General features: G+C 41.6%; 43 protein-coding genes. 6 read left to right on the top strand and 37 right to left on the bottom strand.

The window, feature by feature from the left end:
* The 5 genes from FTT71_RS11855 to FTT71_RS11835 all read right to left on the bottom strand — a co-directional run.
* The coding region (locus tag FTT71_RS11855; protein WP_257218308.1) for a GTP-binding protein at positions 1–145 on the bottom strand (145 nt) is incomplete at its 3' end.
* A gap of 95 nt (positions 146–240) precedes the next feature.
* Positions 241–2,376, bottom strand: coding sequence for an elongation factor G (gene fusA / locus FTT71_RS11850; RefSeq protein ID WP_004975278.1), 2,136 nt, complete (start codon positions 2,374–2,376; stop codon positions 241–243).
* A gap of 131 nt (positions 2,377–2,507) precedes the next feature.
* On the bottom strand, positions 2,508–2,978 hold the full coding sequence (gene rpsG, locus FTT71_RS11845) for a 30S ribosomal protein S7 (RefSeq protein ID WP_004975277.1): 471 nt from the start codon (positions 2,976–2,978) through the stop codon (positions 2,508–2,510).
* A gap of 179 nt (positions 2,979–3,157) precedes the next feature.
* Positions 3,158–3,532: a 30S ribosomal protein S12 gene (gene rpsL / locus FTT71_RS11840; RefSeq protein ID WP_000246374.1), complete on the bottom strand. Its 375-nt coding sequence runs from the start codon at positions 3,530–3,532 to the stop codon at positions 3,158–3,160.
* Between the two features lie 139 nt (positions 3,533–3,671).
* Entirely contained in the window at positions 3,672–5,180 is a 1,509-nt protein-coding gene (locus tag FTT71_RS11835; RefSeq protein WP_179990308.1) for an EcsC family protein, read from the bottom strand.
* A gap of 284 nt (positions 5,181–5,464) precedes the next feature.
* On the opposite strand from FTT71_RS11835, the gene FTT71_RS11830 reads away from it, so the two are divergent.
* Together FTT71_RS11830 and hemJ are read left to right on the top strand one after the other, a co-directional pair.
* Positions 5,465–6,694, top strand: a complete 1,230-nt coding sequence (locus tag FTT71_RS11830) for a beta-ketoacyl synthase N-terminal-like domain-containing protein (protein ID WP_004975268.1) — start codon at positions 5,465–5,467, stop codon at positions 6,692–6,694.
* An 18-nt stretch (positions 6,695–6,712) separates the two neighbouring features.
* Complete coding sequence (gene hemJ / locus FTT71_RS11825; protein WP_004975266.1) at positions 6,713–7,165, top strand: protoporphyrinogen oxidase HemJ; 453 nt, start codon at positions 6,713–6,715, stop codon at positions 7,163–7,165.
* 117 nt (positions 7,166–7,282) lie between these two features.
* On the opposite strand, the gene FTT71_RS11820 is transcribed toward hemJ, so the two are convergent.
* Together FTT71_RS11820 and FTT71_RS11815 are read right to left on the bottom strand one after the other, a co-directional pair.
* On the bottom strand, positions 7,283–7,630 hold the full coding sequence (locus tag FTT71_RS11820; RefSeq protein WP_004975264.1) for a hypothetical protein: 348 nt from the start codon (positions 7,628–7,630) through the stop codon (positions 7,283–7,285).
* 106 nt (positions 7,631–7,736) lie between these two features.
* Positions 7,737–8,396, bottom strand: a complete 660-nt coding sequence (locus tag FTT71_RS11815) for an HAD-IA family hydrolase (protein WP_019837216.1) — start codon at positions 8,394–8,396, stop codon at positions 7,737–7,739.
* A gap of 88 nt (positions 8,397–8,484) precedes the next feature.
* On the opposite strand from FTT71_RS11815, the gene FTT71_RS11810 reads away from it, so the two are divergent.
* Entirely contained in the window at positions 8,485–9,252 is a 768-nt protein-coding gene (locus FTT71_RS11810; protein WP_167846215.1) for a hydroxymethylpyrimidine/phosphomethylpyrimidine kinase, read from the top strand.
* Between the two features lie 63 nt (positions 9,253–9,315).
* Here the strand turns inward: FTT71_RS11810 and FTT71_RS11805 are convergent, their stop codons facing one another.
* From FTT71_RS11805 to rpe, 8 genes are all read right to left on the bottom strand, one after another.
* The gene (locus FTT71_RS11805; RefSeq protein ID WP_179990310.1) at positions 9,316–9,954 is read right to left on the bottom strand and encodes a nuclease-related domain-containing protein; all 639 of its coding nucleotides are present in this window, start codon (positions 9,952–9,954) and stop codon (positions 9,316–9,318) included.
* A 51-nt stretch (positions 9,955–10,005) separates the two neighbouring features.
* Positions 10,006–10,497, bottom strand: a complete 492-nt coding sequence (locus FTT71_RS11800) for a methylated-DNA--[protein]-cysteine S-methyltransferase (RefSeq protein ID WP_004975257.1) — start codon at positions 10,495–10,497, stop codon at positions 10,006–10,008.
* Between the two features lie 95 nt (positions 10,498–10,592).
* A complete protein-coding gene (gene sugE, locus FTT71_RS11795) occupies positions 10,593–10,910 on the bottom strand; it encodes a quaternary ammonium compound efflux SMR transporter SugE (RefSeq protein WP_004975255.1) in 318 nt (105 codons plus the stop codon).
* A gap of 146 nt (positions 10,911–11,056) precedes the next feature.
* Positions 11,057–12,118, bottom strand: coding sequence for a cation transporter (locus FTT71_RS11790; protein ID WP_004975253.1), 1,062 nt, complete (start codon positions 12,116–12,118; stop codon positions 11,057–11,059).
* Positions 12,119–12,240: 122 nt separating this feature from the next.
* On the bottom strand, positions 12,241–13,221 hold the full coding sequence (locus FTT71_RS11785) for a copper resistance protein B (protein WP_179993985.1): 981 nt from the start codon (positions 13,219–13,221) through the stop codon (positions 12,241–12,243).
* Complete coding sequence (locus FTT71_RS11780) at positions 13,208–15,175, bottom strand: multicopper oxidase domain-containing protein (protein ID WP_179990897.1); 1,968 nt, start codon at positions 15,173–15,175, stop codon at positions 13,208–13,210. Before FTT71_RS11780 ends, FTT71_RS11785 begins: the two co-directional genes overlap by 14 nt.
* 45 nt (positions 15,176–15,220) lie before the next feature.
* A complete protein-coding gene (locus FTT71_RS11775) occupies positions 15,221–15,742 on the bottom strand; it encodes a hypothetical protein (RefSeq protein ID WP_253105011.1) in 522 nt (173 codons plus the stop codon).
* A 426-nt stretch (positions 15,743–16,168) separates the two neighbouring features.
* On the bottom strand, positions 16,169–16,855 hold the full coding sequence (rpe, locus tag FTT71_RS11770) for a ribulose-phosphate 3-epimerase (protein ID WP_180159117.1): 687 nt from the start codon (positions 16,853–16,855) through the stop codon (positions 16,169–16,171).
* A gap of 229 nt (positions 16,856–17,084) precedes the next feature.
* Here rpe and FTT71_RS11765 point away from each other — a divergent pair, with 229 nt between their 5' ends.
* Complete coding sequence (locus tag FTT71_RS11765; protein ID WP_131261928.1) at positions 17,085–17,366, top strand: DUF2218 domain-containing protein; 282 nt, start codon at positions 17,085–17,087, stop codon at positions 17,364–17,366.
* A gap of 10 nt (positions 17,367–17,376) precedes the next feature.
* On the opposite strand, the gene FTT71_RS11760 is transcribed toward FTT71_RS11765, so the two are convergent.
* The 9 genes from FTT71_RS11760 to FTT71_RS11720 form a co-directional block, all read right to left on the bottom strand.
* The gene (locus FTT71_RS11760) at positions 17,377–18,408 is read right to left on the bottom strand and encodes a M48 family metallopeptidase (protein ID WP_154320406.1); all 1,032 of its coding nucleotides are present in this window, start codon (positions 18,406–18,408) and stop codon (positions 17,377–17,379) included.
* Between the two features lie 14 nt (positions 18,409–18,422).
* Positions 18,423–19,526: a YjgN family protein gene (locus FTT71_RS11755; protein ID WP_154320405.1), complete on the bottom strand. Its 1,104-nt coding sequence runs from the start codon at positions 19,524–19,526 to the stop codon at positions 18,423–18,425.
* Positions 19,527–19,694: 168 nt separating this feature from the next.
* Entirely contained in the window at positions 19,695–20,534 is an 840-nt protein-coding gene (gene fghA / locus FTT71_RS11750) for an S-formylglutathione hydrolase (protein ID WP_180061251.1), read from the bottom strand.
* 18 nt (positions 20,535–20,552) lie between these two features.
* Positions 20,553–21,962 (bottom strand): C13 family peptidase, encoded by a 1,410-nt coding sequence (locus tag FTT71_RS11745; protein WP_104852429.1) that lies wholly within the window; start codon positions 21,960–21,962, stop codon positions 20,553–20,555.
* 146 nt (positions 21,963–22,108) lie between these two features.
* Complete coding sequence (locus FTT71_RS11740; RefSeq protein ID WP_179989105.1) at positions 22,109–22,930, bottom strand: class I SAM-dependent methyltransferase; 822 nt, start codon at positions 22,928–22,930, stop codon at positions 22,109–22,111.
* The gene (locus FTT71_RS11735; RefSeq protein ID WP_136143576.1) at positions 22,924–23,748 is read right to left on the bottom strand and encodes an undecaprenyl-diphosphate phosphatase; all 825 of its coding nucleotides are present in this window, start codon (positions 23,746–23,748) and stop codon (positions 22,924–22,926) included. Before FTT71_RS11735 ends, FTT71_RS11740 begins: the two co-directional genes overlap by 7 nt.
* A 12-nt stretch (positions 23,749–23,760) precedes the next feature.
* A complete protein-coding gene (gene tsaB / locus FTT71_RS11730) occupies positions 23,761–24,426 on the bottom strand; it encodes a tRNA (adenosine(37)-N6)-threonylcarbamoyltransferase complex dimerization subunit type 1 TsaB (RefSeq protein ID WP_096902124.1) in 666 nt (221 codons plus the stop codon).
* A 160-nt stretch (positions 24,427–24,586) separates the two neighbouring features.
* On the bottom strand, positions 24,587–25,117 hold the full coding sequence (locus FTT71_RS11725) for a gamma carbonic anhydrase family protein (protein ID WP_131261917.1): 531 nt from the start codon (positions 25,115–25,117) through the stop codon (positions 24,587–24,589).
* A 31-nt stretch (positions 25,118–25,148) separates the two neighbouring features.
* Positions 25,149–25,745, bottom strand: coding sequence for a CoA pyrophosphatase (locus tag FTT71_RS11720; RefSeq protein WP_004975226.1), 597 nt, complete (start codon positions 25,743–25,745; stop codon positions 25,149–25,151).
* Between the two features lie 123 nt (positions 25,746–25,868).
* Here FTT71_RS11720 and FTT71_RS11715 point away from each other — a divergent pair, with 123 nt between their 5' ends.
* Entirely contained in the window at positions 25,869–26,417 is a 549-nt protein-coding gene (locus tag FTT71_RS11715; RefSeq protein ID WP_026438436.1) for an NUDIX hydrolase, read from the top strand.
* Positions 26,418–26,518: 101 nt separating this feature from the next.
* Here the strand turns inward: FTT71_RS11715 and FTT71_RS11710 are convergent, their stop codons facing one another.
* From FTT71_RS11710 to FTT71_RS11685, 6 genes are all read right to left on the bottom strand, one after another.
* Positions 26,519–28,429 (bottom strand): flagellar protein FilF, encoded by a 1,911-nt coding sequence (locus FTT71_RS11710; RefSeq protein WP_131261918.1) that lies wholly within the window; start codon positions 28,427–28,429, stop codon positions 26,519–26,521.
* 20 nt (positions 28,430–28,449) lie between these two features.
* Positions 28,450–29,802 carry a putative pilus assembly protein FilE gene (filE, locus tag FTT71_RS11705; protein WP_179989110.1) on the bottom strand — a complete coding sequence of 451 codons (1,353 nt, stop codon included), beginning with the start codon at positions 29,800–29,802 and terminating at the stop codon, positions 28,450–28,452.
* The gene (locus FTT71_RS11700) at positions 29,796–31,460 is read right to left on the bottom strand and encodes an OmpP1/FadL family transporter (protein ID WP_004975217.1); all 1,665 of its coding nucleotides are present in this window, start codon (positions 31,458–31,460) and stop codon (positions 29,796–29,798) included. The genes filE and FTT71_RS11700 overlap by 7 nt, the downstream gene beginning before the upstream one ends.
* 12 nt (positions 31,461–31,472) lie before the next feature.
* Positions 31,473–32,603, bottom strand: coding sequence for a hypothetical protein (locus tag FTT71_RS11695; protein ID WP_004975214.1), 1,131 nt, complete (start codon positions 32,601–32,603; stop codon positions 31,473–31,475).
* Positions 32,604–32,648: 45 nt separating this feature from the next.
* Positions 32,649–33,482 (bottom strand): C39 family peptidase, encoded by an 834-nt coding sequence (locus tag FTT71_RS11690; protein ID WP_004975213.1) that lies wholly within the window; start codon positions 33,480–33,482, stop codon positions 32,649–32,651.
* A 193-nt stretch (positions 33,483–33,675) separates the two neighbouring features.
* Complete coding sequence (locus tag FTT71_RS11685; protein ID WP_004975211.1) at positions 33,676–34,716, bottom strand: DUF6160 family protein; 1,041 nt, start codon at positions 34,714–34,716, stop codon at positions 33,676–33,678.
* Positions 34,717–34,971: 255 nt separating this feature from the next.
* On the opposite strand from FTT71_RS11685, the gene pabB reads away from it, so the two are divergent.
* Positions 34,972–36,312 (top strand): aminodeoxychorismate synthase component I, encoded by a 1,341-nt coding sequence (pabB, locus tag FTT71_RS11680; RefSeq protein WP_004975209.1) that lies wholly within the window; start codon positions 34,972–34,974, stop codon positions 36,310–36,312.
* 66 nt (positions 36,313–36,378) lie between these two features.
* Here the strand turns inward: pabB and hisC are convergent, their stop codons facing one another.
* The 7 genes from hisC to FTT71_RS11645 all read right to left on the bottom strand — a co-directional run bounded on the left by hisC (position 36,379) and on the right by FTT71_RS11645 (position 43,404).
* Entirely contained in the window at positions 36,379–37,467 is a 1,089-nt protein-coding gene (gene hisC, locus FTT71_RS11675; RefSeq protein WP_180160990.1) for a histidinol-phosphate transaminase, read from the bottom strand.
* A gap of 135 nt (positions 37,468–37,602) precedes the next feature.
* Positions 37,603–38,907 carry a histidinol dehydrogenase gene (gene hisD, locus FTT71_RS11670; RefSeq protein ID WP_162495523.1) on the bottom strand — a complete coding sequence of 435 codons (1,305 nt, stop codon included), beginning with the start codon at positions 38,905–38,907 and terminating at the stop codon, positions 37,603–37,605.
* Between the two features lie 186 nt (positions 38,908–39,093).
* Positions 39,094–39,798, bottom strand: coding sequence for an ATP phosphoribosyltransferase (gene hisG / locus FTT71_RS11665; protein WP_004975201.1), 705 nt, complete (start codon positions 39,796–39,798; stop codon positions 39,094–39,096).
* Complete coding sequence (gene murA / locus FTT71_RS11660; RefSeq protein WP_004975199.1) at positions 39,798–41,054, bottom strand: UDP-N-acetylglucosamine 1-carboxyvinyltransferase; 1,257 nt, start codon at positions 41,052–41,054, stop codon at positions 39,798–39,800. Before murA ends, hisG begins: the two co-directional genes overlap by 1 nt.
* Positions 41,055–41,061: 7 nt before the next feature.
* A complete protein-coding gene (gene ibaG / locus FTT71_RS11655; protein ID WP_180160989.1) occupies positions 41,062–41,313 on the bottom strand; it encodes a BolA family iron metabolism protein IbaG in 252 nt (83 codons plus the stop codon).
* Positions 41,314–41,450: 137 nt separating this feature from the next.
* A complete protein-coding gene (gene hpf / locus FTT71_RS11650) occupies positions 41,451–41,783 on the bottom strand; it encodes a ribosome hibernation-promoting factor, HPF/YfiA family (RefSeq protein ID WP_096902101.1) in 333 nt (110 codons plus the stop codon).
* Between the two features lie 166 nt (positions 41,784–41,949).
* Complete coding sequence (locus FTT71_RS11645) at positions 41,950–43,404, bottom strand: RNA polymerase factor sigma-54 (RefSeq protein WP_131261926.1); 1,455 nt, start codon at positions 43,402–43,404, stop codon at positions 41,950–41,952.
* Positions 43,405–43,705 lie beyond the last annotated feature (301 nt).

The following is a 43,705-nucleotide window of genomic DNA, read 5'->3' as shown; positions in this document are numbered from 1 at the left end:
CAGCGTAATCTTTCGCTTCACCACCAAACTTACGTGCACATACTGTAGCAATCGCAGCTGTTAAAGTTGTTTTACCATGGTCAACGTGACCGATTGTGCCCACGTTAACGTGTGGCTTATTACGTTCGAACTTAGCCTTAGCCATGAGATCTTCCTTTTTAAAACAACTCATGGAGGATCACTCCATGAGCATTAGGTTTTTTAACTATGAATTAGTTTGCGCTTATAGTAATCGAAAGATTACTCGTCGTCACCTTTTTTACCACCAGACTGGAATTTAGCAATGATGCCATCTGCCACGTTACGTGGAGTTTCAGCATATTTAGCAAATTCCATAGAGTAAGTCGCACGACCTTGAGACATAGAACGCATGTGTGTTGCGTAACCAAACATCTCTGCAAGTGGAACTTCTGCACGAATTGCTTTAGTACCACCAGGTAAGTCGTCCATACCTTGAACCATACCACGACGACGGTTTAAGTCACCCATGATATCGCCCATGTAGTCTTCTGGAGTTTCTACTTCAACTTTCATGATTGGCTCAAGAAGAACAGGATCTGCTTTCATGAAACCGTCACGGAATGCGTAAGAACCCGCCATTTTGAACGATAATTCGTCAGAGTCGACATCGTGGTAAGAACCGTCGAATAATGTCGCTTTAATGCCTACAACTGGGTAACCAGCCAAGACACCATTCTTCATACGTTCTTGGATACCTTTGTCTACTGCACCGAAGAATTCTTTAGGTACTACACCACCTACAACTTCTTCAGCGAATTCGTAGTCTTTACCAGCTTCAGGATCAAGCGGCTCTAAACGTACGAATACGTGACCGAATTTACCTTTACCACCAGTTTGACGTACGAATTTACCTTCTTGCTCAATCGTCTTTTTGATCGTTTCGCGGTATGCAACCATTGGTTTACCAATGTTCGCTTCTACGTTGAATTCACGCTTCATACGGTCAACGATGATGTCAAGGTGAAGCTCGCCCATACCCGCAATGATCGTTTGACCAGATTCTTCGTCTGTACGAACGCGGAATGATGGATCTTCTTTCGCCAAGCGACCTAAAGCAACTGACATTTTTTCTTGGTCAGCTTTAGTTTTAGGTTCAACAGCCAATGCAATTACTGGCTCTGGGAATTCCATACGCTCTAGTGTAATTACGTGGTTTTCGTCACATAATGTATCACCAGTGGTTGTATCTTTAAGACCTACACACGCTGCGATGTCACCTGCACGAATTTCTTCGATGTCGTGACGGTCATTTGCGTGCATCTGTACGATACGACCAATACGCTCACGCTTCATTTTCACTGGGTTATAAACCGGGCTACCCGCTTTAAGAACACCAGAGTAAACACGTACGAACGTTAAGTTACCAACGAATTTGTCGTTCATGATTTTGAACGCTAACGCTGCGAAAGGAGCTTCGTCAGACGCTTCACGAGAACCTTCAGTTTCGTCTTTGTCGTCTAAGATACCTTTGATCGCTTCAACGTCAGTTGGTGCAGGTAAGAATTCAATTACTGCGTCCAACATACGTTGAACACCTTTGTTTTTGAACGCCGAACCACACATTGCAGGTTGAATTTCACCCGCTAATGTACGTTGACGTAAACCAGCAACGATTTCTTCTTTAGAAAGTTCGCCATTTTCTAGGTACTTGTCCATGAGTTCTTCTGATGCTTCTGCAGCAGCTTCAACCATGTTAGTACGCCATTCTTCAGCAGTTGCTTGAAGGTCAGCTGGAATCTCACCGTATTCAAACTTCATACCTTGTGAAGCTTCATCCCAGATGATTGACTTCATTTCGATTAAGTCAACAACACCTGTGAATGTGTCTTCTGCGCCCACTGGAACAACGATAGGCACTGGGTTTGCACCCAAGCGAGTTTTCATTTGTTCAACAACGCGAAAGAAGTTTGCACCTGTACGGTCCATTTTGTTCACGAACGCTAAACGAGGTACTTTATATTTGTTTGCTTGACGCCATACAGTTTCAGACTGAGGTTGTACACCACCTACAGCACAGTAAACCATACATGCACCGTCAAGAACACGCATAGAACGCTCAACTTCGATTGTGAAGTCAACGTGTCCTGGGGTGTCAATTACGTTAATACGGTGTTGGTCAAATTGGTTACCCATACCTTTCCAGAAGCATGTTACAGCTGCTGAGGTAATAGTAATACCACGTTCTTGCTCTTGTTCCATCCAGTCAGTTGTTGCTGAACCTTCGTGAGTTTCACCAAGTTTGTGACTTTCACCTGTATAGAACAAAATACGTTCTGAAGTTGTTGTTTTACCCGCATCGATGTGCGCAGAGATACCAATGTTACGGTAACGAGAAATTGGGGTTTGACGTGCCATGATTTCTAGCATTCCTAAATTTTGTTGTTTAAAACAGGACGCTTTAAGCTGCCTAGCAACTTAAAGCGATTTGATGACAATTCAGTGACAACCGATTCATCACCCTCCTGATTAGGGCCTGTTTTATCCGCTTAGAAACGGTAGTGAGAGAAGGCTTTGTTGGCTTCAGCCATACGGTGCACATCTTCACGTTTTTTGATCGCCGCGCCTTTACCTTCAGATGCATCAAGCAACTCGCCAGCAAGACGTAACGCCATAGTTTTTTCAGAACGCTTAGCAGCAGCATCTACCAACCAACGCATCGCTAAAGCAGTACGACGGGATGGGCGTACTTCCATAGGAACTTGATAAGTAGCACCACCAACACGGCGTGCTTTTACTTCGACCATTGGACGAACTTTTTCAAGCGTAGCTTCAAAAAATTCAACTGGGTCTACTTTAGATTTTTCTTGAACGCGGTCTAAAGCACCGTAAACGATACTTTCAGCAATAGATTTTTTACCATCTTGCATTACGTGGTTCATGAATTTAGCGATTGTTTGGCTGCTGAATTTAGGATCCGGAAGGATTTCACGAGCAGCGACTACGCGACGTCTTGGCATTTTAAACTACCTATAAATATGACACTTCAGGGTGATCCAGCCGTAGCACAAAGTGTCGTGTGCATTTCGCTGGCCTTACTACACGTCGCTTGAATTTCACAAAATTAAATGCAGAAATCAGACAAGCGAGACGATAAAGGATTGCAGTTCTACGAACTAAGGGCTTAATCTTTAAAAGATTATTTCTTAGGACGTTTAGCACCGTATTTAGAACGTGACTGGTTACGATCTTTCACACCAGCACAGTCTAAAGAACCACGAACGGTATGGTAACGTACACCTGGTAAGTCTTTAACACGACCACCACGGATAAGAACAACACTGTGCTCTTGTAGGTTGTGACCTTCACCACCGATGTAGCTAGAAACTTCAAAACCTGAAGTTAAGCGAACACGGCAAACTTTACGCATTGCTGAGTTAGGTTTTTTAGGTGTAGTTGTGTAAACACGTGTACAAACACCACGACGTTGTGGACAAGCCTTCAACGCAGGAACTTTTGATTTTTCAACCAAAGTCGTACGACCCTTACGGATCAACTGATTTGTTGTTGCCATGTGGCAATTCTCCCGTTAATAAAAAGCCCCAAAAACATACTACTTTTTGAGGGCATGCAATTGTAAGCGAAGATAGAAAAATGGTCAATATTTCATAGGCAGTTAAAATACCAACCAAATTTCTACTTATCACTTGTTTTTATTCAGCTTTTGGCTTGCGAGTACTTGTACGAGTTCTCGGCTTTTTTGTAACCTGCTTTGCAGTTTCTGTACTTGATGTTACTGGATTTTCCGAAACAGTTTCAGCCACTTGGGTTGAATCTTCCACAGGCTCTAAAGCATCTTCCAGCCTATATTCATCAATTTCTTCTGCAGGTACAGCAGGTTTTTGCGGTGCAACTTCAGCATGTGGCTCTAGCATTTGATCTGCCAATTCTTCTAGACCTTGCTGAATATTTTCATCGAGCTGTGCTGCAGTTGTTTCCACTTTGTCCGATTTTTTCTGCACTTTTACCGCTCGGATACTTTCATGGTCTGATACGGTTTGCACTAAAGCATCTGACGGCGCAGATTCCGCGCGCTCTTGCCCCGCTACTAATTCATCTTGCTCCGCATGTTTAGCTTCATTGCCCTTCAATTGCTCCAAGAGTTTAGGCGCAGCCTGTGCCAGCAATTCCAACGATTTTTCATATGCATGAATGGCTGATAAATTGCTGTCTTTATGCTGAATTAAATAGCTACGGGCATTGGAAAACACTTGCTGTGCCTTGTGATGCACATCTTCCACCAATTTCCAGCTATATACTGCACTCACCGATGCGGTTGCTACAGGCGTGAGTTTATTCAACATGGAAAACTTAGGTACATGATTCAACCACGGCCATTTGACTTGACCTTGCTCATTCAAGAAGTATTTCTTTAATGCCTCATAATCATTGCTTGAACCGAGCATATTTTGTAATTGATGCACATCATGAGTTTGCAGCATATTGGATAAGGTTTTTAGCCCCATCAGTACCGCTTGCTTTTCTGCAATGACGCCTAAATCAATTTGTTTAAAAATAAACTGAACAATTTCTTGCTCGGTGTCTTTGTTCAGTTCAAAACCGTATGCACGTCCCACCTGATAAATGGTACGCAAAGACATCACAATAGATGCAGGCACATCAATAGTTGAACCGATTACTCCTGTTGCACCTGTCAATGCGCCTTGCAGTGATGCAATCCATTTATTTTGTTCTGCGAGTGCCTGACTAATTCGTTTAGAACGATCTACATCTTGAGTCAATTCTTCTAAATCGCGCACACCTGCTTGATCAAGCACATCATCAACAGAGCTAATATTGGAGGTAAAACTATTCAGCTGATCAAATAAATAATCTGAAATTTTGTCGGAAAAATCGGGCGACACAAAACTCGCTACCTGATTGACGCGATTATAGTGACGTCCTAAAAGCTGACGTGAAACTTGTGGCACATGCTGTCTGAGCATGTGTTGAGGATTGTCATACTGACGCGCTTGAAAAGCACTAAAACTACGTGCCTGACCTTCAATAATTTGCCCTGATTTTGCACTGTGCTCATCCTTCGCTACAGTACCCGGTGCAACTTGCTGCAATACATGGATGCCTGTACTGCTGAGCTTTTTAGCCACCCCAATCGCATTCGAGAAGAATCCGCTTGATTGTTTATTCTTGGAATCTGACATTCTTACTCCTCATTTTTAATTTCTATGATTTATGGGTAGATACTAGGTGTAGTCTAAGTTTATCTCAATATGATTGTGTATCTTTTGGTTGGCTTCCTGCATCTCATTTGCCGCTTCACTGCGGTTTGATCTTCCCTGCAAAGTGGCATCATATTTGCCATAAGAATTCAAAATTCTTTCTGCTATTATGAACTCAATTGTAAGACATGAGTCATACCGTATCAGCGATTGCTTGGCAGTCACGGTGTTCGGCTCAACATTATCACCATAAAAGGGATCTGTAGATGAAACGTGTTGTAATCACCGGCATGGGCATTAACTCGTGCATTGGTAATACTTTAGAAGCTGTGACTCATTCTTTACAAAACGGTATTTCTGGGACACGTTCCAACCCAACTTATGCTGAACTTAATTTCAAAAGCCACGTAAGTGCAGCAGCAGAACAAAACTTTAACCACATTGACCGTAAATTAAAACGCTTTATGGGCGTGTGTGCGATGTACGCTTACAACGCTGCAGTAGATGCCATTGAACATGCGGGCTTAAAGCAAGAAGATTTAGCAGGCAACCCACGTTACGGTATCGCGGGTGGTTCAGGCGGTAACTCAACTGCATCTGTTGCAGAAATGATTGAGCTACTTGAAGAAAAAGGCGCACGTAAAATTGGCCCGTTCTTCGTACCACGTAACATGTCGAACACCATTACGGCAAACTTGGGTGTTGCGTTCAAATTACAAGGTATCGCGCACTCAATTACCAGTGCATGCGCAACTTCTGCCGATGCAATTGGTTATGCCTACAACCTAATTCAATTGGGTAAACAAGATTTAATGCTTGCAGGTGGCGGTGAAGAAGATCACTGGTCACAAAGCTTATTGTTTGATGCGATGGGTGCTTTGTGTTCTAAATACAACGACACACCAGAAACAGCATCTCGTCCGTACTCTGCAGACCGTGATGGTTTCGTCATTGCAGGTGGTGGTGGTTTCGTGGTTCTTGAATCACTTGAACACGCACAAGCACGTGGTGCAAATATTTTAGCTGAAGTGGTTGCGTATGCTGCAAACTCTGACGGTGCAGACATGGTTGCACCAAGCGGTGAAGGTGCAACACGTTGTATCTTGATGGCTTTAGACGAAGCGAAACAACACGGTGTAGACGCAATTGACTATGTGAACACACATGGTACTTCTACTCCAGCAGGTGACGTGACTGAATTGAAAGCCATGGAACGTGCGTTTGGTGAAGGTAAAGTGCCTGCTCTTAGCTCAACGAAGTCAATGACTGGTCACAGCTTGGGTGCTGCAGGCGTTCAAGAAGCAATTTATTCTGTCTTGATGATGCAAAACGACTTCATTGCACCAAACATCAACGTCACTGAACTTGATGAAGGCGCGAAAGCATTTGATATCGTACTTGAAAAACGCGACACAAAATTGAATACTGTGATGAGTAACAGTTTTGGTTTTGGCGGTGTAAATGCCTGCCTTATTTTCAAGAAGTGGGATGAATAATCTCCTATAGGATAGTCGATGGATGCACCTTCTGATGCTTTTTTATGGGTAAAAGCATTACATATTATTGCCGTGGTTTGCTGGTTCGCTGCATTGTTCTACTTACCACGTTTATATGTTTACCATGCCATGAGTGAAGATACACTGAGCCATCAGCGTTTTGAAATCATGGAGCGCAAGTTGTACCGAGGGATTATGTGGCCGTCTATGATTGCCACCCTCATCACGGCACACTTTTTGGTAGATTGGGGCGATGCGACCCGCAATTACCACGATGCGTTATGGTTTTACCTGAAAGTAGCATTGGTCGGTTTATTGGTGATTTACCATTTGGTTTGTGGCTATTACCGCCAAAAACTGATTGGCAATGCGCATTATAAATCACACAAGTTCTGGCGATTCTTCAATGAAATGCCGACTGTGCTGCTATTAGCGATTGTAATTTTAGTCGTGGTAAAACCACAGTTCTAAAATTTGAAACGCCAAGTATCCTGACATCTCAACCTGATTCGGTTGTAAAAAAACCTCAGTGCAAAGAACTGAGGTTTTTTTATGGGTGACAACTAAAAACAGCACTTATGCTTTAATTCAACGTATTTGTGAGTAAGGCTGAAAGCCCAATGCCGCTGCTTGTTTCTGCTGAGATTGAGGAATCGTGACAATAGCAATTTTTCCATCTGCACCACCACAGACCTGTGCATACATCCGCCCATCTGAACCTACACTGGCCCGCTTCACCTGAATCTGTGCTTGCTGTAAACGCTGAACAATTTCCGTAAGGGTTAAACCTGAATCTGGCTCACACTGTCGATGTTGCAATGATGTGTACATTTCGACCTGCGCAGTAGGTGTTGTGGATGTAGCAGCATGATTGGCACATGCAGTCATCAGTATTGAAACCGCTACTACTGCAATAGATTGACTAAATATCTTCATCACATACCCTCTTTCAATATTAAAATTAAATATTCAAATTAAATATTGAAGCACGATCTTTGCAATAACACTGCGCTAGAAATGCAAACAGATGTAAGCATCTCGCTCATCCAGATAACTGTTCAAGCACCGACAAAATTTGCGCAAAACACTGAATTCTATGTTTTGGTGCAGCCAAGTCTAACTCCTGAGCCGAACCATAGCCGTATTCGACTGCAACACAATCGACTCCATTGGCTCGTGCACCTAAAATATCGTGTTCACGATCTCCAATCATTAAACATTGTTCAGGTTGCAATTGTTCTTGCTGCAAAATATAGGCAATTAAATCCGCTTTATTGGTACGCTCACCATTTAGTTCGCTACCGTAGGGATATTCAAAATATTGCAATAAATCGAAGTGATCTAAAATTTGGCGTGCATAAATTTCAGGTTTGGCTGTTGCTAAAAACAGTCGATAGCCTTGCTGTTTTAAATCTGCCAATGTTGCAGCAACATCTTCAAAGACATGATTTTCAAATAAGCCTGTTGCAGCAAAACGCTCTCGATAGCCTGCTAAGGCTTGCTCTGCCAATACGTCATGCACATCTACATGAAGTAATTTTGCCAAAGAGGCTTTTAAGGGCGGCCCGATAATCCAATCAATATTTTCCGTATCTGCAATAGGATGTCCAACCTTAGCCAAACCATAACGCGCAGAAGCGGTAATGCCCTCTTTCGGGTCGGTCAGCGTGCCATCTAAATCAATTAAAAGGTTCTTTATCACAATGTCAGCCTATGTGCCTAAATGACTATCGAGTGTTACTCCAAAGTTGCCTATACTAACGTAAATAGAAGCAATTAAGGATATGTGTGTGCGACCAACAGTACTATGTTTTTCTGGTTTAGACCCTTCGGGTGGCGCTGGTTTACAGGCTGATATTGAAGCCGTTGGCAATAGCGGTGCACATGCAGCGATTGCCTGCACAGCACTGACCATTCAAAACTCTCAGCAAGTATTTGGCTTTAAAGCAACGTCTAAAGAATTGTTATTGGCGCAAGCCAATGCGGTGGTGAATGATTTGCCCATTAAAGTTGTAAAGTCGGGCATGTTGGGCACCACTGACAATATTGCAGCGCTGGCAGATTTTTTACGTGCACATCCTGATTATTTATATGTGCTTGACCCTGTTTTGGTTGCCAATAGTGGTGGTTCTTTAGGTAATCAAGCGACTTTGGTTCAGGCATTTGTCGAGTTGATTCCACTGGCGACTTTAATCACGCCAAATACTGTGGAATTACGTGCCTTAACGGGTGAAGATGATTTAGAACGCGCAACAGCTAAATTATTTGCAATGGGCGCGCAGGCCGTTTTGGTCAAAGGTGGGCATGAAGATACCCCTGATCATATTCGTAATGCACTGTATATTAACAATGAAATGGTTTCAGAAACCCGCTGTCCACGGCTTGAAGGTGAATATCACGGTTCAGGCTGTTCATTGGCGAGCTTTATTGCAGGGCGCTTGGCAATGGGAGATCAACTGAAACAAGCGGTACAACATGCTGAAACTTGGTTGTTTGGTGTGCTTAAATATGCGGAAACGCCTGTACCGAACGGACAGAAAATTCCGAAAAGGTTTTAGTGCTTATCGTTCAACTCCTTCAAACCCTGATCACCTTGTATCAGGGTTTTTCATTGCAACTTTTTAACGTTCGTGCCGTTGTTTCAAATTTTCGACATGTTGACGATTGGTTTTCCAAGACTTATCAAGTAGTTCTTTTTCAATTCTCAGCTGAATACGTTTCAGTTTCATCGGTGAAATGACTTCATGCCGAAAACCTTTGACATACTCAACCCATGCACTGCCTTTAAAAACATTGTTGGGCAAAGAGGTCTTAAACTCACAGTCTGGCATAAATACAATCACAGAATGCAGATATTCAGGCTCGACAATATCGCTCAATACTGATTCCAAAACTTTTATATGCTTATAGTTCTGATAGACAGGATTTTGAAACTTGTAGGTCTTTTTATAAATTTTTTGTGTCCATACTTTTTGGCGTTCTCCACCAAAAATCCAGCCTTTATAGTTTTTTGTTTCAATCACAAAAACCCCAAAAGGACTCAATAAAATATGATCTATTTGGGTTGTTCCTGTGGATTCATCAGGCAAAGTTACATCATTCAACAAGATATAACGTTCATCTAAATACAACTTCACATGCGTACTTACTGCGAGTTCCCCCACCTTTCCCTTTAGAAAAGGTTTGAAAATTTTGATCAGCCCTACACCTGCAACAAGCAGAATAAGCCACCAAAACTGCAACAATAATGTTTTTAACATTTCCCCTGCTCTATTTTATTTTGATCAAAATTGTTGTTGAATCTCAGTCATTTAAACTTTTGAAGTTGAAGATTCTAACTTTAACAAAATCGCTTTATTATCCAACCCGCCTGCAAAGCCCACCAATTTTCCACTTGCACCCACCACCCGATGACACGGTGCAATAATCGAAATTGGATTTTTGCCATTTGCCGCCCCTACGGCACGCATCGCATTCTCACTACCAACTTGTTCGGCAATTTGCTTATAACTACGAGTTTCCCCAAAAGGAATGCTTAATAACGCCTGCCAGACTTTCTTCTGAAATTCAGTGCCTTCAAAATCAAGAGGCACATCAAATTGCTGACGCTGACCTGCAAAATACTCTTGGAGTTGCTGCTGAGTTTTGAGCAAAATTGGATGATCATCTTGTCGAACTAAACTGGCTAAACGTACCCGTTTATGATCTTCGTTATCCCACATTACCGCAACCAATGCGTGATCGTGAGCCACCAATTTAAGCACGCCTACAGGAGTGTCCATTTCAGTAAATGCCAATTGCATTATTTTTCTCCTCAAGCAGGTTGGGTATCAGGTCATCCTGTTTTTAACTCAAACCGATCTGTTATTGAGCACACACTAAAAGACTGCATTCCAAGTTAGCTGGATGAAATTTTCATAAGCACCAAACCTGAAATAATCAGAACTGCAGCCAACATACGCATAGCACTGGCAGGTTCGCCTAAAACAAAAATACCGACTAAAAATGAACCGACTGCGCCTATACCTGTCCAAATCGTATAAGCCGTGCCTAATGGCAAAGTACGCATGGCATAGGCCAAAAGCGCAAAACTTAAAATCATAAAAAAGATAGTCACGATACTGGGCGTTAATTTACTAAAGCCGTCAGACAACTTCATGGAGTATGCCCAAACCACTTCAAAAATACCCGCCAATATCAACATCATCCAGGCCATAACGCCCTCCTTCAATAGCATGAAATCAGGCCGTCCTGAAGATTTTTCTTGTCGAGTGTTCAGTCACTTTGACTATTTCTAAAAACCCAAACAAGGGAGGTCGTTCCTCCTGTTGCAATTTAAGCCACCGCGCAGCGATGATCCGTCTATTTTAAACTTAAAATTTTGCGCGCACCATTCAATACAAACATGGCCACAACTAAGCCAATAATCAGGTCTGGATAATTCGACCCTGTCAGCATCACCAAACCGCCCGCGATAATCACACCTAAATTCACAATCACATCATTGGCGGAAAAAATATAACTGGCTTGCATGTGGGTTCCACCATCTTTATGCCCTGAAATTAGCCATAAACAGGTGACGTTTGCCAGCAATGCCACAGCACCAATGACCATCATCAACATGGATTCAGGCTCACTGCCTAAGAAGAAACGGCGCAGGACATCAAAGATAACCAGTGCAGCCAAACCCAGTTGTACCCAACCAGACAAATGTGCAGCTTTGAGCTGTTTCTTGGCGGATTGACCCACGACAAATAAAGCCAAACCATACACGGCGGCATCGGCAAACATATCTAAGGAGTCAGCAATTAACCCAGTCGAAGATGCAATTAAACCTGCAATTAATTCCACCAAAAACATAGCGGCATTAATACCAAGCAAGGCATATAGCACTTTTTGTTGTGCAGCGCTGTTAGATACAGGCAGTTCAGTTTGTGTATTGGCTTCAGTCTGTTGCAACACAGCACCCAAACCCAATGCTTCTAATTTATGGGTAATTTCTGTGGCAGATTGGTTGCTGTGATAAACCTTTAAAAGTCGTGCAGGTGAATCAAAAGACAAGGCTGCAATATCATTATGATCTGCCAAAGCAATCCGCACCATTTGTTCTTCTGCGCCACAATCCATTTTAGGAATATGGTATGCACTCACCCACGGACTCAAAAGTTCCGAATCCAAAATTGTTGCTTTATCTGCCTTGGCAGTCGTTGCAGATGTACAGCTATTTTGATCAGCACAGCTTTTTTCTGTATCGCAAGACGAACCACAGCCTGTATCGCCACATGACTTGGAGTGTGTAGGCGCAGTTGCACAAGGCTGGTTTACATTTTTTTGCGTATCACAACCACAGCCAGTATTGTTTAGATTTTGGTTTTCTAAGTTTTTATCTTGATTCGATTGAGGATCTTGAGTTGATGAAGACATACGCCACACCCAAAAATACAATAGGCTCAGTATAAACCAAGCCTATGTATTTAGGGACAATCTATTCTATTTAGAAGCAGCAACGATCCATTGACTTAATCATTGATAAATACCCCTAATCATTAAAACCTGAAACGCAAGCCTATCGCATATAAGCCGCTCTGCTCGGAATCGGTTGCAGACTGCCAATCAGTGTGTTGATCACCTTTCGTATACTCATAACCTGCACTGATATACGGCATGATGTTCTTGCTGATTTCATAACGCATTTCCACACCCACAGCTGCGCGGTTGAGTCCTGTTTTTTTCGCATATTTGGCATCATCCTGCAGAATAACATCTACATCTAAATAAGGCTGTGCGATCAATTTCTGAGTCAATAACAGATCCCGTGTGGTTTCCAAACTCAAAGCCGCATATTGATCCTCACCCAAATAAAAATAAGCATCGGTTTCAAAAAAATATGGAGCTAAACCATGTAAGCCAAACACAGCGTCAAACTTATCTTCTCGGTCTGTTTGATGCTCTTGCTGATTCACTTCGTGTCGATAACGCACACCTGCTTGCACATCCCAAAAATCTGAAATCATACGACTGTATAACAACTTGGCATCATATTCAGTCGCTTGTGACTCTTGCTTATCGCTATGAATTTTCACAAACAACTTGTTTTCATCAGTTCCGATACGAGTTTGTAATTTAGATTTGAGCACTCCCTCGGCATGATCATTCACTTGCCATTGCGTATCTAAAGTGCTCACCGCGTACACCTGCGCACCATGTTCTTTACGATGATCGTGTGACTGCGACTCTTGCACGGACGAATCGGATTGATGCGATTGATGCGATTGATGCGATTGATGCGATTGATGCGATTGATGCGATTGATGCGATTGATGCGATTGATGCGATTGATGCGATTGATGCGATTGATGCGATTGATGCGATTGATGCGATTGAGTATCAGCCTGAGCTGCAATTGTTGCAATCTCTGCTGAACTGGCATGTGCACTATGCACCTCTGTCGCTGCTAGCCCAACTGTACTGATGCAGCAGACAGAAATACTTAAAACTGTTTTCGCAAAAAGATTAATGTTGTGCATGTGCTGCTCCTTTTTGCGCTGTCGCTGAAGGGGTTTGAGTGGCTTGAATTGCTGTGGTTGAAAGCGGTTCATTTTCACTCACCTGCGCTACAATCAATTTATTCATCATTCCCGCGCTCATGTGATAGAGCAAATGACAATGTATTGCCCATTCACCTAATTCATCTGCAGTAAGCAGTGCAGTTACAGTTTGACCTGGCGGCACAATTAAGGTGTGTTTATTCGGCATTTCTGCTGCCGTTTGACCATTTTCCAACTGCATAAACATGCCATGTAAATGCATTGGATGTGCCATCATGCTGTCATTGATAAATTTAATCCGAATACGCTCACCATATTTCACCTTGAGTGGTGTGGCATCACTAAATTTCTTACCGTTGATTGTCCAGATATAACGCTCCATCGTACCGCCTAAACGCACGACCAATTCACTGCTTGGTTCACGTGTATCTGCTTGTGGCTGCAGCGATTTCAAATCTTCATAGTGCAAGGCTTTATGCCCCGCGGGTGTAGAAGCATTTGCCCATCCATATACCACCGCATTTTTGTGTTCTGTTGAAGGCATGCCATGTTGTGTATGCGTATTTTCAGACATTGTTGCATGGTTCATCTTGGAATGATCCATTTCCGACATCGCTGCATGATTCATCTTGGAATGATCCATCTCCGACATTGCTGCATGGTTCATCTTGGAATGATCCATTTCCGACATCGCTGCATGGTTCATCTTGGAATGATCCATATCCGACATCGCTGCATGGTTCATTTTGGAATGATCCATTTCAGACATCGCTGCATGATTCATTTTTGAGTGATCCATTTCAGACATCGTTGCATGGTTCATCTTGGAATGATCATCGCCTGAATGCTCTGTAGCATGCCCCATATCTTGCATGGTGAGTAAAGCACGCGGGCGCGCTGCAGGGAGCTGTAGATTTGATGTTGCAGAATGAAGTTCACTCTGCAAGCTACCCACAGCAAAACCTGAGCGGTCTATTGATTCCGCTTCAATTTGATAATGCGCTGCTTGAGGTTCAACAATCACATCGTAGGTTTCTGCAGTGCCGATACGAAATTCATCCACAGTAACAGGTTTGACTGGCTGACCATCGGCACTGACCACTGTCATTTTTAAGTTTGGAATCCGCACATCATAAAACGACATGGCAGAGGCATTGATAAAACGTAAACGCACTTTTTCATTTGGCTTAAATACACCTGTCCAGTTCTGTTCAGGTGTCTTGCCATTCATTAAAAAAGTATAGCCTGTGACATCGGAAAGGTCGGTTTTCAGCATGCGCATCTGATTCCACATTTTGCGGTCTGACCATGTGGCTTTTAGCCCATCACGCTGTACTTGACGCCAAACATCACCTAAGGTTTCACGCTGATTTTGATAAAACTCGGCTGAAATTTTTAAATCTTTCTGAATTTGATTGCTAGATTTTTCATGAAAATCTGACAGCATCACCACATAATCACGATCTGTGTATTCATGTGCGTTTACGGCTGGCTTGGCTTTAGGATGAATCACCAAAGAGCCGTATAGACCATCTTGTTCCTGACCTTTGGAATGTGCGTGATACCAATAGGTACCACTTTGACGTACTTTAAATTGATAAACAAAATGTCCTTGTGGCTTAATCCCTTGAAAACCATTAAATCCAGGCACACCATCCATCAAACCGGGCAACAATAAACCATGCCAGTGAATAGATGAGTCCTGATTTTTTAATTGATTATTAACGTGAATTACCGCCTCATCGCCTTCTTCAAATTCGAGTGCAGGCGCGGGAAATTGTCCATTGACTGTAATACGTTGAACAGGTTTTCCCGTGATATTGACCGTTTGTTCTGCAATGGTCAGGTGATATTCCTTGACCGCAGCAAATGCAGAACTCGAACACAATGCACAGACTGTTAAAAACAGCGCAGGCTGATAAAATTTAGACATGACTTAATCCTTAAAATAAAACGTAAAGGTGTTTTGAATTCAGGATTAAGCTTTGGGTGGACGTAAAATTTGCTGCCAATGCCCAAGTAAATGTTGAGCTTGATAAGCAGGCAATAGAATATTGACCGATGTAAATGCTATAGGTTGAATCAGTTCAGGGACTTGCACATTCAACACACTGTTTAAGCTTTGACAATGCAACTGCGCACAGTCCTGACAATTCGTCTTTGCAGTAGAAAAATCAGCCGAGCCATAACAATCTGCCGCATTTAAATCGGTATCCGTTGCGGATGTGTGCTGACTGAGATGATGGTTGGCCTTGGCATCATGCCCAGATATATGCTGCTTGGTTTCAGGATACGTTTGTAAAGCTGTGGTATGACAATCTGGTAAAGATGTCATTTCACTCGCTGCGGTTGCAGAATGTCGAATCTCAGACCCTGCTGCCTGATTTGACATCATCCAATCATGTGCAGGTTTTACCGCAGCACTAACAATACCACTCCACCCTATGACAAATGCCATCAGGACAACAAACCACATTTGATTGTAGGGTTGAGTCAGCACTAAATAAATTCCTGAGTATGAAAGATGCAGACCTGAACTTGCACAAGAATTGAACATTTTTGCCAAGTACAATCCACAATCTGCAATGCACTCAATATAATTCAAGCCCCACTTATACACAATATCTTCTGCATTGAAAAACAGAGTGAATCCGTGCGATTTAAAAGCCAACTAAAACAATCAAGTTATATATTAAGCAACTTATTTTTATAATTAACTGAGTAAATACTCAATAAATTCAGTGTATTTAAAATAAACAAAAAGGATTCGACTGAATCCTTTTTATACTTATTTTGTATAAGTCATAAACAATTGATGTACAAATGTTTATAAATTAATCGGCTTATCCATAGTGTTATCAACATAGATATCCATACGGTTATCTACAAAGTTATCCACAGCATAAGCACTTGTGATTGTAGAAATTTATACTTCGACTGCGCCAACTTTTGCCAATTCAGCACGCATTTCATCAATCACCGTTTTATAGTCTGGCTTGCCAAAAATTGCTGAGCCTGCAACAAACATATCTGCGCCCGCTTCTGCAATTTCACGAATATTGGCAGGTCCCACACCACCATCGACTTCTAAACGGATATCACGACCTGAAGCATCAATGATTTGACGTGCCTGACGTAATTTCTCTAAAGTCATTGGAATGAATTTTTGCCCACCAAAACCAGGGTTCACACTCATGAGTAAAATCTGATCAACTTTATCAAGTACATAATCTAAATAATGCAGCGGTGTAGCAGGGTTAAAGACCAAACCCGCTTTTGCCCCACCCGATTTAATCAGTTGCAATGAACGGTCAATATGCTCTGAAGCTTCAGGATGGAACGTGATAATGTCTGCGCCCGCTTCTAGAAAATCACCAATCATGCGGTCTACAGGTTTTACCATTAAGTGCACATCAATTGGTGCAGTAATACCATAGTTTTTCAATGCCTTACATACACCTGAACCGAAAGTTAAATTCGGTACATAGTGATTATCCATCACATCAAAATGCACCACATCGGCACCTGCCTGAAGTACATTTTCCACTTCTTCGCCTAGACGAGCAAAATCTGCAGATAAAATAGACGGCGCAATTAAATAAGGCTTGGACATGGGAGAACCTAGCTGAATATTGGGATTGTGGCGCATTATAGCAAAGACTGCTTGATGTGGTGGATTCTGTTACGATTGGATCATTCAGTTCGATGATTCAGTTGGATCATCCAATTTAATAATTCTATATCCGCAACGCTCTGTTGCAGCATTCCACTGTTCTTTCAGTCTAGCTTTGTTATGGTGAACACCATTACTCATTTGAACAACATGCTGGTTTCAACAGATGATAAACAGTTCTGCCCATATTCAAACAACGCAAGCAAGCCGTATTGCCAAGCGTCTACTCAACCACTGGAAACATAAATTTGACGTTGCAGAAAGCGCAACCCAATACCAAATTATGATGCCAAGTGCCACAATTCTGCTTACACCCCAAACACATGAGCTTGTGGTTAAAATTCAAGTAAAAAATACTGAAACAGATTTAAGTTACCTTGAACAAGTCGTGCTTGATCATTTAAGTCGTATGGGACAAACAGTATTGAGCGCAGTTTGGCAACGCTACTAACTGTTTCATGTTAAGGCGCTAAACGCTGCGTCTGTTCAAAATCCTTAACCGCTTGAATACGTTTTTGTGTTGCAGGATGGCTTTGCAAAAAATCCAAAGGGCTTTTGGCGATGTCTTCACCTGCATCTTCTGCCAAACGCTCCAAAAAATGTGCAAAATGAATGGTTGGAATGCCCTGAGCGTGCATCGTATTTAAAGCATAATGATCTGCTTCAGATTCAAAATTACGTGAATAATTTGCCCCTACGAGCGCAACAGGCAAGGTCGAAACTAAATCTGTACCATCTCCTGTAATCGCGAGCAAAATAATACTAAACCCTAAGCTCGATAAAGCCTGTTGCAAGCTGTGTCGTTCTACCAAATGTCCTTGCTCATGTGCCAACACGCCAATGATTTCCTGATCATTCTGTGCCAATTCCACCAATTCATCGGTCAAAATAATGGTGTTATTCGGAATTGCCAAAGCATTGGCGCCTAAGCCATGACCTTGTCGAAACAACACTTTGGCAGGTGTCTCTCCTGCAATGAGCTGTCGATAATCTGTCAAAATTTTCTGCTGACGCGCTGCAGGCAATTGGCTTGGCGCTGTCATGTCTAAGATATAACGCTCTGCTTCATCACCAATTTGCTTTAAGGTATTCGCAGGCAATTGAAAGGCAACATATTTGGATGCACTTGGGATGCCCCATTGCACTGTGGCAAATACCAGCAACAACACAAAAACCAGACTAAATACAATCAGACTTGGCGTACGTTCCAATTTCCAAATAGAATGCTGCACCTGTTTATTTCGCAGTTGAAACCATTCAGGCAAGGCTTGGGAAAATTCAATACGTGCATCGTCTTTAAGTTCAATGACAGGTTGAATTTTACCCAGTGCGCCCACCAACATCATGTCTTGATAATGATAGTGTCGTTGTTGCTGTAAATTTTCACCGTAGCGGATGAGTACCGACTGAGCATCTACAGGAGAGATTTTGGCAGCCCATGGTTTAGACACTACACCATCATAAAACACTACATCCACGACCTGTGCCGCCATATTCCTCTCCTAGTTTACAGCGATACATCAATATCAAAAATATCACTGATTTCTTCTGCAAGTGCGCTATATTCAGCCTGCAGTTTATTGATCATCAAATCTGGATCATTTTTTAAATGTAGACTCAAAGACTCAACCTGATAACGATATAAACGAATGGCTGCCCATGGGGTCATTAAACCCAAACTCAGAACTTTCACAATCCAATTGGTCACCACAATCCAAGTATAGTGCCACTGTCCGCAATCGGTCTGAAATTCACTACGACTGATACTGGTATTGTTCCATGTGGTGATAAAAATTCGCGCCGACATTAGTGGCCAAATTAAAAATATCCCCAACAGATAAACCGCTAAAAATAACCAAACCAACTGCGCAGGATTACGACTCAACTGTCCTGCCAAAGCCAACATTATCCCGACAGCAAGCAAAATGCCAAAGAACAAAAAAATAGGCATATACATTGCGCGCATATATGCTGGCCAGTCTGCTTTTAGTTTAAATTTAAGCTGTCCTGCATATAAATGGTCTAGGCAATAACGCTTATACATCCACACCAACACAGGAAAAAATAAGCCCAAAGTAAACAAATTAATTACGATACATTTTAGAAATACCCAATAGGCTTCTTTGTTACTGCCTGAAAAATAAAAACGGGCATTGCCAAATTTACTATTTCGCGCCTTAAAACGAATGGTTGCTCGAATCAACCACGGCACAGCCAAATATAAAGCCACCACGCCAATGACCATTGCTTTGACTGAATAATTGGAAATCACCGAGATCGCAACATAAATTCCAATAGCAATTAAACGTCCCAATAAAATTTTATGTGGGATGCCCGTGAAATCAAAACGACGTTTGATTAATTCGGTATTGCCATAAAAGTAGCGCAAACGACGTACTTTTGCCCACGGTGCATACAGCCCAAAGGTCACGATCATCAACAAAATATTGACAATCCAAATACCAAAATACTCTGAGGCGCTACCATGAAACTGAAAATGATGAATCCGTCCAAGTAATGGATTCCGTGCGGGTGGCGTTGTCGGTTCCACTGGAAAAAACGGGGAAGATGGCGTTGCTTGTTGTGGTGAATCCCATTCTGAATTGTGCATGTGATGCCTTATTTATTTTATTGTGCGGTCGTTATTTTACCCAGACACTCAAACCCAAATGAGCAATGTTTCCAAATGGTAAAAAAGCAAGTGTTCACCATTCTAATAAAAAGTGAACAACTTGCCTAGAAAAGTTTAAAAATCAATGCGTAAAATTGAGTACTTGGCTTAGTCCGCTTGCAATTGTACCGCATGGAATTGCAAATGCTGATCTATAAAGCTTTGAATGAAATAATAGCCATGATCATAGCCTGCATGTTCCCGCAAACTCAATTTTTGCCCAACCGCATCGCAAGCTTGCTGAAATAATGCAGGATTGAGCTGACTATAAAATTGATCTTTCAATCCCTGATCAATCAAAATTTCACTGAACAATGCACCTTTGACCTGCACCAAAGCAGTCGCATCGTGCTGTAACCATACTTGCTGATCTGTACCTAAATAATTAGAAAATGCTTTTTCACCCCACGGGCATTGGCTTGGCGCACAAATCGGAGCAAAAGCAGACACGGATTTAAATTTTTCAGGATATTTAAACGCGAGGGTCAATGCACCATGACCGCCCATACTGTGCCCCATGATGCCAACGTGCTGTGCCTGAATTGGGAACTGTTGCAGCACCAATTGATAAAGCTCATCGGTGACAAAAGTTTCCATTTGATAATGTGCCGCCCACGGTGCTTGTGTCGCATTGATATAGAAACCTGCACCCTGTCCAATATCCCAATGGTCGCCTTTCGCAACAGCTTCACCACGTGGTGAAGTATCTGGACTAATCAAGATTAATCCCAATTGTGCTGCCATGTGCTGCGCATGTGCTTTAATCGCAAAGGTTTCTTCGTTACACGTTAAACCCGCCAAATAAAATACCGCAGGACACGCCTGCCCCGCCAAAGCTTGTTCTGGTAAAAAAATGCCAAACTGAGTTTCAGTCTGTAAAGCATGGGAATGAAAACGATAAATCCGTTGCTCACCCTCAAAACAGCGGTTGTTCTGAATTAACTCCATCACCCTCTCCTCTTTGGCTTATTGAACAGATTGTGCACTCAATTGAATTTCAGCCGATGTTGCAACACTTTTTTGAGGAAACAAACGCTGCTCTAATTGTGGCAACATCAATTCCATATTTTTACCCATCGCCCATTGTGGCTCTGAAGGTTCAAAACCTTGCGCTTGCTCCCATTTCGCCACAGTCACTTTGGCTTCATTAAAAGCATTAGCAAAAGAGTTTTGTTCACGCATAGCCTGATCAAAAAAGGCACGACCAAAATAAGTATAATCAGCTTCGTTTGAACAACCAAACGACTCACGATCTGCTGCCGATGCAGTAATCACCAAGGTATTATCATCTTGCAAGGCGGATACAAAGCTACCTGAATAACAGGCTGAAATGACGATCACACGCCAACGAATACCCGATTTATCCAAAGTATCGCGTAACCATTTCGGATCGACCTGATTTAAGTCAAGTGGTGCATTTTCAATTTCAAAATGATCTTTTAAACCGTGTGAGGTCATATATAAAAACAGCACATCACTTTCACGGTTCATGCGCTGTCCAATACGGCGCAGCGCTAATTCAATACTGGTTTGCGAAGCAATTGGAATTACATTGCGGGTCATTGGGTTATTAATTAACACCATCGAACGCCCAAAAGTACCAAAACGGGTATCAAACTGTTCACGAATGCGCTCAATTTCAGACATAAATACGTCTTGATAACTCGCCCCTGCAACACCTAAAAAGTACCAATGCGATTGAGCAAATTCCCCATATTGAATACTGTCTAAAGCTTTATTGAGTACACGACTTTGTGCATAAAAAGCTTCTTCGCTTAGACTTGGTGGAACTTCTTCTACTTTCCAAATGGGCTGACTTTTCACTGACATTTGCCAAACTACCAAAGTGAATAAGGTCGCCAAAACAATCAGCGCACGTTCCCACCACGGCCAATGCAATTCACGTGAAAACACCCATACCACTGCCAAACTTTGCCAAACAAATAGCACCATAAAAATGGTAGGCAAATAGTCATACAACACATACGGCAAGACATCCATCATGCCCATGTATTGAATCAAGCTTTGTAATAATGCAACGTGAGTATCTAATACCAACCACAACAAAGCAGGTACTAACAATAAACGCGGGTTATTGACACGCTGAGAAAGAATAATTCCGACAATTAAGGCAATAAAGGGCCACAAGGCATAACTGACCAAACCTTGTGGGTTAAATTCACCCACTTCTCCCGCGACCAACCAACTGAATAAGGTATTGGCAAGACCACCTAAAATCCCCCAAAAAATCAGTTGTAAGATAGAAGGACGAATAATTTGCAAAGAGCGTCGCGAACCCAAAAATAACCAAACGCCTGCGGCTTGGTTGCTTTTAAAATCGTGCCAAAAATTAATGGAGGGTTTGAAGTCAATCATAGGATTCTGTTAATCGCAGCTCGCGTTTCCACACTCCAAGTTTATGCTTGTCGTCGTAATTATCAATTGTCAATTTTAACTATATAACAAATCTTTGCGCATTATAGAAGCATTGAACGCCTTGCCACTGCTTTAGTGGTAGAAATCTACCCATTGTTCAAATTTGCTTGGAAATAGGCATCAAATCGGCAAGCATCACCCTGCCATTGATGTGTGGTTTCCTGCCCCGCCAAAAATACAGCCAAACGTGGGCGCTTCACCACAACACGTTTGGCAATTTGCTGTGCCAAACCCAGTAAATGATCACCTAAATCCATTTCGCCATCTTCAGGTAACAGCAAATGTAATAACTGCATTTGTTTTTTGACTTGTGCCTGCTTTTTCTGCGCCTGTTGATGTTGATCTCGCTGCGGAAACATCGGGTCTAAATACACCACATCAACCACTTTGCCCTGCGCTGCGCAGTTGCGTAAATAATCTGCTGAATCTGTAAAAACCAACTGGATACGGGCAACAACACTTGCTAAAAAAGGATCATCTGCGGCTTGGCGTTTAGCATCCTCCAACAAAGTAAAAAGAATAGGATGACGCTCCAACAACGTGACCTGAGCACCCAAGTGTGCCATGAGTAAGCTGTCGTGTCCTAATCCTGCCGTAGCATCAATTAGGCTTGGTTTTTCCGACAAATTACAGGCACGAGCAATCATTTCCGATTTTAAAGAGGCACGTTTCAATCGCCCAACTTCAGCTTTCCAATCGGGTTGCATTTTCATGCCATTGGCACACAACCACAACCCTTCAGCATCTACACACAATGCCAATTCAGGGTTCAAACGCAAAAAACGCGCATTGAGTTTTTCTACTGTTTCAATGCACGTTTGCACGCCTCTAGACAAAAGCACAGCAGAATAATGCTGTGCTTGAGTGAGCCACTCGGCTTCGGTGTATAAGCGAAGTTCGCTTACCATAGTTTCCAGCCTGTGAATGCGAACAATAAAATGATTAAACCTGAAGCAATACGATACCAAGCAAAAATCATAAAATCACGTTTCGCCACATAAGCCACCAATGCACGGATCAGCAAAAGTGCGGAAACAAAAGAGACGATGATCCCGAAGCTGAGTACGGTCCAATCTTCAGTAGTTTGGAATACATCATAGCTTTGATATAAGTCGAGCAAGCCTGCGCCAATAATGACAGGAATTCCCAAAAAGAAGGAAAACTCAGTTGCTGCTTTTCGCGATACACCCAAGAACATCGCGCCAATAATAGTTGCACCTGAACGCGAAGTCCCCGGAATCAGCGACAATACCTGAATTAGACCAATCCAAATCGCATCTCGATAAGTTAGTTCTTCAACCTCATGGGCACGTACTTGTGGTGGATGTTTTTCAATCCACATAATAATAAAACCGCCAATAATCAAACCAATCGCCACGGCAACATCATTAAAGAGTAATTCTTTTACAGTCTGCCCAAAGGTCAATCCAATCAGAATAATTGGAATAGATGCCATAATCAGACCAAAGCCCAAGCGTCGACCTTTTTCTTCGCCAGTAAACATGCCTGTGGCTGCGCCCCATAGACGTGTCCAGTACTCATATATGACCGCTGCAATTGCTCCCATTTGAATGGCAATCACAAATACATCGCTTTTTTCTTTGGTCCAAAAGTCCATTAGCTCTGCAGCGAGAATCAAATGTCCTGTGCTAGAAATGGGTAGAAATTCGGTAATCCCTTCTACAATACCCATAATTGCCGCTTTGAGCAGCAGTAAAAGATCCATAAATAACCCTAATTATGCCTTGCCTTGTTCTGGAATTTTTTTCCAAGCATTGTCACGTAAATAGACAGGCAATGCTTGTTCTGCGCTGACCCATTGCTGTTGCTGTGCACAGACGCGTGCAATAGTAGCAATATCTTGTGCGGTTGCACTTAAGCCTTTGTATTGTATTTGTTCTTGATCAATGAGACCTGCACCAGAACCGACCAATTGAAAGCGTACCGTCTGTGCAGCATCGCTATAATTCAATAATTGTTCCTGATCAACCGCCTGCATGATTCCTTGTGCATCTAGCTCAAAACTGGCGATATACACTTCATTCATGCGTGCATCCAACACAGCCGTAACTGCAGTTAATCCTTCAAGACGATAAGCCGCCTGCGCCAATGCCTGCAAAGTCGATACAGGAATTACAGGCACATCATGCGCCCACGCCAAAGCTTGCGTGACTGCCGCATTAATTCGCACACCGCTAAAAGAACCCGGGCCACGGCTAAAGGCAATTGCAGTCAGATCAGCCGTACTAATTTGAGTTTCAGCAAAGCCTTGCTCAATCATCGGTAAGATGGTTTGCGTTTGTGCTTTTGCTCGCGCATCTAATTGAAAAAAGAGTTCCTGTGTTTCATCTACAATCGAAACGGAACACTGCTCATTGGCAGTTTCCAATGCCAGCAATTTCATGCACAACCTTCAAGGAGTAAATATCAAAAATTGGCGTTATGATACTCCACTCCTGAAATTCACGCGAGGATTTACATGCCTTAGATTGCAATTCCTGAGTATAAAATTCTATGTAATTACAGCTAAAAAATGCGTTTGACTAAACGATGCAAATTCTATTTTAGAGTGTTGCAGGCTCTAGGTTTACAAAATGCTGAAAATGTTCAGCATAGTGCAGCGCACTCATTTTTAAACGTGCTTCTGCAGACTCATCCAAAGTCTTAACCACTTTACCGGGAGAACCCATCACCACAGAATTATCGGGAATCACTTTCCCTTCAGGAATTAAAGCATTGGCACCAATAATACAGTTTTTACCAATCACCGCATGATTCAGCACCACTGCATTAATACCAATCAGGGTGTTATCGCCCACGGTACAACCATGTAACATCGCCAGATGTCCAATAGTCACATAATCACCAATCTGCATTTCAATACCTGCATCGGTGTGCAACACAGCATTTTCCTGAACATTACTAAAATTACCCAATTTGATTTTACTGTTATCGGCACGTACCACAGCCCCAAACCAAATACTAACTTTCTGTCCCAACTCAACCTGACCAATGACCGTGGCATTATCCGCCACCCAACCATCCCACGGTTGCTGCATTGCTTTCGGGGCATATCCTTTAAATTTATACAACATGGTTCCTTCCTATCTTCACATCAAAATTTTTCTATTTCTTAAATGTTGGTGAATTTAACAAAAACGGCCATTCTTTACGATAATCCAAACCATATTCAAATAAAGACACCAACATCCGCGCTGTTAAGCCCCAAACCACTTCATCTTCAACCTGCATACTCGGAAAATATAATTTTTGTTGTGCAAAGCTCACTTCATACGGCGTTGGTGGCGCTTCCATTAAATGCTGTAAAGAGGCAAAAAAGATCCGATCAATTTCTGAAGGTTGTGGAATTAATTCTACTTTTGGAGGAATCAGCCCCACCACAGGCTTAACCAACATTCCATTACGGGCTTTTTGCATTGGCAAGTCACCAATCAACTGCACTTCAAATGGATTTAATGCGGTTTCTTCCTGCGCTTCACGCAATGCCACCACAATATTACTGGTATCTTGCGGATCGCGTTTGCCACCAGGGAAAGACACCTCACCCGCGTGATTATTGAGTAAGGTAGAACGGCGGGTTAGCAATACCTTTGGATCAGACTCGTCGGTAATGGCAATCAATACCGCTGCATGCGCTTCCATGAACGTTTTAGAAAAGCGCAAACGTTGCTGTAATAGATGCGTGAGCGAATGATCAATCATGCCTTATAATTCTCCTTGTCTAAGTTTTCATCATAGCTGAAATAGGTGGGCAATAGATAGAGAGGATGCCAAAGTTGAAATTTTCAGTTATTCTGAGAACTCCCTTCAACAATGACGATCACTATGAACTTTTGTGGAAATTGTGGACAAAAAACAACAACGAAAATTCCGCTTGGCGATCAGCAATTACGTCAAGTGTGTAGCGCATGTGGCAATATTCACTATGTCAATCCAAAAGTCATTTGTGGTGCATTGGTCGTTTGGGAAAATAAAGTATTGTTGTGTCGTCGTGCAATTGAACCACGCTATGGTTTGTGGACTTTACCCGCAGGCTATATGGAAATGTTTGAAACCATGGAGCAAGGTTCTGCCCGTGAAACCCGCGAAGAAGCCGAAGCGGAAATTGAAATCGAACAACTTTATTGCATGTATAACATTCCACGGATTGGGCAAATTTATGTGCTGTTCAAAGCTCAATTGTTGAATGGTCAATTTGGTGCAGGTGAAGAAACCATCGAATCACGCTTGTTTAGTGAAGATGAAATTCCGTGGTCTGAATTGGCTTTCCCAAGTGTAGAACGTACTTTACAACACTACTTTGCAGATCGAAAAAACAATCATTTTACGACCCACTTAGAAACCTTAGGTTCACGTACAGATCATACGGGTTAAAAACCCCACATGATGTTCATTTGAATCAAGCTAAAATTCGAATAATAAATAGCCCACTCTAAAGTGGGCTATTTTCATCACTATGTCACCTAAAATTAATGCTAAATACGCACTTTATTTGGGTTATAACACTCAGCAACATCTAGACTTACAGCTCCACCTTGGGCTTTCACCAAAGCTTTATCTGCATCAGTTGCTAAAGCAGGGTTTTGAGCCACGTAAGTTGCAAGTTGCGCATGATAAATATTGCTCCACTTCACTGTTGAGCCATTGAAATCAGACAATGTAATACGTGTAGAGTTGGCTGCAACTAAATTGCCAATATTGGCACGTGCACCGCCCACCACTTGACCATTTCCACCTTCAACCGCTTCAATTTTGGTATTCAAACCAATGACTGCGCCATCAAGTTTATGAAATTTTGGATTGGCTAAAATCATACGTAAAGTGACTGCTTTATTGTCGATATCGGTTGCACCTAACACACCTATACGGTATTGCTGCACACCATTTGTATCAACATATTCAGCACCAGACTGACGAATTGCTGCACACTGACCAGACATATCGGTTTCTGTGGCATTTGGTGCTATATCTGTACGAATATTGCCATCCTCATCTAAAACAACACCTAATTTGATGCTATCTGTAGTCGTTCCGCCATCAAAATTAAAGGTCAAGGTTGCATAAATTGGGAAAATATAGCGACTGCCTAAAGGTACATTTTTCTGGGTTTTAAAAACGCGATTATCCAAAAAGTTCACAGAAAAGAATTTATAGGCATCAAAAGAACCTTTGAACTGATCGGTACCTATGGTTTGTTGCCATTGACCATAATCTGCAGGATTCGCTGTTGTAGATTTGGTCAATAATTTATAAAAACCTTCCGTGCCTGCAATTAAATAATCATTAAACACCTTACCTTGGGTAATTTTAAAATCATCAGCCGCATTGTCATTCACACTAAAACGGAATGGCCCCTGAATACGTTTATTCAATGGGTTGACCCATGTGGTTTGTGCTGCTGCTACCATACGCTCAGGACGTACTTTACGAATCAATTCACCACTCACCGTTAAAATTGGGTTGGTCGTGTTTGCAGACACCGCACCTTTCCATTGCATACCATAACCGAAGGTATATCCAGAACGGTCTGTGATTAGTTGATATTGCCCAATGAGGTGTTTCAAATCTGCGACCGTAGATTTACAGTCTGCCAAATTACAGCCATATAAACCTTGTGGTAATTGTGAATCTTCTTTGGCTAAAATTGGATAGTTAGCTTGATAAGATGCCGAGTTATTCATGTAAACCAAGGTGTTTAATGCTTGATAAGCATCATCTTGAGATACCTGTGACACATCTACCCACGGGCGTAAAATACTGGCATAAGCCCCTGAACGATAGTCACCAACCTCAACGGACTCAGCAATATTTGCCAATTGTTCTTTTTTGAGTGTCGTAATCGTTAAAGGCTGAATATCACCTGCAATGGTTCCTCCACCTTCAACAGAAAGTGCTTGTAGCAAGCGTACAATTGCAGTCGCGACCTGTATCGTTTCGTCACTACTACTTAAACTCGTTGCTTGGCGTCCTGTTAATCCACGTGCCATATCTAACACACTTAAACGTGGATAACCCGCACCTGCAGTACTGACCATTCCAATATCAGACAATGATACTGTCCCTAAATCAATATATTGATTGGTCTTTTCCTGAATAAAGAAGTGGACTTTATCTCCTTCACTACATTTACCTGTTGCCGCATTACTTTTCGGCTCAATCATGGTGATGTAGGTTTTACTGGTATCACTGCTACAGGTAAAATTCAAACCATCCACAGGATAATCCAATGCAAATTCCACGCAGTTTTTTGCTGTACTGGCACAACTCCCGTTGATATACGCCACAGCATTAGGCTCTGGATTAATATTGGCACTTTCTCCACCACAGCCACTCAATGCCGCCATCAATGCTGTCGTTGCAAAAGGTAAAATATGTCTTGTTTTCATCCTGAATTCTCTTATTGTTGTTAGCGTATCGCAATGAGTTTTAATTGCCCTTGGTTACTGAGCGCGCGATGTTCCATATCCACTGCAGAAGCCAATGGCGTTAATAATACATAGTGGCTATTTTTTGGAAGTTGCAGCATACCTTCTATTACCTCGTGTCGTAAGACATTGCCTGCAGTATCCTGATTTCTAAAACCACCTGCACCTTCAATCACACAGCCTTTTTGATCCAGAAAAACCACAAACGGCCAATAAAAGGTCGGTTGATTTTGCTTCATGGCATAAGAGTTGATTTGAATATTTTGAATATTGCCTTCTAACTTCACCAATTCATAATCAAATTTTTCGGTTAAGGGAGCTCTAGGCCACAAATTTAAATCTTGTTGTGCTTTTAAGGTTTTAGCTTTATTTTTTTTGCTTTCAGCAAAACATTGCTGCCCCAAACCCTCAATTGCTTCAGCTTGATTAACACGATAATAGTCTGCAGCCAAAACAATAGCGTGAGGCTCAGCAACCGATTGCTTTTTAAATAATTTATTGAGAACGGAACGGCTTACACCACGTTCACGTTCGACCACTTGCATACGAGCACCACCGCCATTTTTTGTGTCAATTATGCCTTCTGGCATACTATAAAAGCGTTTTTTTCCTTCTAAATTAAACTCCTGATCTTCCAAATACTCACTTTTAACATACTGTTCTCCCGCCATCTCCATAAAACCCGTTTGTTGGGCAGATGCATGCGATGCTTGATCTGGTGTTTTTTTAGAAACAGACACTGTGGATGGATCAATCGCAAATTGCTGAGGAAGCTGTTGTAAATCCTCTAGTACAGATGGTTTTACCGCGACTTTGTTGATCGCTGCTTCTTTTGCCAATCCTGTTTGATGAACAGATTCCGCACTGGAAATATCTTGCTGCACTGCATTTGGCTCAGTGTGTGATGCACGCAATGATGAGTTCTCTTTGCTTTGACTAGCCTGATTTTGTGACATAGCGGATTGTTCTGAGATATTCGGCTTAGACAAATTCAGTTGCTTGCTCGCCTGAACAGAAATATTTTTAGATACCTGAACGGATGTTTGAGCAGTTATCTGCTGTACTTGATGCACCTTGTCTTGCTTAAACTGGTCTTGTTGTTGGTTTTCTTGTAGTTGCTTTTGTTGGACTTGCTTTTGCTGTTGTGCGGTTTCCAACGCCTGTATCGTTTGCTTTTTTTCTGCAGCATTACGCTGCACCACAATTGGACGACCATCTGGTCCAATAATGGTGTAAAACTGATTCGCGTAACACACCGATCCCATACTGAAAATCAGTGTGAGTATCGACTTTGAAAATAAAGTCCGTTTTATTTTCCGTACTGAACTTACCATCGTGTTCTATAACTCAATCCAAGAATTGTAATTTTTGTATCCGTTTTCACATTCAAACCCGCATAAGGGTTTAACAGCAGGTTATTCACACCTTCCTTATTGGCTAAGCTACTGGTATTGGCTGGAATTTTATCCTTACTTTGTAAAAAGCCGATGGATAAATCAAGGTCTGTATCTGCATCAAAACGATATCCCACACCCAGACCGAATAAACGTGCATTATTAATTGGTACCATAGTGTTACGTTTATTGTCAGGAATCGCACTACCACGTGGTTCATAACCCGCACGCAGTTTTAAACGGTCTGTGGCTGAATATTCGATGCCAACACCCCAGTTCCACGGTGACTTAAACTCTAATGGCAAAGCTAAACTGTCATCAGACACATGCTCCGAAAGCAATTTTGCAATTTTTAATGCCGAGATTTGACGGTCAAACTCGAATTTGAATTTATCCCATGCTTTATAGTCAGTCCAGCCCACATCAAAATTGACTTGTAAATCAGGCATGACTTTATATTTTATCCCCGCTTGAAAGTGCGCAGGATATTCAAAATCCATAGAAACCAAACCAGACTCACTGGCTGGAATATAACTTGGGAAACCTAAAATTGCCGCTAAAATCTGCCCTGTTGGTGAAGACATCAAACCATTAATTAACTCACGCGGTGCTTTCGAGTTATCAATATGATATTTGCCCTTCAAGCGCATTTTAGCTGCACTCTGATACACCATACCAAAGCTAAAATCTTCTGTCGGTTCCCACAAAATACCCAAGTTATAACTCGGGCTTAAACTTTGCTCAACCGCCAATTGCATTTGCCCAAAACGCGAAAATGGATTCATACCTTCTTCGGCATTACAAATCCCGAGCAACAAAATATCGGTAATGATGTCTGAATTTTCTTTAAATGGCGTACAGACGACCTCATCCACCATACGCAACATCCCGATTAGTTCATTCGGGAAGCGCAAATCGGTATTCATGGCGATAGCTTGGTAAGACATCCCAATTGACGCACCGACTGACAATTCATCATTGACTTGATAGGCAATAGATGGAGAAAGATAGGTGATACGTTCTAAGGCAACCTGTTGTCCCATAAAGTTACCAGGGTTACCATTTTCGGCACCAAAGCCTGCAATCAGCGGTGCATATAATGCGGTGGCAAAGGTTACTTTGGAACCAGGTGGATTATAGGCAATACCGTTGGTTGGCGCTGCCAGTGGCATACCCTTACCTAAATCGACAAATTTTTTCAGAATCGGGACATACAACGTTGGATATTCGACATCGGCTTGTACTGTACCTTTAAAATCGGTACAAAAATCGGCCAAAATTTCTGGCCCATCGTTACACACCACAGGGTCATCAGAATAACCAAATACGTCATAACCTGCTGGAACAGAAAGCTCACGCTGTACATCAAAATGTGCCAACACCCCTTGCACATCTGTTTGCAAACCTTCAATCTTGGTCAGTGCAGCAGGGTTAAAGTGAATCGCACTAATACCAGGAGGATCTGCAGTGACCGCATTCCCCATAGTCAAAGAACGAATATCGACAGATAAGTTTTGTCCAAGCTGCGCAAAAGCAGCCCCTGAACAGCCCGACAGTATAATTGCAGTCACTAACGGGCGAAGTCGTATCATTTTCATGCGACTAGCCTCTTAGCGAATTTTTTTACCGAAACCGAGAATATCCAGTGGGAATGACAAACCAAGTGATACGTCTGGCGCGTCTTCGGTCAGACCGATTCCTACCGTACCATTCACAATGGTTTCAGGTGAAACGCGAACGCCTAATGAAATAGCCAAAGTCGAACTGGTCTGGTCTGCAGGTGAATAGCTTTCACCCGTATGATAAGTAAACTCCGAACCTGTATTAAAGCTTTGCTGATAGGACATGGTCATCGACACATCGTAGTTAAACGAATAAGCAAAACCAAAAGCAAAACCACCACTAATACCTGGCTCAAACTCTTCAATAATACGGCTACCGCGAATTTGATTGAGACCGCTTTCTTTAAAACCATAGTTGGCTGAAGCAGAAGCAAACAATACAACTGGGTCAATATACTTACGCGTACTTGCACCGATGCCTGCAGAGTAGTAACCCTTACCTGTTGATAAATCTTTAACAGGATTAATCTCGTAAGGACTATCCCCCGTTTTGGTCGATAAATTTGCGAATAAAATTAAAGGTAAACGCCCCGCTTTTAATGGGAATGGCTCCCAACGTGCACCTAAAGAAATATCCCCCAAGCCTGCTGCCGTGGCATCTTTTAACAAGTCTGACTTTGCAACCAATGGTACAGAAGCAGATAAAGTTAAATTGTCACGCAAACCATATTGTGCGGTGAAGGTGTTAGTTAATGCGTGGGACGCATTTTCTTGCACACGAAGCTGATACAACTGACCTTGAGCCATTTCAAGGTCGAGCTGCGTATCACGATGATAGGTATAATCAATATCATAATAAGATGAAATTTCACCTTGTCTCATAAGGGAATATTGACGCTCATTCGAGGTAAACACTTCCTCTAAATTCGCCTCTTTGGTTGCGTCGCCCTCTTGCTGTTGCAAAGCAGATGATGCTGCTTGTGCACCATTTGCAGCGACAACCGCACTATTTGTTTCAGCACTTGTATCTGCAGTGGATGCTGCTGTATCTGATACTTCTGCCTGTTCAGTTGTGGTTTCATATTCCCCTAATTGCGGCTCCTCTGCGGCATAAGCCACCCCAAATACCATTTGAATACTGAGTGCCAATAAGGTTTTATTCATCCATTTACGATCCATGATTTACCCCTTCCATTTTTATTTTTGTATTTCGTGAACAACTAATTACTTGTTTTTATAGTAGAGTCTTAAAAAACGATGCTCGTACTGTCCATAATTATCAGAATCTTTATTTACATTACGTTCTAGTCGTATCGTCGATGCTTTATCAGCTATTTTTTCCATCGCAAATTGTGGATATTGAATATCAACAAAGGCATAACGATTCACTGTTGCATCTTCCACATGACGTAAATCTTTTTCATGTAATGCCAACATATTTTGTCGATGCTGAGGTGCTACATTAATTAAGAACAGGGTGTTATTTTCCCAAACGTCCTTAAATCGTTCTTCATCAAAACTAATATTGCCCAAAGCTGGGTCAGCCACATAAACCCGCCCATTTTTATAGGCTTTATACACCACAAAATGTTTAAAACCTGCATAGGAAATCGGCACAATTGCAGGCTGTCCTTGTTTAACTAAATCCGAAAACTCCCCGCGATATCCACCACTTTCCATGCCCAAAGCTGCGACAAAGCGCTTCATATCCAATAGCGAAAAACTACGACGTTCAATAATTCGGTCGTATTCTCCATAACGCAGCAAGCCACTCATGGTTTGTTGCTCGTTTAATTGTGTTCCTACATAACCATTCAGCAAGGTTGTTAAAGCTGCAGAACCACAACTGTAGTCATAGGCTTGGCGCACAATTCCGCGAAATTGATCTTCTAAAGCAGGTTTAATTTGCACAGGCTCTCTGTGCATACGGGTAAAGGAATTATTTCTAGAATCCAAAGTTTCTGTGTAACGCACAGTTTCAGGATGCTGTTCTTTTAAATCAAAGGCTTGTGTGGCAGCGTAATAGATCAATGCCGAGCCTAAAGCGATCTCTAACATATATTTTTACTTTTTAGTTCTCGGCAATACCTGCCTAATATTTTTATTTTTAGAGCTTTCACTCTACTTCCTTGTATTTAGAAAGATACTCGTTTTAAAGAAAAAAAAAAGGTCTTTCTATATTTTTTTGCGAACTCATGAGTTTATTTGTAAAAAAAAGCGCGTGAATTCACGCGCTTTTTCAGTTTTTAAATTAGTGACCTGAAATGGTGATAACAGCACCCTTAGTGTAGCTACCCTGAGAAGTACTGTAGTAAGTTTGAAGTCCTTGAACTTCCATATCACCAATAGAAGCAGCAGTACGACTACCTAAATGAATACCTTTAATATATTGGTCTTTGGCACCAGTGTCATTGCTTACAATGCGAATATGCGCCGCCTTACCAAGAGTAGTACCACCGCCAACATAAGCATCATTAAATACTTGGATATCTTGATTTAGGGTCAAATCTTTACTATCTGCATCTGCAATTTTAATGCTTTCAATAAAGATTTCACCCGCCTCTTTTGTTGTAATCGCTGTAGTACCTACAGCACCAACAGCTTTCTCTTTGGTTGAATTGTCTAAAATGCCCAAGTTCTTAATTTCTAAACCGCCGACCATCGTCGTATTCAACTTAACCATTGCGCCTTGTGGGGCAGCACCCAATTGGATATTGGCATCCATTTTACCTGTTTTGATTTCTAAACCAGATAAAATTGCGTTGTAGTTGGAATCACTATGGCCACGACGAATATTGGTTGCATTAGGGTCAATTGTATTTGATGCAGATACGCCAATTTCACCAATCTTGATATCTAAGCCAGATACTTGAGCTGCAACGTTAATAAATGCTCCACCTGCAGCAGTAGAACCTGCATCTGTATCAATGACCAAGTCTGCTAAGTTACGCGAAGTTAATAAGTAAGCACCATTATCATCATAGTTTGCACCAATCACGATACCATGTGTTTTGTTAGCGTTACCATCAACACCATTGCCTTTGATAACAATTGCACCAGCATTACCAGTCCCACCAAAACCAGCATCACCAGCAGCACCTTTTGCAGCCAAACCATCATTATCATGGATTAAAAGTTTTTCGATTTCGATTTTAGAAATACCAATCCCGATGCTTAAACCATCTTGACCAGTAGTTGCGCTTAATGCAGTATCGTCCATTGCCTGCATTGCCATTGCATTTGTCGTTAACGCAATTGATGATACCAAAGCAAGTTTAGTAAATTTTTTCATCTTGTTACTCTCCCGAGAGTATTATTTTTTTGGTTTTACCACTCAGTGCTAGTAATTGTTTTTTTATTTGATGAGGACAACACTAACACACATTCCTTGAGTAGCCGGTTTGCACATACAAAGGTATATCTGAGTTATTTTTTGTTCAACTGCTGTTGGTCGCAATCCACATCTTACCGACAAACGGTTATTTGCTTTTTATCTGCTGCAATCATGTAAAATAGCCTTTTAAAATCTCTCAGCTGTTTACGCTTTATGTCCTATCCTACTCATTTTAAAAAATTATTCTGTGAACCTGAATATGAGGCTGCAAGAATTTTGCAAGCTTTGGCAGCACTTTCACATTGTATTTATTTGCAAAATAATGGAAAGGCACGTATTGCTTTTTTGGCTGAACGCTATTGTGTGCAGCAAAACCATCAACATTTTTACTTTCAAAAAACGGCATTGGATCAATATGAATTAAGTCCAACTCAATTAGATTTAACAGCTCATCTCGGTGCTTTAGAAGATGCTGACACCGCCCCATTTTGCAGTGTAATGGGGTTTGTTTCGTATGATGCAGCAGCACAGCAACACATCAATATGCAGTCTCGTCCCCAGCCAAGTATTTTTTTAGGTCAATTTAAAAGCTATTTACAGCAAGAAACTGATGGCTGGTATTTTTATAGTTCAGACGATGCTGCTACTCAAATCTTTGATTTTATTTTAAATTTATATACTCAATCAACCATAATTGAACAGTTCCAATTAAGCCAAAAGTGTCAAGCCCGCTGGAATTTCACAGATTACCAACGCGCCTTTCAACATGTTCAAGACTATATAGTGGCAGGAGATTGTTATCAAATTAATCTTACGCAAGAGTTTAGCGCTGAGGCTCAAGGTCAACTTTTAGAGACTGCAGCTCAGTTTTGGCAACTGACCAATGCACCTTATGCAGGTTATTTACGTATTGGTGATTTTGAAATTTTAAGTTGTTCGCCCGAACTCTTTATCGATTTTGAGGAAAATCGAAAAATTACCACAAAACCCATTAAGGGCACGATGCCACGTTATGGCGATCCTGAATTAGACCGACAATCGAAACAACAATTAAGTGAATCTAAAAAAGATCAGGCTGAAAATGTGATGATTGTGGATTTATTACGTAATGATTTAAGTGTTTATGCCGAAACTGGCAGCGTCAAAACGCCAAAGTTATTCAATATTGAGTCTTTTAACCAAGTGCATCACATGGTCAGTGAAGTGACCGCAACACTAAAAGCCGAGATGAATCCTTTTGATGTGTTGATGTCTGCCTTGCCAGGTGGGTCAATTACAGGCGCACCGAAAATTCGTGCCATGCAAATTATAGATGAACTCGAAGGTGCAGCACGTGGCGCCTATTGCGGCTCTATGGGTTATTTTGATGCCGATGGAACGGGTTCTTGGAATATCCTGATCCGTTCTATTCAGAAATATCAGCAAGATGTTTCATTATGGGCTGGTGGTGGCGTCACGATTGCATCTGTTTGTGAAGCAGAATATCAAGAATGTTTTGACAAGGTTTCAGCGATGTTGGACTTATTGAACCGCTGGTACAAACCTGCGCAATAGCATGTCGCAAAAACAAAAAAAGCGAGTGAATTCAATGCTTCACTCGCCTCTACGATATTTTAACAATTAAGCCAAAATATCGTATTTTAAAGTATCGACCAAGCGTTGATTTTGCTCATCTGTACCAATAGTAATGCGCAAATATTGATTGATGCGTGGTTTATTAAAATAACGCACAATAATACCGCGTTCACGTAATGCTGCAGCTAATTCACCCGCATCCTGTTGAGGATGTGATGCAAAAATAAAGTTGGCGTGTGATGGCAATATCTTAAAGCCCAAGCTCGTTAAATCCGTCACCAATTTCTCACGGCTTGCAATAACTTTTTGGCATTGTGCTTCAAAATACGCCTGATCTTGAAAAGATGCCACCGCTGCTGCAATCGCAAAACGATCCATTGGATAGGAGTTAAAACTATTTTTCACGGCTTCCAGTGCGGCAATTAAATGCGGTTGCGCAATCGCAAAACCAACACGTAAACCTGCCAAAGAACGTGATTTAGAAGTCGTTTGACAGACGACTAAATTGTCGTACTTTTCTACTAATTTCACTGCAGATTCTGCACCAAAATCGACATAGGCTTCATCAATAACCACTACAGAATCTAGATTGGCTTGCAAAACTTCTTCAATAGCAGATAAACCTAAAGCAATACTGGTCGGTGCATTCGGATTGGCGATGATGATGCCGCCATTGGCTTGCTTATAATCATCAACCACAATTTCAAAATCATCATTTAAAGGCAAAATTTTAGTTTTTACCCCAAAAAATTGACTATATACAGGGTAAAAACTATAGGTGATATCCGGATACAGTAACGGCTGTTCCTGAACAAAAAAAGCCTTAAAAATATGTGCAAGGACTTCATCTGAACCATTGCCAACAAAGACATTTCCAACAGCTACATTTTGCTGTTTCGCAATGGCTTGCTTAAGCTCAGACGCATCTGGATCTGGATATAAACGCAGTGCATCTGCCGAGTTTTCTAAAACCTTTTGCACCGCTTCCACCACTTTAGGCGAAGGTGGATACGGGTTTTCATTGGTATTCAATTTTAATAAATTTTGAATTTTTGGCTGCTCACCCGGCACATAAGGCTCTAGCTCACGTACTTCAGGGCTCCAAAAACGCATTTGTTCTGCTGTGATATTCATTTTGTATTCTCTTTAAACCCTCTCCTAACCTCTCCCAAAGGGAGAGGAATTTTCATTACTAAAGACACAAAATTTGTGTGGTTTAAATTCCCCTCTCTTTATTAGGAGAGGGTCAGGGAGAGGTTGTAATGCTATTTATGATTGATAACGATAACGTGCTGATCGTGCATGCGCATCCAGATTTTCCTGCTTCGCTAAAATATCAGCGGTTTTCGCCAAACTTTTCACGCCCTCAGCTGAACACATAATCAGACTTGAGCGTTTTTGGAAATCGTAAACACCCAATGGCGATGAAAAACGTGCTGTACCCGACGTTGGTAATACGTGGTTTGGCCCTGCACAATAATCACCAATAGCTTCTGGTGTATAGCGCCCCATAAAGATCGCACCCGCATGACGAATTTCTTCTGCCATCACTTGTGGATCATCCATACACAACTCCAAGTGTTCGGGCGCAACTTGGTTGATCAATTCAATCGCCTCTTGACGATCTTTGACTAAGATCAATGCACCACGATTTGCAATAGAAGTGCGGGCAATTTCAGCTTTAGGCAAATTCGCCAAGTGCTGTTCAATCGCTTGTTCAACCTGATTCAGCAATTGCGCATCTGGTGTAATAAAAATAGATTGTGCAACCGTGTCGTGCTCGGCTTGGGAAAGTAAATCCATCGCCAACCATTCAGGATTATTTTCACCTTCGGCATAAACCAAAATTTCGGATGGCCCTGCAATCATATCAATGCCGACCTGACCAAACACAGCACGTTTTGCAGCTGCCACAAAGCGATTACCCGGCCCCGTAATTTTATCTACCGATGGGATGGTTTCTGTACCATAAGCCAATGCAGCAACAGCTTGCGCTCCGCCAATGGTAAATACACGAGTCACCCCTGCTAAATATGCAGCCGCCAAAACCAATGGATTGAGTTCACCATTCGGTGCAGGTACCACCATAATAATTTCAGGTACACCAGCAACATGCGCAGGCACAGCATTCATGAGCACAGAAGATGGATAAGATGCCAAACCACCTGGTACATAAATACCAACACGGTCTAATGGCGTAACTTTTTGCCCAAGCGTGTTGCCCAAAGCATCAACATAAGTCCAGCCATCCTGCTTTTGCGCTTGGTGAAATTCACGAATACGTACAGCAGCCAATTCCAAAGCTTCACGAACTTCGTTATCTAAAGCATCAAATGCGGCTTTCAGTTGTTCCTGACTTAACTCAAGTTCTGAAAATTGATGCGCTGGATGTCGATCGAACTGTTGAGTGAGTTTAAGAACCTGAGCATCACCGTGCTGACGCACATCAGCAATAATTTGATCTACAGTTTTTAAAAGTTCAGGATCACTGACAGTTTCAAAAGCCAACAAGTCTGCAAAGGCTTGTTTAAAGCTTTGATCTTGAGTCGATAAACGTCGCATCAATTTACCCACAAGGTTTGATAGAAAAGTTTAGTTTACCTTGTTTCTAGGGCTTTGTGGGAATCTATACATGGCGAAAGCAGTATGTTTTGATGGAAATTCACGTTCGAAATCATTCAAGAACAGAATCATGCACGAACATAAAAAAACCGCCATTAAATGACGGTTTTTTGAGAAGGCAGGATGATGGATACAAAGTTAAGCAGATTGTTTTGCCAACTCTCGTTCTGCCACAGCTTTTTCAAGTTGTGCCAAAATTGGATTGAGCAAATCTTGCTTGCGCTTAAAACTGGCTTTATTGACAATTAAACGTGAAGATACTTTACAGATTTCTTCTAGCGGCTCTAAACCGTTGGCACGTAAAGTATTACCTGTATCAACCACATCGACAATGTAATCACCCAAACCGACCAATGGTGCTAATTCCATTGAGCCATAGAGTTTAATGACATCAACCTGCTCACCTAAGCTGGCATAATATTGACGGGTCAAATTCACATATTTAGTGGCAATTTTTAAACGACCTTTTGGACGCTGCATACCAACTTTGCCCGCAGTCATTAATTTACAATTGGCAATTTTCAGATCCAGCGGCTCATATACATTTTGAGCGCCATGCTCCATCAGCACGTCTTTACCCGCAACCCCAATATCTGCCGCACCATTTTCAACATAAGTTGGTACATCAGAGGCACGTAAAATTAAAATACGCACTTGTTTATGTGTGGTTGGAAAAATCAACTTACGTGATTTATCTGGATCTTCCAGTAAATTAATTCCCGCAGTTTCCAATAAAGGCAAAGTTTCTTTTAAAATTCGCCCCTTACTTAATGCCAAAGTTAAACCATGATCAAAATTGCCCATGACGTCAAAATTTGGATCATCGTTTCTCATGTCATTCATCAATTTACTCGCTTAATTTGGGCGCCTAAACCTTGTAACTTTTGTTCTACATTTTCATAACCGCGATCAATATGATAAATACGGTCAATCAATGTTTCGCCTTCTGCCGCCAATGCTGCTAACACCAACGAGAATGAGGCACGTAAATCGGTTGCCATAACAGGTGCAGCAGAAAGTTTTTCTACTCCTGTCACCACCGCATCATTGCCTTCTACCTGAATATTGGCACCCATACGTGACAACTCAGGGACATGCATAAAACGGTTTTCAAAAATAGTTTCCGAAATGGTAGCAAAACCGCGTCCAATCGCATTCACCGCCATTAACTGTGCTTGCATGTCTGTTGGAAATTCAGGATGTGGTAAAGTTCTGAAACTCACGGCTTTAGGGCGCTTGCCCATCATGTCCAGTTCAATCCAGTCATCGCCACGTGTGACTTCCGCACCCATTTCTTCAAACTTATCTAACACAGATTCTAGCAAGGCAGGATCGGTATGTGTGGTTCTGATTTTACCGCCCGTAATTGCAGCTGCAGCCAAATAAGAACCTGTTTCGATACGGTCAGCAACTACTGAATACTCACAACCATGCAAGTGTTCAACACCTGTAACCACTAAAGTATCGGTGTCTAAACCTTCAATTTTAGCGCCCATTTTGATGAGCATTTGCGCAAGGTCGGTAATTTCAGGTTCACGTGCAGCATTACGAATAGTGGTAACACCATCTGCCAATACCGCAGCCATGAGAATGTTTTCTGTTCCGCCAACAGTGACCATATCAAAGACCACTTCGCCACCTTTAAGGCGACCATTAACTTTGGCATTCACATAGCCATTTTCAACTTCAATTTCTGCGCCTAAAGCTTCAAGTGCTTTAAGATGCTGATCGACAGGACGTGAACCAATTGCACAACCACCTGGCAAAGATACTTTTGCACTACCATAGCGCGCGACCAATGGGCCAAGCACCAAAATAGAAGCACGCATGGTTTTTACCAATTCATAAGGTGCAAATTGGTTGTCCAACGTTGATGTATCTGCAATGACTGTATCGCCTTCATAAGACATTTTAATGCCCAAGCCTGCGATCAACTTCACCAAGGTATTTACATCTTTTAAATTTGGAACATTTTTCAATGTAATTGGCGTTTCTGCAAGAATCATTGCAGCAAGAAGTGGCAAGGCTGCATTTTTTGCACCAGAAATACGCACTTCACCTTCGAGCTTATTACCGCCCTGAATTAAAAATTTATCCATTAAATTATTAAGCTCCAAATAAGCTTGCTTTACGCCATTCTTCTTGTGTCATTGCACAAATTGTAACCGCATGAACTTCACCGCTGGCAATATAGCTATTCAATGGTGCATACACTGCTTGTTGACGAACAACAGGACGCTTACCTTCAAACTGATTATCTACAATACGAAGATCAAACTTGCCGCCTTGCCCACTTACAGCAACTTCAGCCTCTGGAAAAGCAGCTTTTAAAATTTCAGTGAGCTGTTCACTATTCATCACAAAGACCTCTTTAGGACCAACGGTGTAAAAACCTGTCATTTTACTATAAATAGAAAAAATAATTCATTAATCCTATACATTATCGCAATAAAAAAAGAGGTTTATCCAAAACCTCTTTTTAAATCACATTTTAACTAGATGGCTAAAGGCTGATAATCCAACTGCATCTTCCGATGTTTCTCTAACTGACGTTTTAATTTTTCTGTCATCATCTTAATTGAAGTATACATATCATCCGCACAAGCTTGCGCAAACAGCTCGGTGCCGGGCAAGCGAATAATCGCTTCAGCAATATGATTGGCACTGCCTTTTTTAGAATGTTTATCGATTTGATGATCTTTACTTAATTTCACCTGCATACTATTGACCTGATCCAGATGTTTGGTCATTTGTGCAAACTTAAGTCGAATATTTTCTTCAATTGCAGGGGTGATAGCTAAGTGATGTCCACGAATTGTTATTTGCATAATTCTATCCCTCACCTTCATTAGGATTAGGAAGGCATAGTTCACATGATTGATTGCCAAATAACAGATCACTGCAGCGGTCACTTTAAATCATGTCTAACTATTCCTTCAAAAAAAATTCATTATTTGGTCATAATGAATCCTTAGAATAGACCGATTTTAAAAACTAGATCAAGACTTTTCGTTCAGAAGATGACGGAATATTTAATGACTCACGATATTTCGCAACCGTTCTACGTGCCACATCAATTCCTTCTTCCTTAAGAAGGTTTGCAATTGTGTTGTCTGACAAAGGTTTACGTGGATTTTCATCTGCAATTAACTTTTTAATCTTCGCGCGAATCGCAGTTGAGGATGCTTCTCCACCTGAACAGGTTCCAACATGACTTGAAAAGAAATATTTCAATTCAAATAAACCACGTGGAGTTAACATATATTTATTGGTGGTCACCCGTGAAACTGTAGATTCATGCAACTCCACCTCATCAGCTACATCACGCAAAATCAACGGTTTCATTCCTTCAGCACCAATTTCTAAAAATTCACGTTGATGCTGCACAATACAAGTCGCTACCTTTAATAAGGTTTTATGACGTTCATCAACACTTTTAATAAAGTTTTTCGCATCTAGCATTTGATTACGCAAATATTGATTATCTTCACTTTGATCTGCGCGTTTAATCATATTGGCATAAAACGAATTAATTCTAAGCTTAGGCACAACATCAGGATTCAGCTGCACCTGCCAATGGTCCTGCTTTTTACTAACCACTACATCTGGAATTTGATAATCTGACTCCTGATCTTCAAATGCTGTACCAGGATGCGCTTTCAAGGTTTTTAATAAAGCCACTGCATGCTGTAGCTGATCTGCGCTTAAACCCGTTTGCTTAATTAACTTGGCTAAATCATTCGAAATTAATAACTCATAATGCTGCAAGAGTTGCAGTGCTTCCTGCCGATAAGGCACATCTGTAGCCAAACTTTCAAGCTGAATAGATAAACATTCCGCCAAATTACGCGAACCAATACCAATCGGCTCTAAACGCTGAATATGTTTCAAAACGACCAAAACTTCATCGTCTTCAACTTCATCTTCGTATTCCATGGAGATCAATAAATGTTGCACAGATGTAGTGATTTCAGATATTTCACAATCCAAGAAACCATTGTCATCCAAAGCATCGACAATACAGTAGGCAATGAGCTGCTCGACTTGAGAAAAATGCAACAGATTGATTTGTTGCATCATGTGCTCTTTTAAACCTAAATGTCCCTGACGATTATCCTCGCGCTCTTCATATTCCGCTGCTCCCAAACTCGTGGGTAAATGAGTGTACACATCATCCCAGTCTGTATCGACAGGCAAGTCATTCGGTAGATGATCTGCATTTAATTCTTTAGTCAAATCCTTTTGATCATGCTCTTGCTCTTCTAAGGTGGATAAACTTTCGACACTACTTTGTTCTTCGACTTTTTCTAATAAGGGATTACTGTCCAACTGAATTTGAACTTCTTGTTCAAGTTCCAAGCTCGAAAGTTGAAGCAAACGAATGGCTTGTTGTAACTGCGGTGTCAGTGACAAGGAGTTTGCAACTTTTAATCCAACCGATAACTTCATTTTCACCCACTCTTTTAAATTTATGTTTTTCAACAACTTAATATATAAGTTTTTGATAAGCAATTTCTATGCCGTTTTATTAGGTATAGCACAGATTTATCAAAAGACATAAAGATTTTAATCAGAAGTTCTATTCAATTTATTATTGTTTTTCTAACTTTATTTTCTCTCTTGCATAAAAAAACACCCCCAACATTTGTTGAGGGTGTTTGAATAATGAGCTGGCGATGACTTACTCTCACATGGGTAACCCCACACTACCATCAGCGCGAAGAGGTTTCACTTCTGAGTTCGGGAAGGG

The sequence above is a fragment of the Acinetobacter sp. YH01004 genome, from assembly GCF_013420455.1.
GTDB lineage: Bacteria > Pseudomonadota > Gammaproteobacteria > Pseudomonadales > Moraxellaceae > Acinetobacter > Acinetobacter towneri.
This window is presented reverse-complemented; position numbering and strand designations above follow the sequence as displayed.

Excerpts from the sequence above, each read along its gene's own strand:
- rpe (WP_180159117.1), bottom strand. The coding sequence starts at position 16,855 with ATGTCCAAGCCTTATTTAATTGCGCCGTCTATTTTATCTGCAGATTTT.
- hemJ (WP_004975266.1), top strand. The coding sequence starts at position 6,713 with ATGGATGCACCTTCTGATGCTTTTTTATGGGTAAAAGCATTACATATT.
- filE (WP_179989110.1), bottom strand. The coding sequence starts at position 29,802 with ATGGTAAGTTCAGTACGGAAAATAAAACGGACTTTATTTTCAAAGTCG.
- FTT71_RS11800 (WP_004975257.1), bottom strand. The coding sequence starts at position 10,497 with ATGCAATTGGCATTTACTGAAATGGACACTCCTGTAGGCGTGCTTAAA.
- FTT71_RS11820 (WP_004975264.1), bottom strand. The coding sequence starts at position 7,630 with ATGAAGATATTTAGTCAATCTATTGCAGTAGTAGCGGTTTCAATACTG.
- rpsG (WP_004975277.1), bottom strand. The coding sequence starts at position 2,978 with ATGCCAAGACGTCGCGTAGTCGCTGCTCGTGAAATCCTTCCGGATCCT.
- FTT71_RS11790 (WP_004975253.1), bottom strand. The coding sequence starts at position 12,118 with ATGTCTTCATCAACTCAAGATCCTCAATCGAATCAAGATAAAAACTTA.
- hpf (WP_096902101.1), bottom strand. The coding sequence starts at position 41,783 with ATGCAAATAACAATTCGTGGACATCACTTAGCTATCACCCCTGCAATT.
- FTT71_RS11645 (WP_131261926.1), bottom strand. The coding sequence starts at position 43,404 with ATGAAGTTATCGGTTGGATTAAAAGTTGCAAACTCCTTGTCACTGACA.
- FTT71_RS11805 (WP_179990310.1), bottom strand. The coding sequence starts at position 9,954 with ATGTTAAAAACATTATTGTTGCAGTTTTGGTGGCTTATTCTGCTTGTT.
- FTT71_RS11685 (WP_004975211.1), bottom strand. The coding sequence starts at position 34,716 with ATGAAAAAATTTACTAAACTTGCTTTGGTATCATCAATTGCGTTAACG.
- FTT71_RS11785 (WP_179993985.1), bottom strand. The coding sequence starts at position 13,221 with ATGCACAACATTAATCTTTTTGCGAAAACAGTTTTAAGTATTTCTGTC.
- ibaG (WP_180160989.1), bottom strand. The coding sequence starts at position 41,313 with ATGAATAGTGAACAGCTCACTGAAATTTTAAAAGCTGCTTTTCCAGAG.
- FTT71_RS11830 (WP_004975268.1), top strand. The coding sequence starts at position 5,465 with ATGAAACGTGTTGTAATCACCGGCATGGGCATTAACTCGTGCATTGGT.
- fghA (WP_180061251.1), bottom strand. The coding sequence starts at position 20,534 with ATGGAGTTAATTCAGAACAACCGCTGTTTTGAGGGTGAGCAACGGATT.
- sugE (WP_004975255.1), bottom strand. The coding sequence starts at position 10,910 with ATGGCCTGGATGATGTTGATATTGGCGGGTATTTTTGAAGTGGTTTGG.
- FTT71_RS11710 (WP_131261918.1), bottom strand. The coding sequence starts at position 28,429 with ATGAAAACAAGACATATTTTACCTTTTGCAACGACAGCATTGATGGCG.
- FTT71_RS11780 (WP_179990897.1), bottom strand. The coding sequence starts at position 15,175 with ATGTCTAAATTTTATCAGCCTGCGCTGTTTTTAACAGTCTGTGCATTG.
- FTT71_RS11835 (WP_179990308.1), bottom strand. The coding sequence starts at position 5,180 with ATGTCAGATTCCAAGAATAAACAATCAAGCGGATTCTTCTCGAATGCG.
- FTT71_RS11700 (WP_004975217.1), bottom strand. The coding sequence starts at position 31,460 with ATGAAAATGATACGACTTCGCCCGTTAGTGACTGCAATTATACTGTCG.
- fusA (WP_004975278.1), bottom strand. The coding sequence starts at position 2,376 with ATGGCACGTCAAACCCCAATTTCTCGTTACCGTAACATTGGTATCTCT.
- rpsL (WP_000246374.1), bottom strand. The coding sequence starts at position 3,532 with ATGGCAACAACAAATCAGTTGATCCGTAAGGGTCGTACGACTTTGGTT.
- FTT71_RS11725 (WP_131261917.1), bottom strand. The coding sequence starts at position 25,117 with ATGTTGTATAAATTTAAAGGATATGCCCCGAAAGCAATGCAGCAACCG.
- FTT71_RS11760 (WP_154320406.1), bottom strand. The coding sequence starts at position 18,408 with ATGGCGGCACAGGTCGTGGATGTAGTGTTTTATGATGGTGTAGTGTCT.
- FTT71_RS11715 (WP_026438436.1), top strand. The coding sequence starts at position 25,869 with ATGAACTTTTGTGGAAATTGTGGACAAAAAACAACAACGAAAATTCCG.
- pabB (WP_004975209.1), top strand. The coding sequence starts at position 34,972 with ATGTCCTATCCTACTCATTTTAAAAAATTATTCTGTGAACCTGAATAT.
- FTT71_RS11690 (WP_004975213.1), bottom strand. The coding sequence starts at position 33,482 with ATGTTAGAGATCGCTTTAGGCTCGGCATTGATCTATTACGCTGCCACA.
- FTT71_RS11735 (WP_136143576.1), bottom strand. The coding sequence starts at position 23,748 with ATGGATCTTTTACTGCTGCTCAAAGCGGCAATTATGGGTATTGTAGAA.
- hisC (WP_180160990.1), bottom strand. The coding sequence starts at position 37,467 with ATGAATATCACAGCAGAACAAATGCGTTTTTGGAGCCCTGAAGTACGT.
- FTT71_RS11740 (WP_179989105.1), bottom strand. The coding sequence starts at position 22,930 with ATGGTAAGCGAACTTCGCTTATACACCGAAGCCGAGTGGCTCACTCAA.
- murA (WP_004975199.1), bottom strand. The coding sequence starts at position 41,054 with ATGGATAAATTTTTAATTCAGGGCGGTAATAAGCTCGAAGGTGAAGTG.
- FTT71_RS11755 (WP_154320405.1), bottom strand. The coding sequence starts at position 19,526 with ATGCACAATTCAGAATGGGATTCACCACAACAAGCAACGCCATCTTCC.
- FTT71_RS11695 (WP_004975214.1), bottom strand. The coding sequence starts at position 32,603 with ATGGATCGTAAATGGATGAATAAAACCTTATTGGCACTCAGTATTCAA.
- tsaB (WP_096902124.1), bottom strand. The coding sequence starts at position 24,426 with ATGAAATTGCTGGCATTGGAAACTGCCAATGAGCAGTGTTCCGTTTCG.
- FTT71_RS11720 (WP_004975226.1), bottom strand. The coding sequence starts at position 25,745 with ATGATTGATCATTCGCTCACGCATCTATTACAGCAACGTTTGCGCTTT.
- FTT71_RS11745 (WP_104852429.1), bottom strand. The coding sequence starts at position 21,962 with ATGATTGACTTCAAACCCTCCATTAATTTTTGGCACGATTTTAAAAGC.
- hisG (WP_004975201.1), bottom strand. The coding sequence starts at position 39,798 with ATGAATGACATGAGAAACGATGATCCAAATTTTGACGTCATGGGCAAT.